51 protein-coding genes and 1 pseudogene (2 of these 52 only partly in view) are annotated in these 57,671 nt (G+C 47.1%); 33 read left to right on the forward strand and 19 right to left on the reverse strand.

Annotated elements, in window-relative coordinates; genetic code table 11:
- The 30 genes from PGS38_RS06265 to rsmH all read left to right on the forward strand — a co-directional run.
- On the forward strand, positions 1-509 hold the end of the coding sequence (locus tag PGS38_RS06265) for a hypothetical protein (protein WP_117801169.1). Its footprint begins 583 nt before the window's first position; the window shows 509 of its 1,092 coding nt (coding positions 584-1,092); the start codon falls outside the window, past its left edge; its stop codon occupies positions 507-509.
- Positions 510-589: 80 nt separating this feature from the next.
- On the forward strand, positions 590-802 hold the full coding sequence (locus PGS38_RS17770; RefSeq protein ID WP_117801167.1) for a helix-turn-helix domain-containing protein: 213 nt from the start codon (positions 590-592) through the stop codon (positions 800-802).
- 50 nt (positions 803-852) lie between these two features.
- A complete protein-coding gene (locus PGS38_RS06270) occupies positions 853-2,160 on the forward strand; it encodes a tyrosine-type recombinase/integrase (RefSeq protein ID WP_119207877.1) in 1,308 nt (435 codons plus the stop codon).
- A 134-nt stretch (positions 2,161-2,294) separates the two neighbouring features.
- The gene (mutS, locus tag PGS38_RS06275) at positions 2,295-4,931 is read left to right on the forward strand and encodes a DNA mismatch repair protein MutS (RefSeq protein ID WP_118640618.1); all 2,637 of its coding nucleotides are present in this window, start codon (positions 2,295-2,297) and stop codon (positions 4,929-4,931) included.
- 55 nt (positions 4,932-4,986) lie between these two features.
- Positions 4,987-7,017 carry a DNA mismatch repair endonuclease MutL gene (mutL, locus tag PGS38_RS06280; protein WP_118640617.1) on the forward strand — a complete coding sequence of 677 codons (2,031 nt, stop codon included), beginning with the start codon at positions 4,987-4,989 and terminating at the stop codon, positions 7,015-7,017.
- 9 nt (positions 7,018-7,026) lie between these two features.
- Entirely contained in the window at positions 7,027-8,004 is a 978-nt protein-coding gene (gene miaA, locus PGS38_RS06285; RefSeq protein WP_117509148.1) for a tRNA (adenosine(37)-N6)-dimethylallyltransferase MiaA, read from the forward strand.
- On the forward strand, positions 7,998-9,284 hold the full coding sequence (locus tag PGS38_RS06290; protein WP_055228136.1) for a methionine gamma-lyase family protein: 1,287 nt from the start codon (positions 7,998-8,000) through the stop codon (positions 9,282-9,284). The genes miaA and PGS38_RS06290 overlap by 7 nt, the downstream gene beginning before the upstream one ends.
- Positions 9,284-10,471, forward strand: coding sequence for a BaiN/RdsA family NAD(P)/FAD-dependent oxidoreductase (locus tag PGS38_RS06295; protein WP_173827227.1), 1,188 nt, complete (start codon positions 9,284-9,286; stop codon positions 10,469-10,471). The genes PGS38_RS06290 and PGS38_RS06295 overlap by 1 nt, the downstream gene beginning before the upstream one ends.
- Complete coding sequence (locus PGS38_RS06300; RefSeq protein WP_118640616.1) at positions 10,468-12,081, forward strand: NAD(P)/FAD-dependent oxidoreductase; 1,614 nt, start codon at positions 10,468-10,470, stop codon at positions 12,079-12,081. The genes PGS38_RS06295 and PGS38_RS06300 overlap by 4 nt, the downstream gene beginning before the upstream one ends.
- Before the next feature lie 94 nt (positions 12,082-12,175).
- Entirely contained in the window at positions 12,176-12,865 is a 690-nt protein-coding gene (gene radC, locus PGS38_RS06305) for a RadC family protein (protein WP_022462847.1), read from the forward strand.
- Positions 12,866-12,921: 56 nt separating this feature from the next.
- The gene (locus PGS38_RS06310; RefSeq protein ID WP_118640615.1) at positions 12,922-13,935 is read left to right on the forward strand and encodes a rod shape-determining protein; all 1,014 of its coding nucleotides are present in this window, start codon (positions 12,922-12,924) and stop codon (positions 13,933-13,935) included.
- A gap of 21 nt (positions 13,936-13,956) precedes the next feature.
- A complete protein-coding gene (gene mreC / locus PGS38_RS06315) occupies positions 13,957-14,808 on the forward strand; it encodes a rod shape-determining protein MreC (protein ID WP_055228139.1) in 852 nt (283 codons plus the stop codon).
- Positions 14,809-15,336, forward strand: a complete 528-nt coding sequence (gene mreD / locus PGS38_RS06320) for a rod shape-determining protein MreD (protein ID WP_022462850.1) — start codon at positions 14,809-14,811, stop codon at positions 15,334-15,336.
- The gene (locus tag PGS38_RS06325) at positions 15,321-18,305 is read left to right on the forward strand and encodes a penicillin-binding transpeptidase domain-containing protein (protein ID WP_118640614.1); all 2,985 of its coding nucleotides are present in this window, start codon (positions 15,321-15,323) and stop codon (positions 18,303-18,305) included. The genes mreD and PGS38_RS06325 overlap by 16 nt, the downstream gene beginning before the upstream one ends.
- Before the next feature lie 128 nt (positions 18,306-18,433).
- Positions 18,434-19,213, forward strand: coding sequence for a septum site-determining protein MinD (gene minD, locus PGS38_RS06330; protein WP_022462852.1), 780 nt, complete (start codon positions 18,434-18,436; stop codon positions 19,211-19,213).
- A gap of 12 nt (positions 19,214-19,225) precedes the next feature.
- Entirely contained in the window at positions 19,226-19,486 is a 261-nt protein-coding gene (locus tag PGS38_RS06335; RefSeq protein WP_022462853.1) for a cell division topological specificity factor MinE, read from the forward strand.
- Positions 19,470-20,666, forward strand: a complete 1,197-nt coding sequence (locus tag PGS38_RS06340; protein WP_022462854.1) for an FtsW/RodA/SpoVE family cell cycle protein — start codon at positions 19,470-19,472, stop codon at positions 20,664-20,666. Before PGS38_RS06335 ends, PGS38_RS06340 begins: the two co-directional genes overlap by 17 nt.
- The gene (gene mgsA / locus PGS38_RS06345) at positions 20,641-21,045 is read left to right on the forward strand and encodes a methylglyoxal synthase (RefSeq protein WP_022462855.1); all 405 of its coding nucleotides are present in this window, start codon (positions 20,641-20,643) and stop codon (positions 21,043-21,045) included. Before PGS38_RS06340 ends, mgsA begins: the two co-directional genes overlap by 26 nt.
- Positions 21,020-22,105 (forward strand): D-alanyl-D-alanine carboxypeptidase family protein, encoded by a 1,086-nt coding sequence (locus tag PGS38_RS06350; RefSeq protein ID WP_243104895.1) that lies wholly within the window; start codon positions 21,020-21,022, stop codon positions 22,103-22,105. The genes mgsA and PGS38_RS06350 overlap by 26 nt, the downstream gene beginning before the upstream one ends.
- Positions 22,106-22,326: 221 nt before the next feature.
- Positions 22,327-22,746, forward strand: coding sequence for a hypothetical protein (locus tag PGS38_RS06355; RefSeq protein ID WP_022462857.1), 420 nt, complete (start codon positions 22,327-22,329; stop codon positions 22,744-22,746).
- Between the two features lie 205 nt (positions 22,747-22,951).
- Positions 22,952-24,235: a biotin/lipoyl attachment domain-containing protein gene (locus PGS38_RS06360; protein ID WP_147398221.1), complete on the forward strand. Its 1,284-nt coding sequence runs from the start codon at positions 22,952-22,954 to the stop codon at positions 24,233-24,235.
- 20 nt (positions 24,236-24,255) lie between these two features.
- Positions 24,256-24,951 (forward strand): YggS family pyridoxal phosphate-dependent enzyme, encoded by a 696-nt coding sequence (locus PGS38_RS06365; protein ID WP_022462859.1) that lies wholly within the window; start codon positions 24,256-24,258, stop codon positions 24,949-24,951.
- A gap of 89 nt (positions 24,952-25,040) precedes the next feature.
- Positions 25,041-25,652: a cell division protein SepF gene (locus tag PGS38_RS06370; protein ID WP_055217838.1), complete on the forward strand. Its 612-nt coding sequence runs from the start codon at positions 25,041-25,043 to the stop codon at positions 25,650-25,652.
- Positions 25,653-25,785: 133 nt separating this feature from the next.
- Entirely contained in the window at positions 25,786-26,898 is a 1,113-nt protein-coding gene (aroB, locus tag PGS38_RS06375) for a 3-dehydroquinate synthase (RefSeq protein WP_055217839.1), read from the forward strand.
- Positions 26,888-27,424: a signal peptidase II gene (gene lspA, locus PGS38_RS06380; RefSeq protein WP_022462862.1), complete on the forward strand. Its 537-nt coding sequence runs from the start codon at positions 26,888-26,890 to the stop codon at positions 27,422-27,424. Before aroB ends, lspA begins: the two co-directional genes overlap by 11 nt.
- The gene (locus PGS38_RS06385) at positions 27,417-28,346 is read left to right on the forward strand and encodes an RluA family pseudouridine synthase (protein ID WP_118640613.1); all 930 of its coding nucleotides are present in this window, start codon (positions 27,417-27,419) and stop codon (positions 28,344-28,346) included. The genes lspA and PGS38_RS06385 overlap by 8 nt, the downstream gene beginning before the upstream one ends.
- Positions 28,347-28,519: 173 nt before the next feature.
- Positions 28,520-29,158, forward strand: coding sequence for a cytidylate kinase-like family protein (locus tag PGS38_RS06390; RefSeq protein WP_117508930.1), 639 nt, complete (start codon positions 28,520-28,522; stop codon positions 29,156-29,158).
- Between the two features lie 75 nt (positions 29,159-29,233).
- Positions 29,234-29,674, forward strand: coding sequence for a D-aminoacyl-tRNA deacylase (gene dtd / locus PGS38_RS06395; protein ID WP_022462865.1), 441 nt, complete (start codon positions 29,234-29,236; stop codon positions 29,672-29,674).
- Positions 29,675-29,840: 166 nt separating this feature from the next.
- Positions 29,841-30,788, forward strand: a complete 948-nt coding sequence (locus PGS38_RS06400; RefSeq protein ID WP_118640612.1) for an RluA family pseudouridine synthase — start codon at positions 29,841-29,843, stop codon at positions 30,786-30,788.
- A gap of 29 nt (positions 30,789-30,817) precedes the next feature.
- A complete protein-coding gene (rsmH, locus tag PGS38_RS06405; RefSeq protein ID WP_118640611.1) occupies positions 30,818-31,867 on the forward strand; it encodes a 16S rRNA (cytosine(1402)-N(4))-methyltransferase RsmH in 1,050 nt (349 codons plus the stop codon).
- Between the two features lie 97 nt (positions 31,868-31,964).
- Here rsmH and PGS38_RS06410 read toward each other — a convergent pair whose 3' ends face one another.
- Together PGS38_RS06410 and lexA are read right to left on the reverse strand one after the other, a co-directional pair.
- Positions 31,965-33,041 carry a tyrosine-type recombinase/integrase gene (locus tag PGS38_RS06410; protein WP_022462868.1) on the reverse strand — a complete coding sequence of 359 codons (1,077 nt, stop codon included), beginning with the start codon at positions 33,039-33,041 and terminating at the stop codon, positions 31,965-31,967.
- 206 nt (positions 33,042-33,247) lie between these two features.
- On the reverse strand, positions 33,248-33,916 hold the full coding sequence (lexA, locus tag PGS38_RS06415) for a transcriptional repressor LexA (protein WP_055217843.1): 669 nt from the start codon (positions 33,914-33,916) through the stop codon (positions 33,248-33,250).
- Positions 33,917-34,169: 253 nt separating this feature from the next.
- On the opposite strand from lexA, the gene PGS38_RS06420 reads away from it, so the two are divergent.
- Entirely contained in the window at positions 34,170-34,544 is a 375-nt protein-coding gene (locus PGS38_RS06420; RefSeq protein ID WP_022462870.1) for a LysM peptidoglycan-binding domain-containing protein, read from the forward strand.
- Positions 34,545-34,737: 193 nt separating this feature from the next.
- On the opposite strand, the gene PGS38_RS06425 is transcribed toward PGS38_RS06420, so the two are convergent.
- The 4 genes from PGS38_RS06425 to PGS38_RS06440 all read right to left on the reverse strand — a co-directional run bounded on the left by PGS38_RS06425 (position 34,738) and on the right by PGS38_RS06440 (position 39,332).
- A complete protein-coding gene (locus tag PGS38_RS06425; protein WP_055217845.1) occupies positions 34,738-35,112 on the reverse strand; it encodes an ArsR/SmtB family transcription factor in 375 nt (124 codons plus the stop codon).
- Positions 35,113-35,129: 17 nt separating this feature from the next.
- On the reverse strand, positions 35,130-36,998 hold the full coding sequence (locus tag PGS38_RS06430; protein WP_118640610.1) for a heavy metal translocating P-type ATPase: 1,869 nt from the start codon (positions 36,996-36,998) through the stop codon (positions 35,130-35,132).
- A gap of 186 nt (positions 36,999-37,184) precedes the next feature.
- Entirely contained in the window at positions 37,185-37,403 is a 219-nt protein-coding gene (locus PGS38_RS06435; RefSeq protein ID WP_055266075.1) for a cation transporter, read from the reverse strand.
- 195 nt (positions 37,404-37,598) lie between these two features.
- Positions 37,599-39,332 carry a glycoside hydrolase family 5 protein gene (locus PGS38_RS06440; protein WP_118640609.1) on the reverse strand — a complete coding sequence of 578 codons (1,734 nt, stop codon included), beginning with the start codon at positions 39,330-39,332 and terminating at the stop codon, positions 37,599-37,601.
- Positions 39,333-39,939: 607 nt separating this feature from the next.
- Here PGS38_RS06440 and PGS38_RS06445 point away from each other — a divergent pair.
- Positions 39,940-41,637: a carbon starvation CstA family protein gene (locus PGS38_RS06445; RefSeq protein WP_022462875.1), complete on the forward strand. Its 1,698-nt coding sequence runs from the start codon at positions 39,940-39,942 to the stop codon at positions 41,635-41,637.
- Between the two features lie 168 nt (positions 41,638-41,805).
- On the opposite strand, the pseudogene PGS38_RS06450 reads toward PGS38_RS06445, so the two are convergent.
- The 8 genes and pseudogenes from PGS38_RS06450 to PGS38_RS06485 form a co-directional block, all read right to left on the reverse strand.
- Positions 41,806-41,949 (reverse strand): annotated as a pseudogene (locus PGS38_RS06450) (aldo/keto reductase); the annotation flags it as partial.
- A complete protein-coding gene (locus tag PGS38_RS06455) occupies positions 41,950-42,114 on the reverse strand; it encodes a hypothetical protein (RefSeq protein ID WP_022462877.1) in 165 nt (54 codons plus the stop codon).
- A 46-nt stretch (positions 42,115-42,160) separates the two neighbouring features.
- Positions 42,161-42,655 (reverse strand): HD domain-containing protein, encoded by a 495-nt coding sequence (locus PGS38_RS06460; RefSeq protein ID WP_117508936.1) that lies wholly within the window; start codon positions 42,653-42,655, stop codon positions 42,161-42,163.
- A gap of 153 nt (positions 42,656-42,808) precedes the next feature.
- The gene (locus PGS38_RS06465) at positions 42,809-43,684 is read right to left on the reverse strand and encodes a phosphoribosylaminoimidazolesuccinocarboxamide synthase (RefSeq protein ID WP_118640608.1); all 876 of its coding nucleotides are present in this window, start codon (positions 43,682-43,684) and stop codon (positions 42,809-42,811) included.
- Between the two features lie 159 nt (positions 43,685-43,843).
- On the reverse strand, positions 43,844-44,437 hold the full coding sequence (locus PGS38_RS06470) for a glycoside hydrolase family 1 protein (protein WP_330416875.1): 594 nt from the start codon (positions 44,435-44,437) through the stop codon (positions 43,844-43,846).
- A 27-nt stretch (positions 44,438-44,464) separates the two neighbouring features.
- Positions 44,465-45,511 carry an SGNH/GDSL hydrolase family protein gene (locus PGS38_RS06475; RefSeq protein WP_118594433.1) on the reverse strand — a complete coding sequence of 349 codons (1,047 nt, stop codon included), beginning with the start codon at positions 45,509-45,511 and terminating at the stop codon, positions 44,465-44,467.
- A gap of 174 nt (positions 45,512-45,685) precedes the next feature.
- Entirely contained in the window at positions 45,686-46,099 is a 414-nt protein-coding gene (locus PGS38_RS06480; RefSeq protein ID WP_147342480.1) for an SGNH/GDSL hydrolase family protein, read from the reverse strand.
- Between the two features lie 57 nt (positions 46,100-46,156).
- Complete coding sequence (locus PGS38_RS06485) at positions 46,157-49,264, reverse strand: glycoside hydrolase family 2 TIM barrel-domain containing protein (RefSeq protein WP_158581784.1); 3,108 nt, start codon at positions 49,262-49,264, stop codon at positions 46,157-46,159.
- Between the two features lie 226 nt (positions 49,265-49,490).
- Here PGS38_RS06485 and PGS38_RS06490 point away from each other — a divergent pair, with 226 nt between their 5' ends.
- A complete protein-coding gene (locus PGS38_RS06490) occupies positions 49,491-50,360 on the forward strand; it encodes a helix-turn-helix domain-containing protein (protein WP_158565898.1) in 870 nt (289 codons plus the stop codon).
- Here the strand turns inward: PGS38_RS06490 and PGS38_RS06495 are convergent.
- The 5 genes from PGS38_RS06495 to PGS38_RS06515 all read right to left on the reverse strand — a co-directional run.
- Entirely contained in the window at positions 50,346-50,882 is a 537-nt protein-coding gene (locus tag PGS38_RS06495; RefSeq protein WP_117508939.1) for a nitroreductase family protein, read from the reverse strand. The two genes, PGS38_RS06490 and PGS38_RS06495, sit on opposite strands and share 15 nt — an antisense overlap.
- Before the next feature lie 20 nt (positions 50,883-50,902).
- The gene (locus PGS38_RS06500) at positions 50,903-51,439 is read right to left on the reverse strand and encodes a DUF3877 family protein (protein WP_055266095.1); all 537 of its coding nucleotides are present in this window, start codon (positions 51,437-51,439) and stop codon (positions 50,903-50,905) included.
- 220 nt (positions 51,440-51,659) lie between these two features.
- On the reverse strand, positions 51,660-56,507 hold the full coding sequence (locus PGS38_RS06505; RefSeq protein WP_118659662.1) for a penicillin-binding Tp47 domain C-containing protein: 4,848 nt from the start codon (positions 56,505-56,507) through the stop codon (positions 51,660-51,662).
- A 282-nt stretch (positions 56,508-56,789) separates the two neighbouring features.
- Entirely contained in the window at positions 56,790-57,314 is a 525-nt protein-coding gene (locus tag PGS38_RS06510; protein ID WP_055266099.1) for a Gx transporter family protein, read from the reverse strand.
- Between the two features lie 30 nt (positions 57,315-57,344).
- Positions 57,345-57,671: the 3' portion of a NusG domain II-containing protein gene (locus PGS38_RS06515; RefSeq protein ID WP_117804978.1), read on the reverse strand. 57 nt of this gene lie beyond the right edge of the window; only the last 327 of its 384 coding nucleotides appear in the window; its start codon lies beyond the right edge, outside the window — the gene reads right to left on this strand; the stop codon is at positions 57,345-57,347.

Genomic DNA, 57,671 nt, shown 5'->3' on the forward strand with positions numbered 1-57,671 from the left:
ACTTTTGGATTGTGGAAATTAACGGAGAGGCATATCCTTCCTTATCCGCTTTTTGCAAGCAGCATCATATAAGTCATAGCAGTGTGGCTGCAAGAGCGCACCGCCTAAAATGCACCATCGAGGAATCAGCAAATCATTTTCTAGCTTTGCAAGAACTTTCACTCTTATACCCGGATGCTATACAATTCCAAAATAGTACATACGATTGCGTAGAAAAGCTCTGTTCCCGTATAGGCGTAGACCCAATCGCGATTTTACATTTTGTTAAATCCAAACAATATACGTTAGAACAGGCAATCCAAGAAGCATTATCAACCACTGGAATGCATCGCGTTCAAGATGCAGATCCTGTCGTCTTTCAAAACACAGTATATCCTACATTATACCGTTGTTATCATGCTTTACAAATTGACGCGAGGTCTGTAAAAACACGCATGGAAAAATATCATATGAGCTGGGAAGAGGCTGTTGAGGATGCAATAAAATGCAAAAAGACATCTGACAAATAACCATCTAAAGGCGTTGACGAAAAAGTTGACGCTTTTTTTGTTTTTATTTCTAATACTATAAGTATCAAAACAAGAAAGAGGTGTCTATTTTGCAACGTACAAAAGGAAATAATTTAGATTCAGACAAAATTCTGCTATCTGTGAAAGAAGCATCCGAGCTTACCGGAATTTCAGAACGTAAACTTCGTGATCTCATGAATGAAAGTAACTTTAAGGTTCAAATTGGCAGGCGTACTATGATCCATCGAAAAAAATTCGAACGATGGATTGACCAGCATACTTGCATTTTTTAAGTTCGCGTGATACGATAATATCCGTATGCGCGTATCATTAGGAGAATGATATGGGAAAAGACTCAAATGGAAAAGAGCTTGGTGCCGGCATCTATCAAAGAAAAGACGGTCGATATGAAGCTCGCATCAGAATCAAAGGGCAAAAAAAGCCCTATAGTATCTATGATACTAATCTTCGGAAACTGAAGCAAAAAAAGAAACAGTTTCTCTTATTGATGGCAAACAGAGATTTAAACCTCTCGTTTACGCTAACAGTTTCACAATGGTTTGAAATTTATTTAAAGAATTATGCACGGCCCAAACTAAAAACACAAACTCTTAATAACTATGTTACAGGCTTTGAACGTGTGGAAGATTACATTGGTTATATGAAAATAATTGACGTGAAAAATGTAAATATTGTGTCGGCTATGCAAGAACTCGAAAAAGAGGGATATGCAACGACTACAATTCAACAGTCTTTGGCCGTTTTAAAGCAAGTTTTTCGCACTGCTTTTGAAAATCGTATCATACCGTTTGATCCATGCTCCGGATATCAATACGCTGGACCGCCTAAGTCTGTAAACGAAAAACCTCCGGACGACTTATTTGAACGGACGTTTGAGCAGGTACTAACTCCTGATGTGTTAGAACAATTTTTCAAGAGTATTCAATCACGCCGCTATTATGAATTATTTATCGTTCTATTACATGGCGGCTTAAGAATCGGAGAACTTCTTTCCCTACAGTGGAAAGATATAAATTTTAGGAAAAAGCAGTTGAAAGTCTACAAAACTGTGAAAAAGGTTCGAGACATTTTTGACGAGGAGGGAAATCGACTTTATGATTCGGCGTTGTATCATCAAGTAACAACGCCGAAAAGTGAGAAAAGTTATCGTATCGTTCCTCTTTCTGATATTGCAGTTAAGGCTTTAAAACAATGGAAAGCCCAGCAAGATGCAGACAAGAAGCAGTACGGACGCGATTGGGGACGTTCGAATCCCTTGCTTGAACAATATCCGGATCTTGTTTGTACTACTGGACCGGGCAATCCACTTAATCGCAGTTGGCTTGATCGAATATGCAATGACTTTCAAACGGCAATAAATGAACCGGAAATATTGCTTGCCCAAAAAGAAGGACGTTCTCCAAACCTGGTCAAAGTAACACCACATATGTTCCGCCATACATATGTAACCACCCTGATAAAGGCCAAAGTTCCGGAATCTGTTGTCCGTGAGTATGTTGGTCACAGTTCAGATAAAATGGTCGAATATTACACTCATCTTGATAATAGCTATATCGAACCAGAGCTTCGAAAGGGTATGAAGAGTTTTTATACGAATTTTGATCTAAAGGATAAAAAGGTGAAAAAATGAATTTTTCTAATAACAAAACACCTCAAAACCAAAGTCAGACAGAAAAGGTGGTCAAAAGCTGGTCAAATCCAGAAATCATAAGCAAAAAATCCCCTACTTGCAAGGATGTTTTAAAAACTGCGAATTTATCGCCTATGATGGTACATTATTGCCAGACGAAGACGGGCTTGACTGACCCGGCTAATACCATTTTGTTTTACCGCTTAGGTGATTTCTACGAAATGTTCTTCGAGGATGCCACCCTGGTATCCAAAGAACTTGAGCTTACGCTGACCGGAAAGGACTGCGGCATGGAGGAGCGCGCTCCGATGTGCGGTATCCCGTATCACGCTGCAGAAGGGTATATCAACCGTCTTGTAGAGAACGGCCATAAGGTTGCGATCTGCGAGCAGATGGAGGACCCGAAACAGGCAAAGGGCATGGTAAAGCGCGAAGTCATCCGCGTTGTCACACCGGGTACGACGCTGATCCCGCAGGGACTTGATGAGACGAAGAACAACTACATTATGTCGATCGTCTGCATGGAGGGATGCTTCGGTATCTCTACAGCAGATATCTCGACCGGCCAGTGCCTCGTCACGGAAATGGACAAGCCGCGCCGCCTTGTGGATGAGATCACGAAGTTTATGCCGGCGGAAATCATCTGCAATCAGTCGTTCCTGCTCTGCGGGATCGATGTGGAGGATCTTCGAACCCGCCTTCATATCTGCGTGAATGCATTGGAAGACTGGTATTTCGACGATGATATCTGCCGCCGTACGCTGCAGGAACAGTTCCATGCTGCTACGATGGAAGGCCTTGGCATCGCCGATTACAACTGCGGAACAATTGCAGCCGGTGCGCTGTTCCAGTATCTGCACGAGACACAGAAATCGGATCTGTCTCACATGAATTCGATTACACCGTATGTGACAGACAAATATATGCTGATCGACAGCTCCAGCCGCCGGAATCTGGAATTGGTGGAAACGCTGCGGGAGAAGCAGAAACGCGGCTCCCTGCTCTGGGTTCTCGATAAAACCCGCACGGCGATGGGCGCACGTCTTCTGCGAAGTTACGTAGAGCAGCCATTGATCGACGAGGAGGAAATCAACGCACGGCTCGATGCTGTAGAGGCTCTAACGGGGCAGGCGATGATCCGCGAGGAAATCCGTGAATACCTCCGTCCGGTTTATGACCTCGAGCGTCTCGTCGGAAGAATCAGCTACCAGTCCGCGAATCCGCGTGACCTGATCGCCTTTAAATCGTCGCTGCAGATGCTGCCTTACATCAAGCAGCTCTTAAACTCGTTTGACGGCGGCGCTTTGGCGCAGATTCAGGAGGATCTCGACCCGCTGGAAGACCTCTATCAGCTTGTCGATGCGGCAATCGTCGATGATCCGCCGTATCTGATGCGCGACGGCGGTATGATCAAGGACGGCTATAACGAGATGGTCGATAATTACCGTCACGCCAAGACCGAGGGAAAACAGTGGCTGAGTGAGCTGGAGGCAAGCGAGCGCGAGAAAACCGGAATCAAAAATATGAAGGTCAAATACAACAAGGTATTCGGCTATTATCTGGAGGTCACGAACTCGTTTAAAGATCTTGTCCCGGATTACTATACGAGAAAACAGACGTTGACGAATGCGGAGCGCTACATTACCCCGCGTCTGAAGGAACTCGAGGATACGATTCTCGGTGCGGAGGATAAACTGTATGCGCTGGAATACGATCTTTTCTGTACGGTGCGCGATACGGTTGCCGGTGAGGCGGAGCGGATTCAGCGCACGGCGCAGGCTCTGGCACGGCTCGATGTGTATGCATCGCTTTCCTACGTTGCCGAGCACAACCACTATGTGCGTCCGAAGCTGAACAGTCGCGGAAAGATTGATATCAAGGACGGCCGTCACCCAGTGGTCGAGAAGATGATTCCAAACGATATGTTTATCGCAAACGATACCCTGCTTGACAACGGTGACCACCGCGTTTCCGTCATCACCGGACCGAACATGGCCGGTAAATCGACGTATATGCGCCAGACGGCCCTCATTGTGCTGATGGCACAGATCGGTTCGTTTGTTCCGGCTTCGAAGGCAAACATCGGTATTGTGGACCGGATCTTTACCCGTGTCGGCGCATCCGATGACCTGGCAAGCGGCCAGAGTACGTTTATGGTTGAGATGACGGAGGTGGCAAATATTCTTCGGAATGCAACCTCGAACAGTCTGCTGATTCTCGATGAGATCGGAAGAGGAACGAGTACGTTCGACGGTCTTTCGATCGCCTGGGCTGTGATTGAGCATGTGGCGAATCCGAAGCTGCTCGGCGCAAAGACACTGTTCGCTACGCATTACCATGAGCTGACTGAGCTTGAAGGAAAGCTTCCGGGCGTGCACAACTACTGTATTGCCGTTAAGGAAAAGGGCGACGATATCGTATTCCTGCGTAAAATTGTACAGGGCGGCGCAGATAAGAGCTACGGTATCCAGGTAGCGCGTCTTGCGGGAGTGCCGGAGTCAGTGCTCTCCCGGGCGCAGGAGCTGGTGGAGCAGCTGAGCGATGCCGATATCACTGCTGCGGTCAAGGATCTGACCATGCAGAAAAAACCGAAGGCAAAGCCGGTTCACTACGACGAGGTCGATATGGCACAGATGTCGCTGTTCGATACGGTGCAGGACGATGATATCATCAAAGAGCTCTCGGAGCTTGATATCTCGAATATGACACCGATGGATGCTTTAAATACCCTGTACCGTTTCCAGGGAAAGGTGAAAAACCGCTGGAAATAGGGGAATACTGGATCAGAACATAAGTTAGAATCAATCCGAAACAGAAAGGAACAACATGGCTACCATAGCAGTACTGGATCAGAATACGATCGATAAAATTGCGGCCGGTGAGGTCGTGGAACGGCCGGCTTCCGTGGTAAAGGAGCTGGTGGAAAATGCAATGGACGCCGGTGCGACGGCGATCACCGTGGAAATCCGCGACGGCGGTATCTCGCTGGTGCGGATCACGGACAATGGAAGCGGCATTCCGGCCGAACAGGTGCCGCTCGCTTTTCTGCGCCACGCGACGAGCAAGATCCGTTCCGTGGAAGAACTCGTGCAGATTGCATCTCTTGGCTTCCGCGGCGAGGCGCTCTCGAGTATCTCGGCGGTTGCGCAGATCGAGATGATTACGAAAACGCCGGATGCGCTGACGGGAACGCGGTATGTGATTGAGGGCGGCGCGGAGAAGGCCAATGAGGAGGTCGGTGCCCCGACCGGAACAACCTTTCTGGTCCGGAATCTTTTTTACAACACGCCGGCTCGTCAGAAATTCTTAAAAACGCCGGTTACGGAGGCGAATGCGGTGACTTCCGTTGTGGAGCAGCTTGCGCTGTCGCACCCGGGGATTTCGTTTAAATATATGGTGAATTCACAGGTGAAGCTCCATACGAGCGGCAACCGGAATTTAAAAGAACTGGTCTATAATATTTACGGCCGCGACATCGCGCGGGAGCTGATCGAGATTCACTCGGAAAGCCCGCTGATGACGATCGACGGCTTTATCGGAAAACCGGTGATCTCGAGGGGAAACCGGAATTTTGAAAATTATTACGTGAATGGACGGTATGTGCGGAGCAAGCTGCTCGCCCGTGCGATTGAGGACGGATATCAAACATCGATGATGCAGCATAAATATCCGTTTACGCTGTTCTATGTCCAGATGGATGGAGAGGCGGTGGATGTCAATGTGCATCCGACGAAGATGGAACTTCGTTTTTCTCATCAGGAGGAGATTTACCGCCAGATGCGCGATATGATCTCAGGTGCGCTGAATCACAGGGAGCAGATTGTGAAGGTTTCGCTTTCTTCCGACAGGGAACGGAAAGCAGAGGAAAAAGCGGCACGGAAAGAACAGATTGTTGTTCCGGAACCGTTCGAGCAGAAACGGCAGGTAAAAGAAGGCTTTGCACGGCAGTCCCTTCCGGTGGAGCCGGTTTCCAGCCAGAGCAGAAGAATGCCAATTTTCCCGGAGGTGGAACGAAATGGATACCGCGCAGCGAAAACGTATGTGCCGGTTCAGCAGATGACGGGAATGACGCGGGAAGAGGAAGAACTGTTTGAGCCGGGGGCAGGAAACGTGCCAAAGACGGCAGACCTCTCAAACGCGGACGCAATACAGCATCAGCAGGAGCCAGATGTAGCTCCAACGGTATCTTCCATGCCGGAAGAATCCTCATCTGTATCTGCTTCGCCTGAGCCAGAAGGCCAGATGCAGCTCTTTGATGAGCAGTTTCTTACCCCGGAGGCAGAGAAATCGCACCGCATCATCGGCCAAGTTTTCGATACGTACTGGCTGATTCAGTACGGCGAGAATCTCTACATCATCGATCAGCATGCCGCGCACGAAAAGGTACTGTTCGAGCGGATGATGAAAAATTACCGGGAAAAGAACGTCACCTCCCAGATGGTGAGTCCTCCGCTGATCGTCTCCTTAACGCCGCAGGAAGCAGATCTTGTGACCCGTTACATGGACGTTTTCCAGTCCTTCGGCTACGAAATTTCCCCGTTCGGCGGAAAAGACTATGCGATCAACGCCGTGCCGCACAACCTGTACGGTATTGCGACGGAGGAGCTGTTTATCGAGATTCTCGACAATCTTGAGGAGGTCCGCGAAAAGCCGCTGGAGATTTTAAAAGACCGTCTGGCGACGATGTCGTGCAAGGCCGCCGTAAAGGGCAACAATCATCTTTCCTATGCAGAGGCGGAGCAGCTCATTGCCGAGCTTTTGACGCTCGAAGATCCGTATCACTGCCCGCACGGCCGGCCGACGATCATTTCCCTCTCGAAACGGGAACTGGAAAAGAAATTTAAGAGAATTGTGTAGGTGATTTTTTTGAAAAAACCTTTGATTATCCTGACCGGTCCGACCGCTGTCGGCAAGACGAAGCTGTCGATTTCGCTTGCCCAAGCGGTGAATGGGGCCATTATCTCCGCGGATTCCATGCAGGTCTACCGCCATATGGATATCGGATCTGCCAAAATCCGCCCGGAGGAGATGTGCGGCGTTCCGCATTATCTGATCGATGTGCTCGATCCTTCCGAAGAGTTTCACGTCGTGAAGTTTGTGGAACTGGCGCATGAAGCGATGGAAAAAATATACGCCGCCGGACAGATTCCGATCGTGACGGGCGGCACCGGCTTTTATATCCAGGCGCTTTTAAAAGAAGTTGATTTTACGGAATCGCACGGTGAACTGCCGATCCGGAAACAGCTGGAAGAAAAAGCAGCAACGGAGGAAGGCGCGGCAGAACTGTACCGGGAACTTTCCGAGGTTGATCCTGCTTCCGCGGAGACGATTCACCCGAATAATGTAAAACGTGTAATCCGGGCGCTGGAATATTATCACGAGACAGGACAGAAGATTTCGGAGCACAACGAGGAGCAGAAGCAGAAGGAATCTCCGTACTGTTCTGCTTATTTTGTGCTGAACGACGAACGTTCGATTCTGTATGACCGCATTGACAGGCGCGTCGATCAGATGATCTGCGACGGACTGGTTGATGAAGTTTTCCGTTTGAAAGAAATGGGATACACAAGAGATCTTGTCTCCATGCAGGGACTGGGCTACAAAGAACTGTTCCCGTATCTTGCGGGCGAATGCACGCTGGAGGAGGCCGTCTATATCATCAAGCGGGACACCCGTCATTTTGCCAAACGGCAGCTGACCTGGTTCCGACGGGAAAAGGATGTGATCTGGCTGAACAAGCCGGATTTTGACTACGACGAAGAAAAAATATTATCATATATGCTGGATCGCTGGAACGAAATCGTTTCGGCCGATGCAAAGGAAGAAGGAGAACAATCATGTTGACAGAAAAAGCTGCTATGTACAGCACACTTGGCATTTCCAAAGAGGTTTTCGCATTTGGAACGAAAATTGAGGAAGAATTAAAAGAGCGTTTTGCAAAAATTGATGAAATCGCAGAATACAACCAGTTAAAGGTCATCCACGCCATGCAGGCAAGCAAGGTCAGCGAGGCATGCTTATATGGAACCACAGGATACGGATACAATGACCTGGGACGTGATACGCTGGAGCAGGTCTATGCAACGTGCTTCGGCACTGAGGATGCACTGGTACGCCCGCAAATCGCCTGCGGAACCCATGCGCTTGCAACGGCGCTTTCCGGAAATCTCCGCCCGGGCGACGAACTGCTTTCTCCTGTTGGAAAACCGTACGACACCCTTGAGGAAGTGATCGGCATCCGCCCGTCCGTCGGATCTCTTGCGGAATATGGCGTAACTTACCGCCAGGTAGATTTAAAAGAGGACGGCTCTTTCGATTACGAAGGAATCAAAAATGCCATCAACAAAAAGACAAAGATGGTGACGATTCAGAGGTCGAAAGGATATCAGACCAGACCGACGCTTTCTGTTACCCGCATCGGTGAACTGATTGCATTTATTAAAAATATCAAACCAGATGTCATCTGTATGGTCGATAACTGCTACGGCGAGTTCGTGGAGACGATTGAACCGACCAATGTCGGTGCAGATCTGATGGTCGGATCCCTGATCAAAAACCCGGGCGGCGGACTGGCTCCGGCCGGCGGTTACATTGTTGGAAAGAAAAAGTACGTGGAAAATGCAGCATACCGTCTGCTCTCCCCGGGACTTGGAAAAGAGGTTGGCGCAACACTCGGTGTGAACGGTTCCTTCTACCAGGGATTCTTCCTGGCACCGACCGTTACCGCAGCGGCATTAAAAGGTGCTGTCTTTGCTGCAAATGTTTATGAGAAACTGGGATTTGCCGTTGTTCCAAACGGAACCGAGAGCCGTCACGACATCATTCAGGCGGTAACCTTTGGAAAACCGGAAGGCGTCATCGCATTCTGCCAGGGTATCCAGGCAGCTGCCCCGGTCGACAGCTTCGTTTCCCCGGAACCTTGGGATATGCCAGGTTACGACAGCCCAGTTATCATGGCAGCTGGCGCTTTCGTGCAGGGCTCTTCCATTGAACTTTCTGCCGATGGCCCGATCAAACCGCCGTACGCTGTCTATTTTCAGGGTGGGCTTACGTGGCAGCACGCAAAATTCGGTATTCTGATGAGTCTTCAGAAACTCGTCGATGCCGGTATGGTGACATTATAATGGCAAAAAATGTGGTAATTATCGGCGGCGGCGCGAGCGGACTGATGGCGGCAATTTGGGCCTCACGTCTCGGTGCCGCGGTCACCGTTCTGGAAAAGAACGATAAACCGGGCAGAAAGCTTCTTGCGACCGGAAACGGACGGTGTAATTTTACCAATCGTTATCAGGATGCATCGTGCTACCGCACGGGAAATCAGGAGCGTGCATCACGGGTTCTCGAACAGTTTACCGAACAGGACACCGAACAGTTTTTTGAACAGCTCGGCATCCGCATCCGGAGCCGTGAAGGCTGGCTTTATCCGGCCAGCGAGCAGGCACAGTCCGTTCTTGAGCTGCTGATTTTGGAAGCCAGATTCCGAAAGGTAAAAATCAAGACACGGGAAACGGCTGTTGCAGTGGAAAAAGCCGAAAATGGTTATCTGGTGCGCACCGAAGGATGGCAGTACCCGGCTGACAGCGTCATCATCTGCTGCGGAAGCTGTGCTTCCCAGATCGCCGGTTCCGACGGAGATACACTTCGATTTGCCGATCAGCTTCAGCTCGCTTCGATTCCGTTTTTCCCGGCCCTCTGCCCGCTCCGCTGCAAAGGAAACCAGTTTTCCTCCTGGGCGGGTGTTCGGGTGCGCGCGAAGATTACGCTTCTGGTTGAAAATCAGGAGGTTCTGACGGAACAGGGAGAGCTGCAGCTTACCGACTACGGTGTCTCCGGCATCCCGGTATTCCAGATTTCCCGGTTCGCTGTGCGCGCCTGCATGCAGAAAAAACGCGCTGAACTTCTCGTAGACTTCTTTCCGGAACTGACGGAATCGGAGCTTACTGCAGAATTTGTCAGACGGCAGGAAATCTGCCCGTATAAAGCGCCAAAAGAGCTTCTGATCGGCCTTCTTCCGGAAAAACTCATTCCGGTTCTGATCGGAAAGAAAAAGATTCCGGAAGAAATGGCAGGCGCCATCAAATCATATCGTTTACAGATCACCGGCCAGACCGACTTTGGAAAAGCCCAGGTGTGTGCGGGCGGCATCACGCTCGACCAGCTTACGGATTCTCTGGAATCGGTACAGCACCCTGGTATTTTCTTTGCGGGAGAAGCCCTGGACGTCGACGGCGTCTGCGGCGGCTACAATCTCCAGTGGGCCTGGTCCAGCGGAAGTGCAGCCGGAAGAGCTGCAGCAGGAGAACATTCATGATTCGGATACAGCAATTAAAGCTTCCAGTCACCCACACACAGGAGGAACTGGAACAGAAAATAAGAAAAACACTGAAAATCGGAAAACACGATCTGCAGGAAATTGAGCTCTTACGCCGCTCAATTGATGCCAGAAAGAAATCCGAATTAAAATACGTTTATCAGCTTGATGTAAAAGTAAAAGATGAGAATGCCGTACTGCGGAAGGCGAAAAATAACCAGATCGTAAAAGCGGAGAAAAAGCCATATGTGTTCCCAAAATCTGGAGAACAGACTCTTGTTCACCGGCCGGTTATTATCGGAAGCGGTCCGGCAGGACTTTTTTGTGCCTATGTTCTCGCAAAGCATGGCTACCGTCCGCTCGTTCTGGAGCGCGGCGAATCTGCAGAACAGAGAAAGAAAAGTGTCGATGCGTTCTGGAAAACCGGCGTTCTGAACCCGGAATCGAACGTACAGTTCGGAGAGGGCGGCGCCGGTACGTTTTCGGATGGAAAATTAAACACTTCGGTGAAGGATCCATCCGGCAGAAACCGTGAGGTACTCCGGATCTTCACGGAATGCGGGGCACCGGAAGAAATTCTGTACGATCAGAAACCGCACCTTGGCACCGATCAGCTCATCGGAATTGTGACAACGATGCGGAAAAAGATCGAGGCATGGGGCGGAGAAGTCCGTTTCGGAGCAAAAGTGACGGACTTTGGGATTGAAAACGGCAGACTCACTTCTGTAACCGTCAATGAAACCGAGAAGATTGCCGCGGAGACTGCAGTCCTTGCGATCGGCCACTCTGCACGCGATACCTTCTTTAAACTCTGCGAAAATAAGATCTCCATGGAAGCAAAATCCTTCGCTGTCGGCGTCCGCATTGAGCATCCGCAGAAGATGATCACGGAGGATCAGTACGGACCGGAGGCACCGGATTTCCTTGGGGCAGCACCGTATAAGCTCACCAATCAGTGTGAAAACGGAAGAGGTGTGTACTCATTCTGCATGTGTCCCGGCGGCTATGTTGTCAACGCATCCTCGGAAGCGGAACGCACCTGCGTCAACGGTATGAGTTATTCTGACCGGGAAGGTAAAAATGCGAACAGCGCTATGATTGTCACCGTAACACCGGAAGACTACCGCCCGTACCATGTAGAGGGAACGCCGGACGTACTCGATGGTGTGGCATTCCAGAGAGCGCTTGAACACGCTGCGTGGGAAGCCGGAAAAGGCAAAGTTCCGGTGCAGCTTTTTGGTGATTTCTGTGAAAACAGAGTTTCTACAGCACTTGGAGAGGTAACCCCTTCCATCTGCGGAGAATGGACTTTCGCCAATCTGCTGGAAGTTCTTCCGACGTTTATCGGAGACTCCCTTGTGGAAGGCATTCGTGCATCTGAGCGGAAAATCCACGGCTTTTCCCGTCCGGACGCCGTTCTTTCCGGCGTGGAAGCGCGTACCTCGTCACCGGTCCGCATTGTAAGAAATGAAACGCTCGAAAGTCCGTCGCTTACCGGTCTTTACCCGTGCGGAGAGGGCGCAGGCTATGCGGGAGGCATCACTTCCGCAGCCATGGACGGATTAAAAACGGCAGAGGAAATTGCAAAAAAATATATGAATTTTTCATAATTCCTATACATCTGCGGAAAGTTGTGCTAGAATGATGGGTGATTCAAACCAATGTATTCCATGAAAATTCCCGGAAGAGTGGTGGGAGGAATACATGAGAAAAAATGGATTACGAAACCTGCCGACGATGGAACAGCCATATGAAAAATGCCTGGAAAACGGCCCGGAAAGCCTTTCCGACGCGGAGCTTCTGGCTGTCATTTTACGATGTGGGGCAAGGGGAAAAACATCCCTGGAGCTCGCAAGAGAAATTCTTTCCCTTCCCGGAAAAGAGGAGGGCCTGTTAGGACTCTATCACTGTACAAGACAGGAACTTCTGCAGATCCGCGGAGTCGGGGAAGTAAAAGCGATCCAGCTCCAGTGCATCGGTGAGCTTTCCAAACGAATGGCCGCGGCCGGAGCAAGAAAAGGTCTCTGCTTTCATGATCCGGCTTCCATTGCGGATTATTACATGGAACGTCTCCGCCACGAGGATCAGGAGGTTCTTCTCTGCATGATGCTGGACACAAAAAATCAGCTTCTCGGAGAAAAGGAAATCACAAGAGGAACGGTCAATGCGACGATGATTTCGCCGCGGGAGCTTTTTCTTGCGGCACTGCAGTTCCGTGCGGTTCATATTCTGCTGGTTCACAACCATCCAAGCGGAATCCCGGAACCAAGCGGTGACGATATTACCGTGACACGGCAGATCCGGCGGGCGGGCGAAATGCTCGGCATTACCCTGCTGGATCACATTATTATCGGGGATCACTGTTATACCAGTATGCTGGAACAGGGAATCTGATCCCGAAAATCCGAGGCAGAAATGCCCAAAGGAAGGGAACAAGTTAAAGGAGCACGATGCAGATTCGAAATGTATACGGCATAGACCTTGGCACCAGTACCGTCAAAATCTATGACCTGAAGAAAGACACAATCACAAAAGAAAAAAATATGATTGCCATACGCAACCGCGAACAGGTGATTGCCGTTGGAAATTACGCATATGAAATGCACGAGAGAACGCCTTCCAATATCGAGGTAATTACCCCCATGAGCAACGGACGCATTGCGAATGTATTGATGGTAGAAGCCGTTTTGCACACGCTTCTCCATCGCTGTACGCGCCACATGGGATACCGCCCGGAGCTGTATTTTTCAGTTCCCTGCGATATGACAGAGATTGAACGGCGTTCTTATTATACGATTGCACATAAGGGAGCCTTAAAAAACTGCCGCATGTATCTTGTGGATAAACCAATCGCGGATGCGCTGGCACTTGGCATTCCGATCAACCGCACGAAGGGTTCCATGATTGTCAACATCGGAGCGCAGAGCACAGAGATTTCTGTTATCGCCAACGCGAGGGTTATTTTTTCCAGAATCATCCCGGTAGGCGGAAAACAGTTCAACGAATCGATATGCAATCTGAACCGCCGCAAAAACAATTTCCAGATTGGCTCCAAAACAGCCAAACGTGTCAAGATTGCGCTGGCGGATCTTGGAACAGACAAAAAAGAGGCGCGGAAGGTGCGCGGCGTAGATGGTGCATCCGGTCTTCCAATGGAAGGGATCATTACTTCTTCCCTCGTAAACGAAGCACTCCTTTCCGGTGTTAATGAGATCGGCGAGGAACTCAAGCATGCGCTGGAGCGTACACCGCCGCAGATCCACGATCATATCCAGAAAGAGGGTATTTACATCACCGGCGGAAGCACAAGGATTCCGAACATTGACCGCTATCTTTCGAGACAGCTCGGCTGTCCGGTGCAGCTTTCCCAGTATTATGACCTCTGTACCATCTGTGGGCTCAAGGAACTGATCACGCACGATGCGCTGCATCGCTGGGCTTACACGGTAAATAAAAAGAAGTAAATCTATCAAAAAGGACCCGCTATGAATAAGAAGAAAAAATTTCAGCTAAAAAGCAAACATTTACTTTTCATCATGACGTTCCTGTGTCTCTCCGGCATTTTAGGCAGTGCAGCAGACAAAATGCCGGTCACGCCGATCCGGGAAGCCGCAGGCTTTGTGATCATCCCGTTTCAGAACGGAATTAACCAGATCGGTGCGTATTTGACAGACTGTCTGACCGGTTTCCAGAACGTCAAAAAACTGTCTGCCGAGAAAGAGGAGCTTGAACAGAAGGTCACGGATCTGACTGAGGAAAACAATCAGCTTGTACAGGAGCAGCAGGAGCTGCAGCGTCTTCAGGAGCTGTATCAGCTGGACCAGTCCTACTCGGAATATGAAAAAGTAGCAGCACAGGTCATCTCAAAGGATCCGGGCAACTGGTATGATACCTTTGTCATCAACAAAGGATCAAATGACGGGATTCAGAAAGATATGAACGTTATTGCAGACGGCGGCCTTGTTGGACTTGTTGAGGAGGTAAGTTCCAATTCCGCTACTGTCCGCTCTATCATTGATGACTCCAGTTCTGTGAGCGCCATGACAGCATCTACCTCGGATACGTGTATTGTATCGGGTGATCTGCGCCTGATCAGCGACGGAAAGCTTGCCTTTTCCCAGCTGAATACAACCGACACGGTAGCTGAGGGCGAAAAGATTGTGACATCGAACATCAGTGATAAATACCTCCGCGGTATTCTGATCGGCTATGTCAGTGAAATCACCGAGGACTCCAATCACCTGACGAAAAAGGGATACATCATTCCTGTTGTGGATTTTCAACATATTCAGGAAGTTCTCGTGATCAAAGAATTAAAACAGCAGGGAGGAGAGTAAATGCGCAGAAAAATCACGCTTGCCTTTCTGATTCTTGCAGCTTTCCTGTTACAGACAACTGTATTTCAGTATTTTCAGATCGCGTCCGTAACGCCGAACCTTCTTCTGATTCTGACGTCCGCCTTTGGGTTGATGCGCGGAAAAAAAGAGGGACTGATGGTCGGATTTTTCAGCGGTCTGATGATTGATCTGTTCTACGGCAGCCTGTTTGGATTTTACGCACTGCTCTACATGTATATCGGTTATCTGAACGGCTTTTTCTGCAAAGTCTTCTATGACGATGATATTAAGGTACACATTGTACTGGTCGCTGCCAGCGATCTTGTCTACAGTCTGCTGATGTATGTGCTGCAGTTCCTGCTGCGCGTGCGCCTGCACTTTTTCGATTATCTGGCGCATATTATTCTGCCGGAAATGGTATACACGGTAGTGCTCTCCATTCTGCTTTACCGGCTTTTATTTATCATCAACCGTAAACTGACCGAAAATGAAATGGAAGGACAACAGTCGCCATGGCTAAGAAGATAAGAAAACTTTTCCGCAGACTCGGTGAAAACCGCACCCTATTGCTTGGTGTGGTTTTCCTTGCTATGTTTGCCGTCCTGATCGGAAGACTTTTTATCCTGCAGGTGGTGCATGGAGAAGAGTATGCGGATAATTTTGAACTGCAAATCACAAAAACCAGAACCCTTGATAGTACAAGAGGAAATATTTATGACCGGAACGGAAAACTGATCGCTGGAAATAAGGTTTCCTACTCCGTAACCATCGAGGATAACGGAACGTACAACACGACAAAAGAACGTATTCTCTCTCTGAACGCAGAACTCTATCGTCTCTGTAAGCTGATTCGTGCAAACGGAGACTCGATTGACACCAGCACCTTCCCGATTGAAGTGGATGAGAACGGTGCGTTTGTTTTTACAGGTGAAGAGGGAACGACCCGCGACCGTTTCCGTGCAGACATTTATGGACAGAAGAAAATCGACGATATGACGGCAGAACAGAAGAGTTCCAGTGCCGAAACGCTGATGACATTTCTTGCCGGACCGGACGGCTTTGGCCTGGATGCCTATTCTGACGATGAAAAATACGCATATTCTGCCAAAGATTTTGAAGAGTATGGTCTTCCATACCAGACAGACGAATCCGGAAATGCGGTCCTTTCTCTTTCCAATCAGGAGCGTCTGGAAATTCTGGTGATCCGCTATAAGATGAAACAGACGAATTATCAGAAGTATGTCCGCGTGACAGTTGCTTCCGGCGTCAGCAGCAATACAACTGCATCGATTGCAGAGAATGAAGATGTTCTGCAGGGTGTCAGCATTTCGGAAGATTCCGAGCGTGTATATTATGACGGAAAGTATTTTTCCTCTCTGATCGGTTATACGGGCCAGGCGTCCTCAGACGAGCTGACAGAACTGAATGAAGAGCTGAAGAGCCAGGGAAAAGAAGAAACGTATTCCACGGAATCCATCGTCGGAAAATCTGGTCTGGAACAGTATATGGAGACAATCCTTCAGGGAACCGACGGATCAGAAGAGATTATCGTTAATAACGTCGGAAAAGAGCTGGAAACGGTAGAAGGATCCCTGGTTGAGCCAAAACAGGGAAATAACGTCTATCTTTCGATTGATTATGACCTGCAGATTGCGGTATATAAAATTCTGGAACAGAGAATTGCCGGCATTCTGAAACAGTATCTGAGTGATGTAAAATCCGTTGATACCTCAACACTTGCCAATACGGATGCCGTTCCGATTCCAATTTACGATGTATACAATGCACTGATCGAAAACAGCACGATTGATATTTCCCATTTCTCGGCGGCGGATGCCACGGAGCGTGAGCAGCGGATCTATGCACTGTTCCAGCAGAAGCTCCAGCAGGTGCTTGCCGAGATTACGCAGGAACTGACCGTTGAAACAGCAACCGTTTACAACGACCTCAGCGATGAAATGCAGGAATATGAGACCTTCATCGTGGATAAGCTGCTTTCCAGTACGATGGGTATTCTTTCTTCAACAGCAATTAATGAGAAAGACGCCACCTATCAGGCATGGAATGACGGAACGATTTCTCTTCGTGATTACCTGACGTATGCGGCAAGCCAGAACTGGATTGATGTCTCAGCACTGACGCAGGATGATGCTTACCTGGATTCTCAGGAGGTTTATCAGAAGCTGACGGAGGTTATTCTGGACCGTCTGGCAAACAATACAACATTTGCAAAAAAGATGTATCACTATATGCTGCTACAGGATATGCTCGATGGCTATGATATCTGCAATCTGATGTATGATCAGAACCTTCTGACGAAAGAGGATGACGATTATGCCGCTTATGTTGCAGGAAATATGACACCGTTCCAGCTTCTGTCCGATAAAATCGCCAAACTGGAAATCACCCCGGCACAGCTTGCACTCGATCCGTGTTCCGGTTCTGCTGTCATTACGGACCCGAATACCGGTGCTATTTTAGCCTGTGTTTCCTATCCTGGCTACGACAACAACCGCCTGGCAAACCAGATGGATACCGCATACTGGGCAAAATTGAATACCGATGAATCCAGCCCGCTGTACAACAAAGCAACCCAGCAGAAGACGGCTCCTGGTTCCACTTTTAAACCGCTGATGGCGGTTGCCGGATTAAGCGAAGGCATAATTACTCCGACCAGTACCATCAACTGCAACGGTCTGTTCGGGGAAGGACTTGTCAACGAATCTGACTATGTCCACTGCCATCAGTTGAGCGGCCACGGAGATCTGAACATTGTCGGTGCCATCCAGAACTCCTGCAACGTGTTCTTCTGTACGCTTGGATATCGTCTGGGACTCGATGAGAACGGCACCTTTAAACAGAAGCGCTCTCTGGAAATGATCCAGAAATATGCCGATATGTTTAAGCTGGATGAAAAGACTGGAATCGAAATTTCGGAAACCGATCCGAATGTAACCGATTCCCTCCCGATCCCTTCCTCGATTGGTCAGGGTACCAACAACTATACGACGACACAGCTTGCACGCTATGTCACAACGATTGCAAATTCCGGTACGGTTTATAATCTTTCCCTTCTGCAGAAAGCAACGGATTCGGATGGCAATGACATCGATATGGGCGCAGATTTCGGCCCGACGGTAAATTCAGAAATGGATGTTGATTCCAACATCTGGGATCTGGTACACGAAGGCATGCGAAAAGTAATCAGCGTATCCAATGCGACCATTTTCCCGGAATCCTGGCCGGTAGAGCTTTCCGGAAAAACCGGTACCGCGCAGGAAGACCGTACACGTGCAAACCATGGACTGTTTATCGGCTTCTCTCACTATGAGAGCAGAGACGATATTGCTCTTGCCGTCCGCATTCCGTTTGGATATTCTTCTATGAACGCAGAGTTGGTAGCTAAGGATATCTTAGATTATTACTATGGCCTCTCAGACGATATTCTGTCCGGTCAGGCAAACTCCAACGGTGTTGCAAGCGTGAGAGCAGACTAAGGAATTTTCCGGCAGAAACGAAGCCTGGGAAGAAAGCTGCAAAAGAGAAAGGATGCGTTTTTAAACAAAGGTTTGGACGCATCCTGCGGCATGAAAATGCAGAACAGTTTTCAACAAGGAGGTTCCAGATGAGTGAAGTCATTGTAATTACATCAGGAAAAGGCGGCGTCGGAAAGACGACAACCGCAGCAAATATCGGAATCGGGCTGGCACAGCTTGGAAAGAAAGTTGTGATGGTAGATACCGACATCGGTCTTCGAAACCTGGATGTCGTGCTCGGCCTTGAAAACCGGATTGTCTACAATCTTGTGGATGTTGTGGAGGGCAACTGCCGGATGAAGCAGGCGCTAATCCGCGACAAACGGTACGAGCAGCTCTACCTTCTCCCGTCTGCCCAGACGAGGGACAAGACAAGCGTAACGCCCGAGCAGATGAAAAAACTCTGCGATGAATTAAAACAGAGCTTTGATTTTGTTCTTCTTGACTGTCCGGCAGGCATTGAGCAGGGATTTGCAAATGCAGTTGCCGGTGCCAATAAGGCAATTGTTGTGACTACGCCGGAGGTTTCGGCCATCCGGGACGCGGACCGCATCATCGGCCTTCTGGAGGCGCAGGATCTGAGGGATATCTCTCTTGTCATCAATCGTATCCGGCCGGATATGGTAAAACGCGGTGAAATGATGTCGGTGGATGATGTACAGGAAATTCTTGCTGTTCCGCTGCTCGGCATTCTGCCCGATGATGAGCAGGTAGTAATCGCCACCAACCAGGGCGAAGCGATCGCTGGAAGCGGTTCCAAGGCAGGAGAAGCCTTTACGAATATCAGCCACAGGATCCTCGGGGAGAGTGTTCCCTACTTGGATCTTGACAGCAAAAAGGGATTTTTCCGCCGCGTATTCGGGCGATAGGAGGGAACTGGTATGGGTTTATTTTCAGGCAGAAAGCCGCACTCCGGCCTCGTTGCAAAAGAACGTCTGTCCAATCTTTTAATGGCAGAACGTCTGAACTGTTCTCCGGCATCGCTTCAGATGCTGAAAAATGATCTTTCTGCTGCTGCAGGAAAATACCTTACCGTTGAGGCGGATGAAATTTCCGTCACCATTACACAAACAACCCCTGTCATACTGACAGCGAAAATACCATTGAAAAGAAACGAGGAGTATCATGTTAAGACGATATAAGCTGAAAAATTATAATTTCCGGCTGGTCATTCTTCTGATTGCCATCAGCATTATTGGTGTGCTTCTGATCGGAAGTGCAGACAGTGCAGACCAGAAAAAACAGGCCATCGGAGTCGTATTGGGCGTAGTCATCATGATTATTGTCTCTTTGCTTGACTATAGCTGGCTTCTGAATTTTTACTGGGTTCTTTACATCGGAAATCTGATGATGCTTGGCGTTCTTTATCTCGGCGGTTCTACCGCAAAAAACACGTTTGGTGCGACCCGTTGGATTCAGATCGGAAGCTTTCAGTTTCAGCCGACCGAGCTGTCAAAAATCTTTCTGATCATGTTTTTTGCGATGTTTCTGATGAAGCATGAAGAAGATCTGAATACGGCGAAAACCATTTTTACCGCGATCGGGCTTCTGATTCCGCCGCTCGTTATGATTTACCGTCAGCCGGATTTGAAAAATACGATTACGGTCATGGTTCTGTTCTGCTTTATGATGTATGTGGCGGGCTTAAGCTACAAAGTTATCGCCGTTGTTCTGGTTTCCGGTTCAGCACTGGTACTTGCGCTTCTGCTTGTCATTACGCAGGTGAATTTCCAGCTTCCGGCGGCTCTTGACAAGACGATTGGTTATCAGCTTGGGCGAATTCAGGACTGGTTAAGCGATGATGCCGACAACGCCGACGGCCGTCTCCAGCAGCAGAATTCCATTACAGCCATCGGTTCCGGAAAGCTGACCGGAAAAGGACTCAACAACAATAAAGTTTCTTCCGCAAATAAGGGAAATTTCGTTTCCCAGAACCATAATGACTTTATTTTTGCAGTGGCAGGAGAGGAACTTGGTTTCTTTGGATGCTGCGGAATCATCCTGCTCCTGTTCCTGATTCTCGTCGAATGCATCCGGACTTCCCGGAAAGCAAAAGATCTGTCAGGAACGTTGATCTGCTGCGGTATGGCAGGACTCATTGCCTTTCAGAGCTTTCTGAATATCAGTGTTGCAACCGGAATCCTGCCGAACACCGGTACACCGCTTCCGTTCGTCAGCTATGGACTGACATCCCTTGTAACACTTTACATCGGAATGGGGCTTGTCCTGAATGTCGGACTGCAGAACCGGGATTTTGTAACCAGAAACTATGAATTACTAAGGAGGAAAACCATCAATGAACATCGGATTGATCGCGCATGATGCAAAAAAAACGCTGCTTCAGAACTTGTGTATCGCCTACCGCTCGGTACTTGCCAAGCATACTCTTTACGCAACCGGAACTTCCGGCCGTCTGGTAGAAGAGGCAACCGGACTTAACGTCCGCAAATATCTGGCTGGACACGTTGGAGGCGTTCAGCAGATGGGTTCTCAGATTGAACAGAATGATCTGGATCTTGTGATTTTCCTGCGGGATCCGGAACAGCCGAAACAGCATGAGCCGGATGTCCATCGGATTATCCGTCTCTGCGACGTACACAGCATTCCGCTTGCCACCAATCTTGCAACGGCAGAAATGCTGATCAAATCATTAGACAGAGGAGAAATGGACTGGCGTGAAATCTACCGGAGAAACGACTAATACTACAGAAAAAGAACAGAAACTGCCTGTAACGGAGAAAAACGGGACTGCTCCGGAAAAAACCGAACATATTTTAAACCGCCTGATCATCGGCGCGGGTGTCTGTGTTGCTGTTATTGCAGTTCTGATCGGTGTGAAACTGTACCGTCAGGACCGCCAGATGGACATTACAGAGCCGTTTGCGCGAAGTATGGTGCTCGCCTCCGATCCGCTTTCGGCAGAAAAACGGTTTCAGGCTGAAACGCTCTCTGCCGATCTCTGTGTCGGTGAGACGAGCGTACCGCTGAATGATATCTCGTTTTCTTCACAGGTAAAGGCCGGACTGTTTGATCTGGATCACAAAAAAGTATTGTTCGCGCAGAATATGTATGATCAGGTCTACCCAGCCAGCATCACGAAGATCATGACGGCTCTCCTTGCCATGGAATACAACCAGCCGGATACGCAGGTAACGATCACAGAAGAGGATCTTGCGCTGGAAGATGGATCCCAGATGAGTGGACTGGCCGTGGGCGATACGGTAACGATGGATCAGCTTTTCCATGCATTGTTGATTTATTCTGCCAACGATGCTGCTATGGCGATTGCCCGCCAGGTAGGCGGAAGTGTAGAGAATTTCGTTCAGATGATGAACGATAAGGCAGCTTCCCTTGCCATGACCGGTACGCATTTTGCAAACCCGCACGGTCTTCACAATGAGAATCATTACACTACTGCATATGATGTTTATCTGATGCTGTATGCTGCCTATCAGCATACGGAATTCCAGAATACGATGTCAATGTCTTCCTACACGCTGAACATAACGCATGCGGACGGTACGGCGGGAACGATCTATTTAAGCTCCACGGACAAATATCTGACCGGAGAGAAAAACGCACCGGAAAATGTGACGGTGCTCGGCGGAAAAACCGGAACGACCGATGAGGCCGGTTCCTGCCTGGCACTGGTATCCCAGAATGCATACGGAGAACCGTTTATCTCTGTCATTCTTCATGCATCAACAAAAGTGGAACTGTACGAGGACATGAACACTCTTCTTTCCAATATCAACTCCTGACGTAATCTTTTTGCAATCCCCCGGACGGCGTTTTTTCTGCCTATCCGGGAGATTGTCGTATCCGTTTAGAAAAACAGAGCTCCTTTCCCTGCGAATTAGAAGATTTTTCAGAATTTTTTCATTTTACCATTGAAAACGTTGGTGAATTGTACTATAATTAAACCATGAACTTAAAGGTTTTTGGTGAAAATATCTTATTCTAATCTAAGGAGGAAACTGCTATGGTTCAATTAATTGTAGGCAAGAAGGGAAAAGGCAAAACAAAACAGCTGTTAGACAAAGTAAATGCAGAGGTAAAAACCGCAAACGGAAATATCGTGTATATTGACAAGAGCACAAAGCACATGTTTGAATTAAACAACAAAGTACGTCTGATTTCCGCAACCGACTATCCTCTGAAAAACAGTGATGAATTTATCGGATTTATCTGCGGTATCGTTTCTCAGGACCACGATCTCGCAAGCGTTTATCTCGACAGCTTCCTGAAAGTAGCAAAACTGGAAGGAGAGGACATCACAGATTGTGTTGAACAGCTGGAAGGCATTGGCAAGCAGTATAACATTACCTTCGTATTAAGTGTCTCCATGGATAAAGAAGAGCTTCCGGAAGGCATGCAGGATAAGATTATCGTTGCACTGTAACCAAAACTGTATTATAATAATTGCATAGCGACAAAACCAAAGGACGGCGCTTACGGCACCGTCCTTTTAGCGCATGGATTAAACAATAAAAGGAGCATACATTTTGTCTAAGCAGAAAAAGAACAGCCGCCGGCATTCGAGAATCCGTTTCCCTTTTCCAGCGTTGAATATTGGAAATATCATCTTTGGAGCCCTTTTTTTCTATATGGCAGTTTCACTTTTCTTTTACCTGACCGCCGATCATATCAAATCTTTTCAGGTTGTGCAGGGAACTTTATCCCGGAATGATACCTATACCGCATTCGCCATGCGGACAGAGAGTGTGCAGCTTTCCTCCGGCAGCGGATATGTTCAGTTCTATACCCCAAATGCATCGAAAATCAGCCGCGGAAGCGCTGTTTATGGGATTTCCGCAACAGAAAATGCCGATACCTCTGGTATTTCGGCAGATGCGGCAACGAGAACGTCGCTTCGTTCCTCGCTCGCACGTTTTTCTTCTGATTATGATTCCAGTTCCTTTTCCGGCATTTATCAGCTGAAAACAGAACTTTCCGCAAAGCTGCTTGCCGCTGCCGCTGAAAACGGAGATTCCTCATCACAGACGATATTTTATGCAGATCAGGACGGTGTTGTCGTCTACGGCAGTGATGGATATGAAAGCTATACGGAGGACAGCCTTACGCCGGAGCTTTTCTCTACGAAAGCCTCTGTGGTTTCCTTTGATTCCGGCGCGCAGACGGAGCCTGGAAATGCAGTATACCGTCTGGTGACAGATGAGCAGTGGGAAATTGCCGTTCCGGTGACGAATAAGCAGGTCGTTACACTTTCCAATTTCAGTACGATAAAAGTTAAATTTCTGAAAGACGGAAAAACACAGACGGGAACACTGAATCTAAAGTCCATTAACGATCAGAACTATGCTGTCATTTCGTTTACAAGCGGGATGATCCGTTATGCGGAAGACCGTTTTCTTTCAATAGAGCTGGTCACAAACACTGGAAGCGGACTGAAAATTCCAAATACTGCCATCACGGAAAAAGATTTCTATAAAATCCCGGCGCAGATGCTCGTACAGGGCGGAGACAGCAATTCTTCCGGTTTCCTGCGGGAAAAGACCGATAAAAAAGGAAATGTCATGCTGGATGATAACGGACAGCCGGTGACAGAATTTGTAAACGCCACGATCTATGAGCAGGTCAATGATGAAAATGATAATCCGGTCGAATATTACGTCGACATGGCCGCTTTTAATGATGGAGATATACTTCGTGCACAGGATTCCGCCACAACGTATCAGATTGGAGAAACGGTTCCGCTGCAGGGTGTTTACTGCATCAACAAAGGATATGCTGTATTCCGCAAAATTCAGATCATCGATCAGAATGCGGAGTATTCTATCATAAAAAAACAAACGCAATACGGCATTTCGCAGTATGATTATATTGTGGAAAATGCATCCACCGTCAGTGAAGAAGATATTGTGCATTAAATACTGGAGGTTAGAAAGATATGCTGAAAGAGAACTATGAAGAAGTCCAGAAGAAAATTACAGAAGCCTGCAAAAGAGCCGGACGGAACCGGGAGGAAGTTACCCTGATTGCGGTCAGCAAGACAAAACCGGTCGAAATGCTTTCCGAAATCTATGATCTTGGCGAACGCAATTTCGGTGAAAACAAAGTGCAGGAGCTGACAGAAAAAGAGGAAGTGCTGCCAAAGGATATCCACTGGCACATGATCGGTCATCTGCAGCGGAATAAAGTAAAATACATTGCAGGAAAAGTTGCCCTGATTCATTCTGTCGATTCTCTTCGTCTGGCAAAAACGATCAGTGAGGAAGCGGTAAAGCACAACTGCGAAATCCCGATCCTGATCGAGGTAAACGTTGCCGGCGAGGAAAGCAAGTTTGGTGTCTCCGTAGAGGAAACCCTTCCATTGATTGAAGAAATCGCAAAACTTCCGGCAATTCATGTGGAGGGACTTATGACCATTGCACCGTATGTGGAAGATCCAGAAGAAAATCGTCCGGTTTTTCGCAAATTAAAGGAATTAAGTGTTGACATTGCCGCCAAAAACATTAATAATGTACGTATGGCCATTTTGAGCATGGGCATGACCGGCGATTACGAAGTAGCAGTAGAAGAAGGCGCCACTTTAGTACGGGTTGGAACCGGAGTCTTTGGCGAACGGGATTACAGTAAAAGATAACAGGAAGTCTTTCCAAGAAGAGTGACCCCGCGCATTCTGCACGGCTGTCTGGCCAAATGCCACAGGACTAAAAATAGGAGAGTATAAGAATGAGTGTTTTAGACAAATTTCTGGATGCCATCCGGCTGAACGACGATTACGAGGAAGAGGATGCTGATTCGGATAGCTTCTTCGATGAAGAAGACGATGATATAGAAGAAAAACCAAAGAAACGTTTCTTCCGTAAACTGGAGAACGAGGATGAGGACGAAGAGGAAGAGCCGCAGGCGAAACCGGTTCACACTGCACCGCGTAAACAGCCGGCGCCAAAGACCACCGCTTCAAGCCAGGCTGCTGCTGCACGAGCTCCAAAGCCAGCTGCTCCGGTTTCCTCGAAAGTTACTCCAATGAGAAAGAAAGCAGGTGCATTAAATATGGAAGTATGCGTCATCAAACCGGCTTCCATGGAGGATACCCGTGAAATCGCGGATACGCTTCTGGCCGGATGTACCGTTGTCCTTAACTTAGAAGGCATTGATGTGGATATTGCCCAGAGAATCATTGATTTCTGCTGTGGTGCATGCTACTGCATGAGCGGAAGTCTGCAGAAAGTTTCCAGCTATATTTTCATCCTGACACCGTCCAGTGTAGAAATTTCCGGCGACATCCAGGATATCTTAAGCGGAGCTTTTGATCTTCCAAATATCCGTACCGATTATTAAAGAAAATTATCTTTGCAGTAAATTAAAATGGATCTACTGGATCAATTATTGATTTACTTAGTAACAAAGGAAAAGCATCAGATGCAGGATTCTGATGCTTTTTTCATGAAAGAACATACAGGAGGCATAATTTATGAAAACACTTACCGTTAAAAGAGAAGGCACATCTACTGAATTTTCTTATGAAATTGTCTGGGACGGCAGCTACGAACGCCTCGCCGGCTGTGTGGAGAACTTAAAACTCCCTGCAAAAAAGGCCTGCATTGTCACAGACAGCACGGTTTCAGAACTGTATCTGGAAGAGGTAAAAAATGTACTGTCCCCGCTGTTTGAGACCGTAACCGCATTTGTTTTCCCGGCTGGTGAAGCAAGCAAAAATCTGGATACCGTCAAAGATCTGTACACGCATCTGATTGAAAACCACTTTGAGAGAAAAGACATTTTATTCGCACTCGGCGGCGGTGTCGTTGGGGATCTGACCGGCTATGCGGCGGCAACGTATCTGCGCGGCATTGATTTCATCCAGCTTCCGACGACACTGCTTGCACAGGTAGATTCCAGCGTTGGAGGAAAAACGGGCGTCGATTTCGACCAGTACAAAAATATGGTCGGTGCATTCCATCATCCACGTCTTGTCTATATGAATATGGCAACCTTAAAATCCCTGAACGGCGAACAGTTTGCCTGCGGTATGGGAGAAGTCCTGAAAACAGGTCTGATCCGCGATGAAAAATTCTACATCTGGACCATCAATCACATGTCTGAGATCGAAGAGCGGATTGAGCCGGTATTAACGAAAATGATCCAGAAATGCTGCGATATCAAACGCCAGGTTGTAGAAAATGACCCAACAGAACAGGGAGAGCGTGCCGTTTTAAATCTTGGCCATACGATCGGTCATGCCATTGAAAAGCTCAAAAACTTCGAACTGCTCCATGGCCAGTGCGTTGCACTTGGAACCGTTGCTGCTGCCTATATTTCCTACAAGAGAAGTTATCTCTCCGATGAAGAGTTTTACGAGATTCGTGATATGAACGTCGGTTTCTATCTGCCAATCACCGTGGACGGCCTGAAATCGGAAGATATTCTGGCTGCAACAAAATCGGACAAGAAAATGGAACAGGGTACGATCAAATTCATCCTTCTGGAGTCTGTCGGCCATGCTGTGGTGGACCGCACGGTTACAGATGAAGAAATGCTGGAAGCTATCAATTCTATTAATGGAGATCTGATCGATGAAGAGTAAAAAACTTTCTCCGCTGGCCGTTTATCTGGTTTGCGCGGCAGCAATTGTCCTTCTGCTTGCAGCAGATCAGTATACAAAATCACTGGCAGTGCAGTATCTGAAGGACCAGCCGTCGATCGAGCTCATTCCAGGGGTTTTGGAGCTGTTTTATCTGGAAAACCGCGGTATGGCATTCGGACTTCTGCAGGATCAGTACTGGCTGTTTGCTATGATGACGGTATTGTTTCTGATCGTCATGGTGATCGTCTTTTACAAGCTTCCAAAGACACGCCGCTTTTTACCGCTTTTTGCCGTGCTGACTGTTCTGACGGCTGGTGCGGTCGGAAATTTTTACGATCGTTTTCTGAATCACTATGTCGTTGATTTCATCTACGTTTCGCTGATCAACTTTCCGGTTTTTAACGTAGCTGATATTTATGTCACCGTATCGGTCGCTGTCTTTTTACTGCTGTATCTGTTGTACTACAAGGACGAAGACTTCGCATTTCTGCATAAAAACGCCAAAAAGGAGGAGTCCGATGGCTGAAGAAGAACGGATTTTGGAAGTTACACCGGATTTTGACGGAAAACGGATTGATCAGTGCCTGGCCGCATCTTTTTCGGACTGTTCCCGTTCTTTTCTGCAGAAGCTTTTAAAAGACGGAAAGGTTTCGATCAACGGAAAAACGCAGAAAGCAAGCAGTAAGGTTGCCGCCGGTGATGCCGTTCTGGTGCTTCTGCCGGAACCGGAAGAACTGAACGTGGATCCAGAAAACATTCCGCTTGATATTCTGTACGAGGATGATGATCTTCTGGTCGTCAATAAGCCCAAGGGGATGGTCGTACATCCGGCGGCAGGCCACAGCAGCGGAACACTGGTCAATGCGGTTCTGTATCACTGCCGCGGAAATCTCTCCGGCATCAACGGCGTTCTGCGCCCCGGAATCGTCCACAGAATCGATATGGACACAACGGGTGCCCTGGTTATCTGTAAGAGCGATTTCGCCCACCAGAGCCTCGCAGAACAGCTCTCTGTACATTCCATTACCCGAAAGTACCGGGCAATTGTCCATGGGAATCTGAAAGAGGACGAGGGAACCGTGCGCGGTGCAATCGGCCGCCATCCGACAGACCGGAAAAAGATGGCGATTAATGAACGGAACGGAAAACCGGCGGTCACACATTACCGTGTGCTGGAACGCCTTGGAAATTATACGTATATTGAATGCCAGCTGGAAACCGGCCGGACGCATCAGATCCGTGTCCATATGGCAAGTATCGGGCATCCGCTGCTTGGCGATGCGGTTTATGGCCCGAAGAAATGCCCGGTGAAAAACCTGCAGGGACAGACGCTGCATGCGATGGTACTTGGATTTATCCATCCACGGACCGGTGCCTATATGGAGTTTGAGGCGCCGATTCCGGAATATTTTTCCAATCTGTTGCTGCAGTTTCGAAAAAATGTCTGAAACCGCTTAAAAAGAATGATATTTTAAAAAGTATATAGTTAATTTGTATAAGTTTTATCAAAATGTTCTGTACTTTCTGTGAATTCTGTAGTATACTGGATGTAACGAAAAAACGCGAGTTACTACATCTGTGAAAGCAGATTATTGTGACGGAATGGAAAGGAGCGGATTATATGAAAACTATCATAACGATTGGACGTCAGTACGGAAGCGCCGGACATTCCATTGGTAAGATTTTAGCGGATGACCTGGGAATTAAGTACTATGACAAAGAGCTGCTGGAGAGAGCAGCAAAGGACAGCGGATTATGCCAGGAATTGTTCGAAAACCACGATGAAAAACCAACCAACAGCTTTTTATACTCTCTGGTTATGGACAGTTACTCCTTCGGCTATGGATCTACCATGATGGATATGCCGCTGAACCAGAAGGTATTTCTGGCACAGTTTGATGCCATCAAGAAGATTTCGCAGGACGGTCCGTGTGTCATCGTAGGCCGCTGTGCAGATTATGCACTGGAGGAAAATCCGAACGTGCTGAGCATCTTTATTAAAGCAGATATGCAGGATCGCATCCGCCGTATCGCAAAGCTGTATGATCTTTCCGATGCAAAAGCAAAAGACAAGATCACAAAGATCGACAAACAGCGTGCAAGCTACTACAATTACTACACCAGCAAACGCTGGGGCGAGGTAGACAGCTACGACCTGTGCCTGAACAGCAGTGTATTCGGTATCGATGGAACCGTAGATATGATCAAACAGGCAATTGAAGTTAAAGAAGCGGGAATCCGCAAGATTTTCAGCACCTGATCAAAACAGAACATAGGAGAAACGACCCTCCTCTTAAAAATAAGAGGAGGGTCATTTTATGAAAGGATTTTAAAGATGAGAATTGTTATACAACGTGTAAAAAGAGCAAGTGTTTCGGTGGAAGAGAAGGTTGTCGGATCGATTCAGAAAGGTTTTCTGGTTCTGATCGGTGTCGGCCAGGGGGACGATGAAGCAACAGCAGACAAGTATATGAAAAAACTGCTGGGACTGCGTATTTTTGAAGATGAAAATGGAAAGACGAACAAGTCCCTGGCAGATGTGGATGGACAGCTTCTGATGGTTTCACAATTTACCCTGTATGCCAACTGTAAAAAGGGAAACCGTCCAAGCTTCACGGAAGCAGGCGAGCCGCACAGAGCAGAAGAACTGTATGAATATATGGTCGCGAAAGCACGGGAACAGGTTCCTGTTGTCGAAACGGGAGTGTTCGGGGCTGAGATGGAAGTATCACTGGTGAATGATGGGCCGTTTACGGTGATCTTAGAGGATCTGTAAATAAAATTTTTTTGTTTGCCGAATCGGTAAAACAGAACGTGGTTTGCGAGATCTGTGAAACCTGTTTTTGTCTAGAGATAGTGTACCATCATCGTACTGAATTGTTTGTATTTATATAGTTTACATAAAATGATTATGTGAACTTGTGAAGAGGAGAAAATCTTTTATGCCGCAATTTGACTATCAGCAGCTGTGTCACTTTGTCCTTCCGGAACAGGGGGGACTGTCGGTGGAAACAATTCTAAAACGTTTTCTGCACCTGACACCACGTGAAATCCGCCATGCCAAATATATTCCGGATGGAATTCAGAAAAATGGTGTTTCCTGCCGCACAAATGCAGTCGTCCAGACTGGAGATACGATCACTTTTCGATATGAGCAGAAGTGTCCCCACCTTTCCGAAGATCAGGTTCTGCCGGTATCAGGTGATTCTGCCGGCGTACGGATTCTCTATGAGGACAGTGATCTCTGTGTCGCAGACAAGCCATCCGGTATGGTCTGCCACGCTTCCCACGGCCATTATTTCGATTCCCTGACACATGCTGTCGCATCCCTGTTAAAAACACCGACAGCGCCTTCTGAACTCCGCTGCATCGGCCGTCTTGACAAAGATACATCGGGTCTGGTACTATTTGCAAAGAATCAGCTGGCTGCTGCCAGACTGTCCCGGCAGCGGGAGAGCGGCGCGCTGAAAAAAGAATACCTGGCTCTGGTACACCATCCCTTTTCCGAAGAAACGCAAAAAGAAACCATTCGTCTTTCCATGGAGCAAATTCCAGGAGATGACCCTGATTCTTTCGATCCGTCTGGGAAACGTATCACTAAAATGCGTATCTGTAAAGAAGGGAACGGCCTGTGGGCTATTACACACTACGAGGCTGTCCTTCAGGATCCTTTCTGGGCCGTCGTGTGCTGCCGTCTGGAAACCGGCCGCACGCATCAGATCCGCCTTCACATGGCATCTATTGGACATCCACTTTTCGGAGATCCGCTCTACGGAGTCCGCGACGGCGGTACCCGTGCCGCGCTCCATGCCTGGAAACTGCACTTTCTGCAGCCGATGACAGGAGAACCAATTGATCTGGAAAATATTCGAACGCACATGTTCGATTAAATATATTTGAAGTATAAGGAGAACATTTTATGGAAGAACAGAAAGAACACAAACGCCGCGTCCGCTACAAAGGCACACATCCGCGGAATTACAATGAGAAATACAAAGAACTGAATCCGGAGAAATATCAGGGGACCATTGAGCATGTGATCCAAAAGGGAAGCACACCGGCCGGCATGCATATCCCGATTCTCGTAGATGAAATCCTCGATTTTCTCAAGATCGAGCCGGGACAGAACGGACTTGATGCAACACTCGGATACGGCGGCCACAGCTCCCGTATGCTTGCATGCCTGCAGGGAAAAGGGCATCTCTGTGCGCTGGATGTCGATCCGATCGAGATGGCAAAAACAAAAGAACGACTGGCCGCGCAGGGGTACGGCTCTGAGATTTTAACGATTCTTCATCAGAATTTTGCCAATATTGATCAGGTTGCTGCCGAATACGGCCCCTTTGACTTCATTCTGGCGGATCTTGGTGTTTCCTCCATGCAGATTGATAATCCGGAGCGCGGCTTTTCCTACAAATATGATGGACCGCTGGATCTTCGCCTGAATCCGGAGGCAGGAATTTCTGCGGCCGAGCGTCTGCGCACGGTTGCACGCGATGAACTGGAAGGCATGCTCATTGAAAACGCCGATGAACCGTATGCAGAAGAAATTTCCCAGGCTGTTACGCGGGCACTTCGGAAAGGAAAGAAAATTGACACTACGTTTACACTGCGTGATCTGATCGCTGAAGCACTGGATTTTCTTCCGAAAGACGAGAAAAAAGAAGCCATCAAAAAATCCTGCGCCCGCACCTTCCAGGCACTGCGGATCGATGTAAACAACGAATATGAGGTTCTGGAAGCATTCATGGAAAAACTCCCGGATGCTCTTGCTCCGGGCGGCAGAGCGGCAATTCTGACGTTCCATTCCGGCGAAGACCGGCTTGTGAAAAAGTCCATGAAGGGACTGTATCAGATCGGTATTTATTCCGAATATTCAAAAGAAGTCATTCGTCCTTCCAAAGAAGAATGCATCCGCAACAGCCGTGCAAGTTCAACGAAAATGCGCTGGGCAATTAAGGCGGAGTAACTAAAAAAAGCAGGAGAGAAGTCGTCTCCATAAAAAAGAGGAATCAACGAATGGGATATAATCCCTGTTGATTCCTCTTTTGGTTTCTGATATGTTTTTATTCCTCATGCTCCGGCATGGACTCCCGCAGCCGTACCGCTGTGGCAGCCTGACGGCGCCTTGCATCGTCCATGGCAGCATAATGCTTCTTCGTCGTATTGACATCCTTATGGCCGAGAACATCCGCAACAAGATAAATATCGCCTGTTTCCTGATACAGCGTCGTACCGTACGTACTACGCAGTTTATGCGGCGTAATTTTCTTCGTTGTCGTCACCTGGGACGCATATTTCTTCACCAGATTTTCCACCGTCTTGACGTTGATCCGTTTTCTCTGCGCCGAATAGAAGAGTGCGTGTTCGTGTCCTGCCACAGGCGTAATACCTGCGCGGACTTCGATATACTTTTTCAGTGCCTCGGCAACTTCATCTCCAAAGTAGACAAACATTTCATTTCCACCTTTTCGAAGCACTTTGATGCCATTGTTTTTAAAATCGACATCCTCAATATCTAACCCGACACATTCCGACACACGGATTCCCGTGCCAAGCAGAAGAGTAATGATTGCAAAATCACGTTCCTTTGTTTTTTCATAGTAGGCCCGCTGATGATTGCTCAGCCCGTCGCCGCAGGATTCAATAAAATCGAGAAGCTCCGCAACCTCATTTGGCTCCAGACGGATAATTTCTTTTTCATGGAGCTTCGGCATATCGATAAGCAGCGTAGGATTTGTCTCAATCAGTTCCTTTTTGAAATAATAGGAATAGAACGTCCGAAGTGCCGACAATTTTCGTTTCAGGCCTTTTTCCCCGTTGGTGGTATAAGATTCCTGGGAACCGATATAAGCCTTTAAATATTCTGTGTATTCCTCAAGATCAAGTGCAGTGACCTGGTCAAGCACATCAACGGACATCTGATCCATGGGAATTTTGGCAAGTTCCGGATTTTCTTTCTGCAGATACTGAAAAAAGATCCGAAGGTCATATGCATATTTGATTCGTGTGCTGGTCGATGTCGTTGTGCTGATGCCGCGGAAAAATTCGGAAGTAAAAGAGGGAAGCGTCTTCAGAACCTCGCGGAGCTTCAGTGTATTTTCCATATCGGTTTGTTCGTGATACGTAATTTTTGATTTCATAACTGCAAATGAGCCTTTCTAAACAGAAAAACCGGGAAAATGAAAGAAGTATTTCTTCTATATAACTATTCGGGAAACGCAGGTTTTTCGAATAGTTGAAGAGTTACTTTCAGAAATCACCGGTTTTTCTTCTGAAACCGCCGAATTTTACAGGCCGATTTCTTGTTCGTTTTTTCACAACATTTTTTATTTTCTTCTTTTATTTTTCAGGATAAAAATCTTAATACTCCGATTACCTTTCCTACGATCTGCAGATCATTCACAAGGATCGGATCCATCTCATCGTTTTCCGGCTGCAGGCGGAAATAACCGTCTTCCTTGTAGAATGTTTTTACTGTAGCGGAATCATTGACCAGAGCGACAATTTTTTCTCCATTTTCCGCAGTTGCCTGTTGTTCCACAAGAACAAGGTCACCGTCTAAAATACCTGCATTTACCATGCTTTCGCCCTGTACCTTTAAAAGGAACGTTTCTGCGTTTGGCAGACGGTCTACCGGCATCGGAAAATATCCTTCAATATTCTCTACCGCAAGAATCGGTTCTCCGGCAGCTACTTTGCCGATCAGCGGAATCTGTGCAACCTCACTCTGGGATGCGGTGTCTTCCGATGCAATTCCCTGGATTGCACCAAGGCGGCCGGTATGGAATCCTTCATCGCAGATTTCAATGGCTCTCGGTTTTGTTGCATCTCGTTTGATATAGCCTTTCCGCTCCAGTGTTTCCAGATGTGCATGTACCGAGGATGTAGAACGAAGGGAAACCGCTTCGCAGATCTCACGCACAGACGGCGGGAATCCTCTCTGCAAAATTTCCTGTTTTAAATATTCGAGAATCTGTCTCTGTTTCTCTGTCAGTTTATTTTTGTCTCCAGCCATCGTATGTTCCTCCTGTCGTTTCGTTTTTTATATGAATTAGGGTAGTCCCCTCTTTCTATACGATATTTGCTTAAAATATACCAAATAAATTTTACCATAAATCCAACCGGAACGCAAACAAAAGTTTCGAAAATTTGTTCGTATTTCGTATTGACAAACATACGTTCTTTTATTATAATGAACATATATTCGAAAGAACAAATGTTCACGTAGCACAACTACTCTTCTATCACAAATCAAGGGGGAATTTTACATGAGTACCAATGCAAAGAAAAGAAAATCACTGAGAGAAAGACGAAAAATCCAGAGAAGAAAACTGCAGATCCGCGCAGCCGCCGCTCTCCTGTCTCTGGTTGCCGTCACATTTCTTTTAATCTTCCACTTCACGCCGCAGAATACGCAGGCAGACAGTGAGCCGAAAGCTCCAACCTACAAATACTACACCAGTATCCGCGTTTCTTCCGGCGATACACTGTGGGATATCGCCAAAGAATACCGTACAGAAGAATACTCCGATATTTCCAGTTACATTGCTGAGGTCCGTGAGATCAATCACCTGAGTTCCAACCAGATCACGGACGGTATGTATCTCTGCATTCCGTATTACTCCGAGGAGTATAAATCATGAAATTCAAGAAATAATTTACATAATTCGGTTATGTAAACAAAGCAAAAAAACAGCTTCCAAAATGCACGGAACCTTCTAAAACAGCATGTTCGGGAAGCATGGTTTACCAAATAAAGAATGAATGTGAAAAGCAGAAACGTCCCGCAAATGAAATTTCTCATCTGCGGGACGTTTCTGCTATCTTATGCTTTTTTTAATCCTCTTCAATATGCTCCTGTCCCTGTGCGATGATTGTCCGTACATGACCATCTGCAAGAGAGTAGAACACCGATTTTCCTTCTCGTCTGCTCTTTACCAGCTTATTCTGCTTCAGAATGCGAAGCTGGTGGGAAATTGCGGACTGTGTCATGTGCAGTGCTTCTGCCAGGTCGCAGACGCATACCTCTGCCTCAAACAGGACAAACAGGATCTGGATCCGCGTGGAATCACCAAATACCTTGAAAAGCTCTGCCAGATCGTAAAGCTCTGTTTCATCCGGCATGGTCTCATTGACAATCTTTACCAGATTTTCATGAACCTCACAGGAGTCACAGCACAGATCAGCTTCTTCCGGATTGATTTTTGCCATTTTGTGTCCTCGTCTTTCTATAAATTTTTCACAAACAGAGCACGAATTGCATTCAGAACCGCCAGAATCATAACTCCGACATCTGCGAAAATTGCCATCCACATGTTAGCGATACCGATGGCTCCCAGAAGCAGGAACAATACTTTGATACCAATTGCAAAATAAATATTCTCATAAACAATGTGAATACATTTTCTGGAAATGTGAATTGCTTTGGAAATCTTGAGCGGATCGTCGTCCATCAGAACGATATCAGCTGCTTCAATTGCTGCGTCGGAACCAAGTGCTCCCATCGCAATACCGATATCGGCACGGGACAGTACCGGTGCATCGTTGATGCCGTCACCTACGAAGGCAAGTTTTTCTTTTTCTGTCTTTGCAGCAAGCAGCTCTTCCACTTTACTTACTTTGTCACCAGGAAGCAGTTCGCTGTAAACTTCATCAATTCCAAGATCTGCAGCTACCTGATCGGCTATCCGCCTGGAGTCTCCGGTCAGCATAATCGTCTTTTTAATACCGGATTTCCGCAGCGCCTGAATCGCCTCTTTCGCATGCGGTTTGATCATATCACAGATCAGGATATGTCCGGCATACTTGCCGTCTACAGCAACATGGACGATGGTGCCGACGCTGTGGCAGTCGATATAATCAACGCCAAGGCGCTCCATCAGTTTTGCATTTCCGGCAGCGACATTTTTACCGTCTACCTTTGCTGTTACACCGTTTCCGCTGATCTCTTCGATGTCCGTGACACGGCTTCGGTCGATCAGTTTTCCATATGCTCTCTGCAGACTCTTGCTGATCGGATGGCTCGAAGCACACTCAGCAAGTGCTGCGTATTCCAGAACATCTTCCTGACTGATCGTATTGTGGTGAATACCGGCTACTTCAAAGACACCCTGTGTCATGGTACCGGTTTTATCGAATACAACGTATTTGGTCTGGGAAAGTGTTTCCAGATAGTTGGAACCTTTCACCAGGACACCTTCATGGCTTGCGCCGCCGATACCGGCGAAGAAGCTGAGCGGAATACTGATGACCAGTGCACAAGGGCAGCTGATAACCAGGAAGGTCAGCGCACGGTAAATCCATACGCTCCACTCAGGAGCGGCACTTAAAAACAGCATCCGTACCAGCGGCGGCAGGATTGCCAGCGCCAGCGCACCGTAGCAGACGGCCGGTGTATAGTATTTCGCAAATTTGGAAATAAAGTTCTCGGATCTTGATTTCTTGGAGCTGGAGTTTTCCACAAGGTCCAGAATTTTGGATACGGTGGACTCTCCAAACTCTTTCGTTGTTTTTACTTTAATCAGACCGGACATATTGATACATCCGCTGATGACTTCGTCTCCATCCCGGGCGTCACGCGGAACACTCTCTCCGGTCAGGGCACTGGTATTCAGTGTGGTGTTTCCTTCTTCGATCACACCATCGATCGGAATCTTTTCACCAGGCTGTACAACGATGATTGTGCCAACCTCAACTTCATCCGGATCAACCTGCTCGAGTTTTCCGTCTACCTCGATATTTGCATAATCCGGGCGGATATCCATCAGTTCGCTGATGTTCCGGCGGCTCTTTCCGACAGCATAGCTCTGGAACAGTTCGCCGATCTGGTAAAACAGCATAACGGCTACGCCCTCCGGATACTCGCCAAGCAGAATGGCACCGACCGTTGCAACAGCCATCAGAAAGTTTTCATCAAATACCTGTTTGTTCAGGATTCCCTTCCAGGCCTTTTTCAGGATATCGTATCCGATGACCAGATAAGGAACCATAAAGGTTGCAAATCGCACATAGCCGGTTGTCGGCAGTACCGCGCAGAGAATCAGAAGAACCGATGCAACGATGACGCGGATGAGAACCTTTTTCTGTTTCTTATTCATACATATGCCTCCTTTGTTCTTACCGCCGGATGAAAAAATCCAGCATTTCATCCCAGAGATTTACAGATCCAAATCCGCTGCTCCAGAGAGAAAATACTGGATTTTTCTCGAGCTGAACCGCAGACAGGTTTTAGAATCTATTCTGCTCCAGCTTTTTCTTCCATCCGCCGATGAAAGTTTTTTATTTTAGAGGAAGATCTCGCAGTCATCCTCAACTTTTTTGCAGTTTTTCAGAACATCCTGCATAACGCTCTTTGGATCCTGTCCGTCTTCGAACTCAACGATCATTTTGAGCATCATAAAGTTTACGGTAGCATCCTTTACACCTGCTGTGTTTTTTGCAGCCTCTTCCATTTTGTTTGCACAGTTTGCGCAGTCAACATCGATCTTATACGTTTTCTTCATCGCTTTTGATCTCCTTTTTCATTTTCACTGTTCATATGAACATTTATTCATATGTTTGTTTTTATTATAGCACCAGTGATGCAATTGTCAATGGAAAACTGAAAAAAATCAAAAAAATCTGCCCGTCGGATTTTTTTGATTCCTGTGGGCAGATAGATCTGTTATTTATTCCTCATAAAGAAACGTTATGTTCTGCTATTTTTCACTTTTCCGAATCACAATCTGTCCGAACCGTGCACATCCGTCCAGAACCTCTATTTTCAGAATGCCTTCTCCTGTAACGGTACCGAGTGTGAACCGTTCGAGTGTGTTCGGTGCTGTTTCATATGCAAAATATGGATGAACATCCGAAGTTACTTTCTCACCGGCAGGAGGCATTACCCCTTCAAAAAGAGTCTCTCCCTGAATAGCTGCCTGTACCTTCACCTCTTTGTCTGCACAGTAAGTTACAGAAACGGTATAGGTTTCTTTTTCACGGATTGTATAGGAAGCATACTCTCCTGCTCCCAGCTGAAGCTGTACATGATCTCTCGGATGTTTGATCGGACCCGGTGCGGCAAACCCGGCCGGTTCAGGATGATATCCTTTTTCATAAATCAATTCAAACCGGTCATACAGACGATATCCTGCAGCATTCGGAAGATCACTAAGACCACGGTGTGAATCCATCGGCAGCGCGTTGTAGCCGATCGCCGGGATCTCAAAATTGCCCTCTCGAAGCAGATAAGGATGATACTGCGTATTTTCTTTGCATTTATCGACCGCCAGGCATTCCAGGTAGCTGTCCCAGATGGCCTGCGCATGCTCGTAGGACGGTTTTGCAGCTCCATTAATTGCATAATCGGTAATCAGATGCCATTCATCCGGAACATTAAAGTTCAGAATCGAAGCACATCCTGCTCCCTCTACCGTTTTCCAGCACCACAGATTATAACCGGCGTGGTACTCGGCAAGAATCTCATACATCGTTGTCTGCCATGCGTGCTCATTTCTTCCTCCTGTCTCGCCCATCCACAGGCAGATCTTCTGTTCCCGGCAGGTACGGAGAACGCTGGCAAGAGAAGCTACCTCCGGAACAACCATCTCATACGCATGAAGACTGATGCCCCAGTTGTGGTATTCCGGGTCAAACTCATGATCAAAGAAATATGTAAGAGAGGAAAACTGTGTACCATTCAGCAAAAATAAGTGTTTCTGGTCGATCTTTCTGCAGCGGCGGATCATTTCCTCGTAAAAATAGACCAGCTTCGGTGTCAGCTCCTCGCGGCGCGGCGTCATGGAGATCGGCTCGTTGATACAGTCATATGCGCCGATGATCCAGCGGTCTTTGTATCTTCTCATAAACTCTTCCATCAGAAGAAACATCCGCTCCATCGATTCTTCATCGTCATACAGATGCTGTCCATTGTCCACGCCGTCATCACACGGAATTCCGGACTGGCCTGCCGTTGCCGCATGGAAATCTACGACAGCATAAACCTGATACGTCTCACACCAGTCGAGAACATCATTCAGCATGGCAAAGGAATCTTCATTATACGTAATCCCCGGCTCCTCATACAGAAAGCTTCCTGCGCGGATCGGCAGACGCACGGAATTGTAACCGCGTCTGGAGAGAAGTGCAATATCCTCCTCCGTCAGATACAGCCGTCTCCAGCGTTTCCAGAACTCCTCCGCATATTTCGTTCCGCAGGTCTCCCGTAGAATCTGGTCCATACTTCTTCCACGGTCCATGCGTCCCATCGGCGCATATTTTCCAGGCTCGAACAGTCCAAAGCCGCTCTGGGTGCCGAGCATAAATCCTTCCAGATTATCCCAGTTTCCCATGCCCCAGCCGCGGAGAATCACCTCTTCTCCGAAATCATTCACAATAATACCGTCCTGATTGTGCAAAAATCCCCTTACACGTTCTTTGTCATAATACCCCATACAAAAATACCACCTTTCCGCAGAAGCCTTCTGGTTCTGCGCTTTTTCTTCTATTATAAAAATTCTGGTTTTCTGTGTCAAGAAATAGATTTTTACTTTTTTCAGGGAAAAAACATGATATTTTTTTTAAAATTGCTTGACAAACCGAAAAATGAGACTATAATGCAAAGTGTTCAAAAGAAAAAAGGGATCAGAAAAAAGCAATGAGCAGGACAACATTTTTCGGGTGAGCCTTTGCAGAGAACCATCGGCTGGTGCGAGATGGCAGGTATCCCAAAGAACAATCCCCTGTGAGCTGTACAGACGAAACCAGAAATGGAAAGTAGTCCGGACCGGCCTCTCACCGTTAGCAGAGAAGAGATTCACCGGAAAGTGTATCAAATGGTTTCGGGGATCTTGTCTGAGTGATCGACCAAAAGAAACAGCCGATAATTAGAAGTGGTAACGCGGAGCGTTTTTTGAAAGCTTCGTCTTCTTGCATAAGTCAGGGAGACGAAGCTTTTTTTGTTTCCAAGCATACCCACACAATTTCCTTTTCCCTTTTCTTTTTCCATTTGAAATCCATGTAAACTGGAAATATCATTTTTGAACGAGGAGGAATTTTATTATGAACACGTTGGTTATTGTACTGATCGCCGCCGTATGTCTGATAGCAGGTTATACCTTCTACGGAAGCTGGCTGGCAAAGAAATGGGGCATCGATCCCAAAGCAAAAACACCTGCCGTTGCAAAAAATGACGGTCAGGATTACGTCCCTACCGATGGATGGACCGTATTCGCCCATCAGTTTTCTTCAATCGCAGGTGCAGGCCCTGTCACCGGTGCCATTCAGGCCGCTGTCTTTGGATGGGTTCCCGTCCTTTTATGGATCCTGATCGGCGGTATCTTCTTTGGTGCTGTTACCGATTTCGGTGCGCTGTATGCGAGTGTCAAAAACGAAGGAAAATCCATGGGACTTCTCATTGAGAAATACATCGGCAAAACAGGAAAAAAACTGTTTCTTCTCTTCTGCTGGCTCTTTACACTGATCGTTATCGCCGCCTTTGCAGATATGGTTGCCGGAACATTTAATGCTTACGAAACGGTTGACGGCGTCACAAAGCTTTCTGCCCAGGCAACTGTAAACGGCGCTGCCGGAAGCATCTCCCTGCTGTTTATCGCTTTTGCTGTTGTCTTCGGACTGCTCCAGAAAAAACTGCAGTGGAAAGGCTGGAAAGAAATGGTACTCGGCCTTGCATGCACCGTTGCAGCTTTTGCAATCGGCATGAATGTACCGCTTGTAACAAGTAAAGCAACCTGGACTTATCTGGTATTTGCCTACATCTTTCTTGCCGCTGTCCTTCCGATGTGGCTTCTGATGCAGCCGCGTGACTTTATGACAACCTTTATGTTTGCCGGCATGATCCTTGGCGCTGTTGTCGGACTTGTTGTTGCACACCCGAAAATGAATCTTCCAATGTACACCGGTTTCCACAATGCGGCATCCGGAGATCTGTTCCCGATCCTGTTTGTCACCGTTGCCTGTGGTGCTGTTTCCGGATTCCACAGCCTGGTATCGTCTGGAACCTCTTCGAAAACCATTGCGAATGAAAAAGATATGCAGAAAGTCGGATACGGAGCTATGGTTCTGGAGAGCCTGCTTGCCGTCCTCGCCCTCTGCGTTGCCGGTGCTGCTGCTTCTGCAGACGGTACGGCTGCTGTCGGAACGCCATTTGCGATCTTTTCTTCCGGTGTTGCCGGATTTCTGGAAATGTTCGGCATCCCGGTATACGGAGCACAGTGCTTCATGACGATGTGTGTATCGGCGCTGGCACTTACCAGTCTTGACTCCGTTGCACGAATCGGCCGTATGTCCTTCCAGGAACTGTTCACTGTCGATGATATGGAACATGCTGCCGGATGGAGAAAGCTGCTCTGCAATAAATATTTCTCTACCATTGTTACTCTGCTCTGCGGCTACATCCTGACCCAGATCGGATATGCCAATATCTGGCCGCTGTTCGGAAGTGCAAACCAGATGCTGAGTGCACTCGTTCTGATCACGCTCTGTGTCTTCCTGAAAGTCACCGGCCGTGAAAACAGAACCCTGTTCCCGCCGCTTATCATCATGCTCTGTGTCACCTTTACCGCACTGGTAGAGCGTGTCATTGCACTTGTAAAAGCGTATGGAGCAGGAACCGCTGTCTTCCTCGTTGAGGGACTGCAGCTCATCATCGCCATTCTGCTGATGGTTCTTGGTGTCATCATTGTCATCAGCTGTGGAAAAGAACTGTTCCGGAAGAAAGCGGGACAGGAAACGAAATAATATAGATGTTTCTTCAAAGAGCTTCCTAACGTAAAACGCCGTCAGACTACAACAAGTCTGACGGCGTTTTACATGCCATAGTTTTTTACGAAACAATTGCCGCCTTGGTCGCACCGATAATCGGGGAGCTGACTCCCTTCGCCCATTGCCATGCCAGTGCGGTCATACATTCAGGGCTTCCATTGTTTCCTCAATCGGAGTTTCGTAGTCAAAACGGTGAATGATATACAGATCCAGATAATCTGTTCCCAGCCGTTTCAGTGTACCGTCAATCTCTCTGTGAATGGCTTCTGCCGACAGATTGCCAAAATTTTACTCCGTATAATACTGTGCCTGCGCATTCCAAAGCTCATAGTATTTGCCGTTTGTATCCACAAATCCCCTGTTCCATAAGGTAGCATCCAGATACTTCGGGATCTCCCGGTTGACCGCCATAAAGGTTAAATGCCCCCGGCTGTCCTGCTGTAAAAGTGACATCCTCCACCACCTGTAGAGGTGGTGGAGGATGTCACACTTCATGACCTTATTCCTTCTCCGGAAACATACTCTTCAACAGATGCGTTCCCGCTTCCGTCCGAAATACTTTTCTGCAGAAATTTTCAATCGCCTGTTTTGAATATTCGCTCTCGCCGGCATTGACCAGAAAATCGGCTTCCAGCAGGATCTGGTAATCCATTCCCTCTACATTTGTATAGGTATGATGATGCGTAACCAGCCATGTGATGCGTTCGACATCCAGTTCTCCTGCCGGTACATCTTTGAAAAATTCTGCAACGAGCGGCGCACTTTCCTCTTCCTGATGCTTTCCGCTGGTATTTCCGTATTTTTCCCGACACAGCGGGCAGGCAATATCATGGACAACAGCTGCCATCTCCAGCGTTTCCTGTGTTTTTGGATCCAGTCCTTCCGCCTCGCCGATGTTCTTTGCAAAGGCCCATACCTTCAGAAAATGATAAATATCATGAATATTTCCCTTATAAAAATCTGTCATTTTTTCAATTGCAGCAGCAATTTTCATATCGTGTTTCCTCCTTCGCATCCTGTCTTTCTTCCCATTATATCACATGTTTCACGCATTTGAGTATCAGATTATCATCTGATCTTATCACAAAATATGCAAAAACAGGAGGCAGAACCTGCCTCCTGTAGCTTTTTAACACTATGATGTTCTTTATGCCAGCGATTTTCCTGTCAGCATCTCATATGCCTGAAGATATTTCTCGATCGTCTTGTCTACGATTTCCTGCGGCAGAGTCCAGTCGTGGTTTCCATCGTTGGCTTTGAGCCAGTCGCGCGCGAACTGTTTGTCAAAAGATGGCTGACCATGGCCTGGTTCATAACCATCTGCAGGCCAGAAGCGGGAGCTGTCCGGAGTCAGCATCTCGTCGCCGATTACGATATTTCCGTTTTCATCAAGACCAAACTCAAATTTTGTGTCTGCAATGATAATGCCTTTGCTTAAAGCATAATCGGCACATTTTTTATACAGAGCGATGGTGTAGTCGCGAAGCTTCTCTGCATACTCGGCTCCTTTTCCCGGGAAGTATTTTTCCAGATGGGCGATGCTCTGCTCATAAGAGATATTTTCGTCATGATCTCCGATTTCAGCCTTTGTGGACGGAGTGTAGATTGGCTCAGGAAGCTTGTCAGATTCTTTTAATCCTTCCGGAAGCTCGATGCCACATACTTTTCCTGTTTTCTGATAGCTTGCCCAGCCGCTTCCGGTAATGTAGCCGCGGACAATGCACTCGATAGGAAGCATTTCCAGCTTACGGCACATCATGCTGTTTCCGTCAAATTTCTCCTGCTGGAAAAATTCCGGCATGTCTTTTACGTCTACAGAGATCATATGATTCGGAAGGATGTCTTCTGTCAGATCGAACCAGAATTTGGACATCTGGGTCAGAACGGTACCTTTTTTTGTTACCACATTGTTCAGAATGACATCAAAACAGCTAATACGGTCGGTTGCTACCATGATCAGGCTGTCGCCGTTATCATAAATCTCGCGTACCTTACCCTCTTTGATTGGCTTTAATTCTTTCATCATGAATACCTCTTCTTTTCGTATAGGATAGTGAACGGAATTACACCCGATCCGGTGAAATTCCTTTGACACCTTTACCCTACACCACTCCTTATAAATTGTCAAGTATTTATTATTAACGCTACTAAATAAACCCCAAAAGGGATCTTTTATTTCCATTTATAATTCTGCTCCGTTTGTTTCTATCACGTGTTTATACCAGAATGCGGAATCTTTCATAATTCTCTCCTGATTTCTGTAGTCCACATATACGAGTCCAAATCGATCTGAGTAACCTTTGGCCCATTCAAAATTATCCATCAAAGACCACTGGAAATATCCTCTGATATCCGCTTCCTCTGCTGCTTTTCTCAGTTCTCGCAAATATCTTGCAAGAAAATCAATTCTGTTTGGATCATGCACTTTTCCATCTAATGAGATCACATCATGGCAGGATAATCCGTTCTCTGTGATGTAAATTGGCTTATGATATCTTTCATATAAAAACTTCGGTCCCCACTGCAGACATTCCGGTGTTACCGGCCATTGGATCGCAGTTTTAGGAAATCCTTCATATCGGCAAACCTCCTGTGGCTTTCCGTCTTCCCCCATACGGACGCATCTTCCATTATAAATATTCTGTCCATAGATATCGATCGGTTCTGAGATCAGACGCATATCTTCTTCTGTGATTTTCGGAAGATATTTTTCATAACGCACCAATCCCTCATCCGGATAATGTCCTAATAAAACCGGATCAGACCACCAGGATATCTTCCTCTTATTACTCTACTATTCTAATTATTTCCATTCCTCGATTCCCAGATTCTCTATATAATCAGCAAGTTCTCTCGCCATCTCATAGGTTTCTGGAATTCTGAGATGTCCTGGAGTCGCTGCTCCGTTTCTTTTAAAGATACAATGGGAAATCTTACGGTCTCCCATAGAAACCACTACATCGTCAATTGCTTTGTCCCAAGAACTGTCATGCTCAAGCAATGTCGTACAGCAGATGACCGATGCCTTCGGATATACCTGACGCAGTTTTTTTAAAAATTCTGTATAGTGTTCTCTCCAAAGAATTGCTTTCTCACACATATAGTCTTCTGACATGTAATCAAACGGATGATTATCATTCTGGCCAATTGCCACGACAACAACCTGCGGTGTATACTGATTAAAATCCCATTCTGTCAGTTCACCAAATGTTTTATTGAAGCGGATTTTATTCCAGGCACTTTCCATTCCAATCTGATCCGGCTCATGGAACCAGCCTTGTCCATCCAGCAATGCAATTCCGCCCTGTGCGATATCATGGATCTGTGCATTCAGCATACGTGCTGTCATCCATGCATAGGAATACCAGCTGTTAGAATAACCTCCCTGATGTTCAGGGTCCGTCTTTCCTGTATAATCCACTGCTTCTGTCACTTCTCCTGCTGATACAGAATCTCCGTAAACTTCAATTTTTCTTGTCTGTGCATCCGGAAGTTCCAATAATTTTGCTCCGTCTTCAATTTCAAATCCAAGGATGTGCATCTCATGGCAGGAATCCTGACGTTTAAAGAAAAGAACATGATGTTCTCCGTTTTCATTCTCAGGAACACGAATCTCTATTTCATTCTCTTTCTCGTTATCCAGATAATAACACGACTGCACTCCATCTAAAATACATCCAAGATAATTCTGCCAGTATTCATTTTTGTTTCTCAGGAAAATTTTCAAATATTTTCCTGTAAATTTAAATTCCACAGATGTACATGGATAAACCCAGATTGGTTCTTTTGGATTCGCCCAGTCAATCCTTCCGCTATAACGTATTTTTTTATTATCAGGATTAATTCTCATCTTATCTCCTCCATATTTTACAGTAAACTTGCTGCACCGATCATTCCAGCTTCATTTCCAAGTGCTGCTGTCTCAATCTCCAGAAACCTCTCCTTCAAAAATCTTATGCAATAATTAATGACATCAGATAAAATGGAGTTGTATCCGTTACCTCTTCCGGAAGAATTGTTATATCTACCGTATGAATTTTCTTTTCTCCACTGCACTGCAGGAAGCAGTCACCTCAAAATGAATAGAATCCCCGGCTTTTTTCCCGATCCATCCATTTTTAAAATGATCAAGATGTCCTGTTTTCTCTTCCATATCTGCATGAAATCCGCAAAGTTTTGGTGAAATTTCACGGATTGTCAGGCGTTTTGCATTCTCGTATGCATTCTCCGTCATTGCCTTCGGAAAAACAGGTTCTTTTTCCTCAACTTCTAATTCTGCTTTCACGCTTTCAAGGAATTTTTCAATTTCTTCTGCAACAAGTTTGTGTCCTTTATCATTTGGATGAAGTCCATCTGGTGTAAGTTCTTCCCTTATATATTCACCAGCCTTCATTCGCTGATAAATCGTATCTCTTGCTTCAACCTTTGCAGCATTCACGAGAAATCTGTAATTTGTTCCGTAAGAATCCAATAGGCAGTTGGCCGATTTTTTCTTTTATGCGAAATGGAAACGGAACGTATAGCTGTATCTTCCCTTGCATACACGATATTCCGGGTGAATATTTTTCGTCCAGCCGGTATCTCCGCCAAGGCCTGCGTGTGCTGCATCCAGGATCAGCCAGGTTCCTGTCGTATGCTCCGGAAGTTCTTCCTCATATGCGGCTTTTCGATATTCTGCCATAGAATATGGAAGCGCACTGAAATGGAAATCATCACTGCCTACAATCTGAACAGTATGTGTTCCATCTGAAAGAACGGCAAATCGCGTATCCTCATGGCCACCGCATTCGCAAGGTACTACAAACGGAACGTGCTGTTCTGCTACAGAAGATGTGTAAAATCCGGTAAAAGCTGCGTCCTTTCGGTCTGCATACGTCTCCCAGGGTCCTTTTCCATACCAGCTGAGCGTATCAAACGCTGCAGGAAGGCAGAACGACTGTCCGACTCTTGCGATGGTCTCAAGGCCGCTGTTGTTTGTTACTTCGTTTTTCAGCTCCATTCCCTCACTGCCGATGCGATACAGAGTATGAGCGGTAAAGAGTACTGCGTTGTCCGGCTCCGCGGTATAGGAAGCCTGCACTTCAAGAAGCACCTGATTTCCGGCACTGACAGCCGATACTGACTGTACTTTCTTTTTCAGACGATCCAGACCTTCCGCGCGCCAGATATCATCGTAATCACTTTCATGGGTTCCCTCATCAATACCGGTTGGGGCACGATAAAATTCATCTTTTCCGCCGGTCATAAAAGAAACGCTCTTTGCCTGATATCTGGTAAATTCACCTGTCTTTTTATCAAAGATAATTTCGGTCTCTTCGCCGGTGATGCGAACATGATTTTCATCCTCCGCTACGGTCAGTGGTTTCTCCACAATCGTTTTCTCGTCTGCCAGATAAACACCTGTAGTAACCGGAATCTGACGGCGGTATAGTTCTGTTCCCGCCGGTGCATAGAAGGTATCTTGGGCAAGCTCAACGTAATAATTTACATACGCCTCGCCATGCAGTTTCGCCGGAAGCTCCGGAAGCGGAAGCGTCTCTGTTGTTCCGGCTGCCGTGTAAAATGCCGGATAGCTGCCTTTTGCAAGCGTTTCGCCGTTCTGCACAATTTCATAGCGCACCTGCAGATGAGAAAGATCGAGGGTATGGTAGCGGTTTGCCAGCACCCATATAGTTTCGCCGGTATATGGATTTTTCACCTGCTCAATCGTAACCGGGGACTGGCCGTTTCTCACCTCATAGGCGCCCGGTTTATAGGAAAGATCGGCAAAGACAACACCATTCAGACACATATCCGGAACCGGATCGGTCACATCCTCTCCGAACGCTCCGCCGTAGCCGTATTTGATATTTCCGTCCTCCTCGTGGATCGCAATCGCCTTGTCCGCGAAATCCCAGATAAAGCCGCCCTGGAAACGCGGGTATTTATTGACATAGTCCCAAAACTCCTTGAAATTTCCGTTGCTGTTACTCTTTGCATAAGCGTATTCACACATAATGAACGGGCGGAGATCGGAATCGTCTGCCATCACATCCTCAAGCCAGCTCATCGTCGGATACATTGGGCAGATAACGTCGGAAATATTACTCTTTGGGTTGCCGGACTCATACTGAACGTATCTTGTCTTGTCGTATTCGCGGATCCAGCCGTGCATCGCGGCATGATTCGCCCCGGCACCGGATTCATTTCCAAGGGACCACAAGACGATGGAAGGATGGTTTTTATCACGCAGTACCATACGGGTTGCACGCTCCAGATAAGCGGCTGTCCACTCAGCGGATGCACTGAGCTGTCCGCCGTAACCGTGCGTCTCAAGATTTGTCTCATCGACAAGGTAAATGCCAAGCTCGTCACACAGATCATACCATTTCACCGCGTTCGGATAATGGCTGGTGCGGACGGCGTTGAAATTGAGACGTTTCATTACAGCAATTTCTTTTCGCATCTGCTCCTCAGAAACGGTACGTCCCGTCTCGGCGCAAAAATCGTGGCGGTCTACGCCGCGGATCACAAGGCGCTTGCCGTTCAGGGTCAGAACGCCGCGGCCGTTGATCTCCACCTGGCGGAAGCCGACCTTGCAGCTCTCGATATCAACCGTCTCATTCTCTTTGTTCTGCAGCTCGACAACGAGGGTGTAAAGTGTCGGAGTCTCTGCAGTCCAGAGTGCCGGGTTCTCTACCGGAGCAGTAACGGTTGCGATAAATTTCGGCATCAGATAGAAGCCGCACTCAGCAAACGGTCTCGAAGCCATCTCGGTTACTTTGTTCTGTTCTGCATCATACAGCGTCACTTTGGCATGATACTCGCCGTACAACGGTTTGGAGTTGTCCGGCCAGATCGTGACAGAGAGAGTAGCTTTCGTGTAATCCGGGTGTGTGAACAGTGTCTCTGCCTTATAGTCCAGGATGTGCTGCACCGGTTTCGATACGAGGCGGACATCGCGGTAGATACCGGACAGATGCCAGTAATCCTGATCTTCCAGGTAAGTACCGTCACAGTAGCGCATCACCTGTACGGCGAGGGTGTTCGTTCCCTCCTGCACATATTCGGTGATGTCAAATTCCGCGTTCACTTTGCTGTCCTGGGAATACCCCACCTGTTTTCCGTTGACCCAGAGATAGAAGCAGGACTCCACACCGCCGAAATCGATGAGAAGCTGTCTGCCAATATAGTCTGTTGGAACCTCGAAGGTTCTGAAATAGCAGCCAGTCAGATTTTTCTCCGGCACATACGGCGCATTCAGCTCGTAGGTGCCTTCGATAATCTCGATCTCAAATGCTTCGCCATTTGCCTCCCGTTTGAACGGATACAGCATATTGGTGTAAACCGGCTTTCCATATCCCTGCAATTCCCAGTTGGACGGCACCGGAATCGTATCCCATGCTGCGTGATCGAAATTCTCTTCATAAAATGCTTCCACCGCTTCCGGTGACGGATACATTTTGAATTTCCAGTCTCCGTTCAGATCCATTACAAAGCGGGACGCGTTCCGATTTCCGGCGAGCGCCTGCTCTACCGTCTCATACGCACCATACGGCGTATGCATCGGATAACGATTTTTCTGCGTTATATACTGATTTTCCCAGTCTCTTGTCTGTCTCATGTTCTTGAAACCCTCCTTGCCTTTGCTTTCGCATTTTCCGACTGCCTCTCTTCTTTTTATCCAGATTGGTGTTCCTTTTTTGCTTTCCTGTGATATAATACATCTGTGGATTTTCAGAAGATTCATGCAGTTATCTTATGATTCAGTATAAAACACTGCACGTGGATGAGAAATAGTTGATCTGGTGTTTCTTTTATCCAAAATGGGAAAGCAAAGGAGAAGTCGTATGATACCGGAATATCTGCTTGCAAAAATAGAAAAGAGCGATGTTATCTATCGCTGTATTGGAAATGAAATGAAGAACGGGATTCTGGCATGCGGTTTTATGCGGAAAGAGACGGCGGACCGCTCGCAGTATCATTTTTCGAACGAGTATTACAGCTGTTTCGTGCTGCTGCGCGGGAGCGGGGAATATATTGCCGAGGACGGCACCTCCTATCCGCTGCAGGCGGGAAGTATGGTCCAGCGTCTACCGGGTGTGCCGCATTCCACACGCGTAGACCCCGATGGGAAATGGCTGGAATTTTTTATCTCGATTGGGAAACCGTTTTTTGATTCTTTCTGCTCGCTTTCGGTTCTGAACCGGGAGCCGGTGTTAAAGGCAGAGCTGCTTCCCGGCGATCTCGAGCGGTATCAGAAGCTTCTGCAGTCGTTAAAGGCCACACCGGACAGTCTGCTGCCTTTGCGGATTCCGGAGATGGAAAAAGAGATTCTGCGAATGTACGGCTACCATGCGCACCGGGTGAATCTGCAGCGGGATCCGATCGAGGCCGCCTGCGATATGCTCTCGCAGAATCTTGATGAAGAAATTTCTCTCGAAGAGCTTGCCCGGTCACTCCAGATCGGTTATGAGACGTTTCGAAAAGTATTTAAAAAACAGACCGGCGTCTCTCCTGCACGGTACCGCACCAGGAAGAAAATGGAGCAGGCCCGTATTCTTCTCGAGGGCGGCGTACCGATGAAGGAAATTGCCGGTCTTGTCGGATATGGCGATGTCTATGCGTTCAGCAAGCAGTTTTCCCGGTTCTTTGGATTCCCGCCTGGAAAGTACCGCGCACGTCTTCACACGGATGCGCCGGATTTAGAACAGTTTTAAGATATCGTCCACGGTTTTACGTTTCGGCTTGTCCGGGTTGATGGCACGGTAGCCGACAGCAATGACAGCACCAAGGAGCTCATTCTCCGGAATGGAGAGGGCTTCACGGATAGCTTTCTCATCACGGATTCCCATAATCAGAGTATCAAGGCCGAGTTCTCTTGCGCGCAGGATCAGGTTTTCGTCATGCAGGCCAAGATCGTAATAGCCCCAGCCGTTTCCGACTTCATTGTCCGGTGTTCCGTCCTGCGTGAAGCCGGAGCGGTCTTTTACGAATGCTGTTACGACAAGTGCGGCTCCCTTTGAACTCTTCTGATTGAATTCTGGAAGGCATTTTGCGGAAAATTCTTCGACTTTCTCCGGTGTTACAAGGGCATAGTACCGTGTTGTCTGTGAGTTTTTCCAGGATGGTGCCTGAATCGCTGCCTGTACGATCTCCTGGATCTGCTCTGCGGTTACGTGTTTCTCCGGATCAAACGCGCGGATGCTTCTTCTTTCTTCCAGCAGTTTTGTAAATTCCATGGTGTATATCCTCCTTTTATTTATAAAGCCTCGTAATCTTCCCGTGAAAAACGGTGATACGTCAGGCCGAATTCATTTTCTTCGACACAGTAACAGTATTCATCTACAGACGGGTCTGAAAAAGAAAATACATGGCCCATCTCATGCTCCTCGGATGCGTTTTCTTCCACGGTAGTATGCATTTTCTCTGCATAGGAAGAAAAGCAGTTTCGAACCTGTTCCATTGTGTTTCCAGGCGTTGTGATCACCTGCAGAAGGTTCTGCAGGAGCTCCGGAACAGGAATTTTCCGCTCGATATAAGAACATCCCTCCTCCGGGATTTCCATGCAGTAGCGGTCCTTGACCGCTGAAATCGCAAGTGTTCCAAGACGCGGCTGTACTTCCTTACAGAACGCGGCAAGTGCCGCATCCAGGTCTTCTGTTTCGTCTAAAGAAAGGGAACGGCGCAGGGACTCCGCCGGGTAGTAGAGCTTCATCGTACCGCCCTCATAGCCGATCTTCACCTGCCATTCCCGAATCGTATCGGTAATATGTTTTTCCAACAGTTTTGCTGTCATGTTTTCTAAGTCACCTCCATTGTGCTGCATGTGCAAAAAACACAGTATTATTATCGCACGAATTGGGCATTGTGTGAACACTTAATTTTTTGTTTTTTACAAAAAGAAAAGAATCACTTTTTTACTCCTCGAAACGGCAGAAACCTCCGCCAGAAAAGCTGGAACAGAGGTTTCTGTGATTTCTTATGTCAGAAGAATTTCTCAGTTATTTCGTTCTGAATTACTCTTCGTCTTCGTTTTTCTTTCTGCCGCGGAGTTTGAATCCAAGTCCGCCGGCACCAAGAGATGCAACTGCCATGCTTACCCATCCCCAGATGTTGGTAGCATCACCGGTCTTTGCATTATCGCTCTTCTTGGAAGTAGAAGTATTGGATACTTTATTACTTGCAAGCGGAGTAGATGTTGCTTTCGGGGTGCTTGTCGGGGTCTTCGTCGGCTGCGTCGTAGGTATTGTGGTAGGAGCAGTCGTCGGGGTTGTGGTTGGTGCTGTTGTAGGTGTAACCGTCGGAGTCTCAGTTGGGGTTACGGTCGGGGTTTCCGTCGGGGTAACAGTCGGAGTCTCGGTCGGGGTTACGGTTGGGGTCTCTGTAGGAGTAGGAGTCGGCTCTTCTGCTGATTTCTTCCAGGTGAAGCTAAGATCCTGATATCCCAGTGAAGAAACTGTAATTTCAAAGGAATCGCCCTCTGCGAACGGTGCTGCATCTGTCTTTAAGGAACCATCCTCATTGAACAGTACAACAGCTCCTCTTCCGCTTGCTGCATATGCTTTTCCATTTACAGTAACAGAGGTAATGTTCTTCAGATAATCTGCAAACTCTTCATCTGTTGCATCCCCGTTCTTAAACAGACCCGGTGTTGTCGTATCTTCGTTAAATGCTGCCGGCATCTCTTCCGTGTAAAGGATAAAGTCTGCGGAAAGATCTGCATATTTACCATTCTTATCGCTGACAGTCAATGTATAAGAACCTTTCTCTGCATTCTTGAAGTACAGAGTATCACCGGACACGGTTCCCGTCAGACCTTCTACTGTATAGACAGCATCGTAATCATCCGGCAGGCCTTCCAGTTTAACAGAAGCATTTCCAGATGTGACAGACGCATTTTCTACAGAAAATTCATATGCAAACTTAACCGGTACATATACATCTGCGTCGACTTCGTAAATTCCCTTGCTGGTGTAATAGGTAATTTTGTTGATGGTCTGTCCCATCATGCTCTTGTAATGTTCCGAGGAGGTCGGGCAGTTATGAACGCTTGTCGTAAATCCAGTGCTCCATGCCAGCTCAGACACTCTCCAGATATTCTCCAGATGACGCATTCCGTAATCGTTGCCCTCTTTTGTGCTGACAACAACACCATATACGGTATCTTCGCCTGCTTTGATGGTATCAGTAAGACCATCCAGATCCAGCTGATAATCACCGTATTTGCTGTTAGTGGAGAGCTCTGCCGTTACATTTTCCAGCTTTGCTGCCTCGGTTCCCTGAACAGCACCAAAGGTTACATTGCCGTCTGCATCTACAGATGCTTCTTTGTAATAAGACGGAACCTCATGTAAAGTGTAATATGCATAGCTTGCATTCTCATACAGTGCATCTTTTCCGGTATACGTTGTGGTGGATGTTTGTCCACGGTTGGTAACGGTGATTTCTACAGAATCCTCATCTGTCACTTTCGTGTATTTGCTCAGATCCATATCCTCTGTTACTTTTACTGGGAAGGTGATACCTGTAATATCGCTTCCGTCTGCATTCACATGGTAAGATCCGCCGGAAAGTGAGGCTGTTCTTGTTTTGTTCTTGGTTGCGGAAGTAAATGCATCTACTGGAATATCGTTATGAACCTCTGCCTGATAGAACTCAGCATACGGAATGTTCATTAATACATACTGGGACTGAAGTGCTTCGATTGCTGCATTCAGATGCTCTGTTGCTTCGTCTACGGTTCCCTGGCTCTGTTTTTTCTCCAATGCTTCTTTTGCTTCTGCCAGTTCTGTCTGCATATTATTCCAGGAAGTTTCCGTGTAAAGCTCTTTATTCAGTGTATCTGCCTTTGCAATTGCCTCTTCCAGTGCTGCTGTGCTCTCTACCGGATCAGCTCCTACAATATTCGCTTTAGTTGCTTCAAAAGTGTAGGAAGCATCTGCATAGCCAAGTGCATGAATCGTAATCTTCCAATAACCGGTTCCATCCGTTCCCTCCGGTAAAGTGCAGCGCAGGGAATCGGTAAGGCCAAGCTGAATTCCCATTACTTTATGCATCCAGTTATCTGCTGCGAATTTTGTTCCATACGTTGCTTTTGCATTCGTATAAGTGGAATCATCACCGTAATAAGTCCAGGTTACGGTCTGCAGATTAGCAGCCAGATCGCCGTAATTTCCCGTTAAATCTACGCGAAGGAATTCTCCATAAGAACCTTTGGCTTCTTTCACGGTCAGTCCTACGGTCTCAGCATCCGGAGCTGTCTTCAGCGCCTGATCTTTGATTCCGGATTCACTTCCTGTTGTTCTTGCAGAGAAGGAGAAGCTTCCATCTGCATTTTTCACTGCTATCTTCAGACCGTTTGTGTTTTCTGTTACATCTGCAACCAGGCCTGTATAGCTCTGCAGTTTATTTTCAGAAAATCCACCGGAAAGTGTTCCGCCGTTTTCTACCACAACATACTTTTTGCAGAAATCTTCGTAATCATCTTCCGAAACTTTTACAGGCACATATTTCAGACCTTTTACTTCATAATGATCAATCTGGCTCTTATCGTAAGTTACGGTCTCGCCGTTGGTCAGAACTGCCGTGGTTGCTGCGGTATAATATGCCACATCATAGGTTGTGCCATCTTTCATGTAGATAGTCGCTGCGCACTGGAAGCTTCCTCTGTGCAGTCCATGGTTTGTGGTCGCACGGGTTACAACATCAAAAGCGCCTTTATCACTTTCTTTGCGACTGTCAGTTTCATCCGAACCAGCGTCGCTTCCTGCCGCCTGAACTCCTTCTGCTGCCCAATACTCAGCCCAGGTAAGACCTGCATATACATATTTATATGTTGTTTCTTTCTTCTCATAAGTAAAGGAAAGCGTCTTGTAACCTGTTGCAGTTACTTCGATTTCAAATTTATTTCCTTCTGCAAAAGCGGCAGCTGTCAGATCAAGCGTACCGTCTTCTTTGATCAGAATTATTTTCCGTTTTCCAGTTGCTGCATATTCTTTTCCATTTACTTTTACCGAAGTGATGTTCTTGATATAATCAGCAAAGTCATCTTCTGATGCATTCTCTGCTTTTACAAGCGCCGGAGCACTTCCTTTTTCGTTGTAAGCAGCCGGCATTGCATCTGTATACAGAGTAAAGCTCTGTGTCAGATCTGCATAAACACCTTTTTTATCATGAATCGTCAGAGTATACATTCCTTTTTTCGCATTTGCGGAATAAGAAATGGTATTTCCGTCTACTGCAAATCCATCCAGACCATCTACGGAATATTCTGCATCATAATCAGCCGGAAGTCCGGTTACGGTCATCGTTGTCTTTCCAGTGGAAAGAGAAGCGTCTTCTACGGATACACTTGCCTCAAATTTTGTTGGAACAAAAATATCATTCACCGGAATCGTGTAGATTCCTTTGCTGGTATAATAAGTAACCTTATTGATATGCTGTCCCATCATGCTCTTGTAATGTGCAGAAGAAGTCGGGCATCCATGCACCTGTGTTGTAAATCCAGTTGACCATGCCAGCTCTGTTCCGCGCCAGATATTTTCCACATGACGCATACCATAGTCATTGCCTTCTTTTGTGCTGACAATAACACCATAGATCTGATCGGTTCCAACATCAATCGTGTTCTCCAGTCCGTCGAGATCCAGCTGATAATCTCCATATCTTGATTCAGTCATAAATTCCGGAGATACATTGGTCAGTTCAATTGCAGTTCCAACTGTTTTTCCAAAAGAAAGAGAGCCATCTGCATTTACCGTTGCTTCTTTGTAGTAAGAAGGTGCTTCGCTTAATACATAATATGCATAGTCTGAGTTTTCAAATAAGGCGTCTTTTCCAGTGTATGTCTGTGTAGATGTCTGACCACGGTTTGTTACTGTAATACTTACAGAGTCAGAATCTGTTACTTTCTTAAATTTGGAAAGATCCACTCCTGTTACTTTAACCGGGAAGGTAATTCCATTGATTGCACTTCCATCTGCATTGGTATGATAAGAACCACCGGCAAGAGTGGCTGTTCTTGTTTTGCTCTTCGTTGCGGAAGAAAATACATCCACTGGAACAGAGTTGTTTACATCTGCAGCATAAAATTCATCATACGGAATGTTCATCAGAACGTAAGCCACCTGCTCAGTTGGAGTCTCGGTCGGGGTCGCCGTTGGGGTTGCGGTTGGCGTTGCTGTCGGGGTCGCCGTCGGAGTCGGTGCTTTAACAAGGCCTTTTACTGCAGTATTCAGCGCATCTTTCGCGGTATCAACAGCGCTCTGGGATTCTTTTGCAGAAAGAGCAGATTTTGCTGCGGTAAGAGCAGTCTGGACAGCTTTCCAGGAGTCTGCGGTGTAGTCAGCTTCCTTTAATGCTTCGGCATCTGCGATTGCTTTTTCAAGTGCTGTGGTGTCTACTGCTTCTGGAGTCGGGGTTGCTTTTTGGGTTGCTGCAAGAGCCGCGGTTTTTACTGCATTCGAAGTTCTGGTTGCACCCGATACAATATCCCATCCTTCAATGTTTTCAATCGTTGCATCTTTTCCAAGAAGTTTCGTTTTGAATCCTTTGCTGTTTGTAGCTGCTTTTTTAAAATATGTAGCATTTTCTGTATTGTATCCAGAACCAGGTGTTACTGCAATATCAGAAAACTTACCGTCTGCAACTGTGATTTTGACATTAACGTCATATTCATCCCATGCATTCTCATCCTCATCGTCTTCTGCAGTTCTGGTAACATGAGCCGTAGACTCATAAGTGCCATCTGCCAGCACGCCACTTGTAGCATCCGCCAGTGCGGTTCCCGGGAGCAGGCTCATGGTCATGGAAGCTGCCATTACGGCTGCTAATGATTTTTTCTGAAGTTCTTTTCTTTTGATCATAACTTCCTCCTTTTTCCTTTTCCACAGTTTTGCAGGAAAAACAGGGGCAAAACTGTCCTTCATTATTATATTAGTTTTCACTAATCAATAATTGTTTTAACTAACCGTAGATTATTCTACTAATTTTTGATCGTTTTGTCTAACTCTTAACTGATTATTTTTTCTCAAAAGAGGCACAGATTCTGCTTATTGAGTATTTTTACTATTTAATGATCCGATACTGTGAAGTTTGTGGGATGATTTTCGTTCCCACACAGAAAAAATTCCGTAGATATGGAGTTTTCACCGCGAAGAACTCTTTCGTCCATCGCGTTTTACCGCAGAAAGAATGCGGTCCGAAAGGATTCCGATCAGCATTCCGGTGATGACTCCGGCCACGAGAAGCGCCGGCAGATAATAGAACAGTTTGCGGTTCTGCACCACGAGAGCCGCCACGCAGATCTGCGCGACATTGTGCGTCACGCCTCCTGCAATACTTACGCCGGTGATACTAAAGCCCTTGATGTGTTTCAGCAGAAGCATCACAAGAAAGCTCAAAAGCCCGCCGGCAAGGCTGTAAAGGATGGACATTCCATTTCCGAACAGATACCCCATCAGAAGAATGCGGGCGACGGAAATCATCAGGACTTCCCCTGCCGGAAGGAAAAAGAGGCCGACGACTACAACCAGATTGGCAATGCCGAGTTTGATTCCAGGAACACCGAGGTTGATCGGGATCAGTACCTCCACATAACTGAAGATCATGGCAAGTGCCATCAGCATGGCGCATAAGGCAATTTTTCTGCTTGCAGTGCGGCTGTCTCTCATAAATTCCAATTCCTTTCTTCTAAGCTGGTATTATTTTACAATCACATCCGGCGCATCGTCGGCGTCGTCCGTTGTGGATCCGTCACTTTCTACCTCCGCAACCAGCTTATGCGGCAGGCACACGATCGTCTCATTTACCTGGGAAATCGTACCCTGTCTTTTGCAGTAGCCGTCCGGGCAGTCAGCTTCTTCCATATGGGCACTTCCGTTTTCGATCACCAGGACATTCGTTCCGTGACCCGTCTGAATTTTCACGGTCTGATTTTCTGCGAGTGAATACGTTCCGTAGACCTCGCCGTCCACCGTGACTTTCATGGTATTTCCATTTTCCGTTTTCGGCAGCCGAAGTGCCAGGGC

The sequence above is a fragment of the Fusicatenibacter saccharivorans genome, from assembly GCF_027667425.1.
In the GTDB taxonomy this organism is placed as follows: Bacteria; Bacillota; Clostridia; order Lachnospirales; family Lachnospiraceae; genus Fusicatenibacter; species Fusicatenibacter saccharivorans.

What these genes read in the sequence shown, in the direction of transcription:
- PGS38_RS06340 (WP_022462854.1), top strand. Translation starts at nt 19,470, where the DNA reads ATGTTAAGACGATATAAGCTGAAAAATTATAATTTCCGGCTGGTCATT.
- rsmH (WP_118640611.1), top strand. Translation starts at nt 30,818, where the DNA reads ATGGAAGAACAGAAAGAACACAAACGCCGCGTCCGCTACAAAGGCACA.
- PGS38_RS06335 (WP_022462853.1), top strand. Translation starts at nt 19,226, where the DNA reads ATGGGTTTATTTTCAGGCAGAAAGCCGCACTCCGGCCTCGTTGCAAAA.
- lexA (WP_055217843.1), bottom strand. Translation starts at nt 33,916, where the DNA reads ATGGCTGGAGACAAAAATAAACTGACAGAGAAACAGAGACAGATTCTC.
- PGS38_RS06505 (WP_118659662.1), bottom strand. Translation starts at nt 56,507, where the DNA reads ATGATCAAAAGAAAAGAACTTCAGAAAAAATCATTAGCAGCCGTAATG.
- mreD (WP_022462850.1), top strand. Translation starts at nt 14,809, where the DNA reads ATGCGCAGAAAAATCACGCTTGCCTTTCTGATTCTTGCAGCTTTCCTG.
- PGS38_RS06420 (WP_022462870.1), top strand. Translation starts at nt 34,170, where the DNA reads ATGAGTACCAATGCAAAGAAAAGAAAATCACTGAGAGAAAGACGAAAA.
- PGS38_RS06500 (WP_055266095.1), bottom strand. Translation starts at nt 51,439, where the DNA reads ATGACAGCAAAACTGTTGGAAAAACATATTACCGATACGATTCGGGAA.
- PGS38_RS06355 (WP_022462857.1), top strand. Translation starts at nt 22,327, where the DNA reads ATGGTTCAATTAATTGTAGGCAAGAAGGGAAAAGGCAAAACAAAACAG.
- minD (WP_022462852.1), top strand. Translation starts at nt 18,434, where the DNA reads ATGAGTGAAGTCATTGTAATTACATCAGGAAAAGGCGGCGTCGGAAAG.
- dtd (WP_022462865.1), top strand. Translation starts at nt 29,234, where the DNA reads ATGAGAATTGTTATACAACGTGTAAAAAGAGCAAGTGTTTCGGTGGAA.
- mreC (WP_055228139.1), top strand. Translation starts at nt 13,957, where the DNA reads ATGAATAAGAAGAAAAAATTTCAGCTAAAAAGCAAACATTTACTTTTC.
- PGS38_RS06460 (WP_117508936.1), bottom strand. Translation starts at nt 42,655, where the DNA reads ATGAAAATTGCTGCTGCAATTGAAAAAATGACAGATTTTTATAAGGGA.
- PGS38_RS06370 (WP_055217838.1), top strand. Translation starts at nt 25,041, where the DNA reads ATGAGTGTTTTAGACAAATTTCTGGATGCCATCCGGCTGAACGACGAT.
- PGS38_RS06430 (WP_118640610.1), bottom strand. Translation starts at nt 36,998, where the DNA reads ATGAATAAGAAACAGAAAAAGGTTCTCATCCGCGTCATCGTTGCATCG.
- PGS38_RS06490 (WP_158565898.1), top strand. Translation starts at nt 49,491, where the DNA reads ATGATACCGGAATATCTGCTTGCAAAAATAGAAAAGAGCGATGTTATC.
- PGS38_RS06360 (WP_147398221.1), top strand. Translation starts at nt 22,952, where the DNA reads ATGGCAGTTTCACTTTTCTTTTACCTGACCGCCGATCATATCAAATCT.
- PGS38_RS06445 (WP_022462875.1), top strand. Translation starts at nt 39,940, where the DNA reads ATGAACACGTTGGTTATTGTACTGATCGCCGCCGTATGTCTGATAGCA.
- lspA (WP_022462862.1), top strand. Translation starts at nt 26,888, where the DNA reads ATGAAGAGTAAAAAACTTTCTCCGCTGGCCGTTTATCTGGTTTGCGCG.
- PGS38_RS06465 (WP_118640608.1), bottom strand. Translation starts at nt 43,684, where the DNA reads ATGAAAGAATTAAAGCCAATCAAAGAGGGTAAGGTACGCGAGATTTAT.
- PGS38_RS06410 (WP_022462868.1), bottom strand. Translation starts at nt 33,041, where the DNA reads ATGAAATCAAAAATTACGTATCACGAACAAACCGATATGGAAAATACA.
- mgsA (WP_022462855.1), top strand. Translation starts at nt 20,641, where the DNA reads ATGAACATCGGATTGATCGCGCATGATGCAAAAAAAACGCTGCTTCAG.
- PGS38_RS06475 (WP_118594433.1), bottom strand. Translation starts at nt 45,511, where the DNA reads ATGAGAATTAATCCTGATAATAAAAAAATACGTTATAGCGGAAGGATT.
- PGS38_RS06435 (WP_055266075.1), bottom strand. Translation starts at nt 37,403, where the DNA reads ATGAAGAAAACGTATAAGATCGATGTTGACTGCGCAAACTGTGCAAAC.
- PGS38_RS06290 (WP_055228136.1), top strand. Translation starts at nt 7,998, where the DNA reads ATGTTGACAGAAAAAGCTGCTATGTACAGCACACTTGGCATTTCCAAA.
- PGS38_RS06385 (WP_118640613.1), top strand. Translation starts at nt 27,417, where the DNA reads ATGGCTGAAGAAGAACGGATTTTGGAAGTTACACCGGATTTTGACGGA.
- radC (WP_022462847.1), top strand. Translation starts at nt 12,176, where the DNA reads ATGAGAAAAAATGGATTACGAAACCTGCCGACGATGGAACAGCCATAT.
- mutS (WP_118640618.1), top strand. Translation starts at nt 2,295, where the DNA reads ATGATGGTACATTATTGCCAGACGAAGACGGGCTTGACTGACCCGGCT.
- PGS38_RS06455 (WP_022462877.1), bottom strand. Translation starts at nt 42,114, where the DNA reads ATGTCACTTTTACAGCAGGACAGCCGGGGGCATTTAACCTTTATGGCG.
- PGS38_RS06365 (WP_022462859.1), top strand. Translation starts at nt 24,256, where the DNA reads ATGCTGAAAGAGAACTATGAAGAAGTCCAGAAGAAAATTACAGAAGCC.
- PGS38_RS06425 (WP_055217845.1), bottom strand. Translation starts at nt 35,112, where the DNA reads ATGGCAAAAATCAATCCGGAAGAAGCTGATCTGTGCTGTGACTCCTGT.
- PGS38_RS06310 (WP_118640615.1), top strand. Translation starts at nt 12,922, where the DNA reads ATGCAGATTCGAAATGTATACGGCATAGACCTTGGCACCAGTACCGTC.
- PGS38_RS06295 (WP_173827227.1), top strand. Translation starts at nt 9,284, where the DNA reads ATGGCAAAAAATGTGGTAATTATCGGCGGCGGCGCGAGCGGACTGATG.
- PGS38_RS06510 (WP_055266099.1), bottom strand. Translation starts at nt 57,314, where the DNA reads ATGAGAGACAGCCGCACTGCAAGCAGAAAAATTGCCTTATGCGCCATG.
- PGS38_RS06300 (WP_118640616.1), top strand. Translation starts at nt 10,468, where the DNA reads ATGATTCGGATACAGCAATTAAAGCTTCCAGTCACCCACACACAGGAG.
- PGS38_RS06270 (WP_119207877.1), top strand. Translation starts at nt 853, where the DNA reads ATGGGAAAAGACTCAAATGGAAAAGAGCTTGGTGCCGGCATCTATCAA.
- PGS38_RS06325 (WP_118640614.1), top strand. Translation starts at nt 15,321, where the DNA reads ATGGCTAAGAAGATAAGAAAACTTTTCCGCAGACTCGGTGAAAACCGC.
- mutL (WP_118640617.1), top strand. Translation starts at nt 4,987, where the DNA reads ATGGCTACCATAGCAGTACTGGATCAGAATACGATCGATAAAATTGCG.
- PGS38_RS06440 (WP_118640609.1), bottom strand. Translation starts at nt 39,332, where the DNA reads ATGGGGTATTATGACAAAGAACGTGTAAGGGGATTTTTGCACAATCAG.
- aroB (WP_055217839.1), top strand. Translation starts at nt 25,786, where the DNA reads ATGAAAACACTTACCGTTAAAAGAGAAGGCACATCTACTGAATTTTCT.
- PGS38_RS06390 (WP_117508930.1), top strand. Translation starts at nt 28,520, where the DNA reads ATGAAAACTATCATAACGATTGGACGTCAGTACGGAAGCGCCGGACAT.
- PGS38_RS06400 (WP_118640612.1), top strand. Translation starts at nt 29,841, where the DNA reads ATGCCGCAATTTGACTATCAGCAGCTGTGTCACTTTGTCCTTCCGGAA.
- PGS38_RS06495 (WP_117508939.1), bottom strand. Translation starts at nt 50,882, where the DNA reads ATGGAATTTACAAAACTGCTGGAAGAAAGAAGAAGCATCCGCGCGTTT.
- PGS38_RS06485 (WP_158581784.1), bottom strand. Translation starts at nt 49,264, where the DNA reads ATGAGACAGACAAGAGACTGGGAAAATCAGTATATAACGCAGAAAAAT.